Annotated in this window: 52 protein-coding genes (1 of these 52 only partly in view); 22 read left to right on the top strand and 30 right to left on the bottom strand. The window is 65.1% G+C overall.

Features of this window, described 5'->3' with window-relative positions; translation table 11 throughout:
- The 5 genes in view from glcF to aroG are tightly spaced (at most 56 nt apart) and all read right to left on the bottom strand, a layout consistent with a single transcriptional unit that may run on beyond the window.
- Positions 1 to 304: the 5' end (the start) of a glycolate oxidase subunit GlcF gene (gene glcF / locus H0A72_RS12225; protein ID WP_180155679.1), read on the bottom strand. Its footprint begins 932 nt before the window's first position; the window shows 304 of its 1236 coding nt (coding positions 1-304); the start codon lies at positions 302 to 304; its stop codon lies off the left edge, out of view.
- A 9-nt stretch (positions 305 to 313) separates the two neighbouring features.
- On the bottom strand, positions 314 to 1414 hold the full coding sequence (gene glcE, locus H0A72_RS12220) for a glycolate oxidase subunit GlcE (RefSeq protein WP_180155677.1): 1101 nt from the start codon (positions 1412 to 1414) through the stop codon (positions 314 to 316).
- Between the two features lie 9 nt (positions 1415 to 1423).
- On the bottom strand, positions 1424 to 2917 hold the full coding sequence (locus tag H0A72_RS12215; RefSeq protein WP_180155675.1) for an FAD-linked oxidase C-terminal domain-containing protein: 1494 nt from the start codon (positions 2915 to 2917) through the stop codon (positions 1424 to 1426).
- A gap of 43 nt (positions 2918 to 2960) precedes the next feature.
- On the bottom strand, positions 2961 to 4373 hold the full coding sequence (locus H0A72_RS12210; RefSeq protein ID WP_180155674.1) for an FAD-binding oxidoreductase: 1413 nt from the start codon (positions 4371 to 4373) through the stop codon (positions 2961 to 2963).
- A gap of 56 nt (positions 4374 to 4429) precedes the next feature.
- Positions 4430 to 5524: a 3-deoxy-7-phosphoheptulonate synthase AroG gene (gene aroG / locus H0A72_RS12205; protein WP_180155672.1), complete on the bottom strand. Its 1095-nt coding sequence runs from the start codon at positions 5522 to 5524 to the stop codon at positions 4430 to 4432.
- 371 nt (positions 5525 to 5895) lie between these two features.
- On the opposite strand from aroG, the gene ehuB reads away from it, so the two are divergent.
- From ehuB to ehuA, 4 genes are read left to right on the top strand one after another with little or no spacing between them, the layout of a single operon-like run.
- Positions 5896 to 6759, top strand: a complete 864-nt coding sequence (gene ehuB, locus H0A72_RS12200) for an ectoine/hydroxyectoine ABC transporter substrate-binding protein EhuB (protein ID WP_180155670.1) — start codon at positions 5896 to 5898, stop codon at positions 6757 to 6759.
- Positions 6760 to 6771: 12 nt separating this feature from the next.
- Positions 6772 to 7443 (top strand): ectoine/hydroxyectoine ABC transporter permease subunit EhuC, encoded by a 672-nt coding sequence (ehuC, locus tag H0A72_RS12195; protein WP_180155669.1) that lies wholly within the window; start codon positions 6772 to 6774, stop codon positions 7441 to 7443.
- Positions 7444 to 7445: 2 nt separating this feature from the next.
- The gene (gene ehuD, locus H0A72_RS12190) at positions 7446 to 8138 is read left to right on the top strand and encodes an ectoine/hydroxyectoine ABC transporter permease subunit EhuD (RefSeq protein ID WP_180155667.1); all 693 of its coding nucleotides are present in this window, start codon (positions 7446 to 7448) and stop codon (positions 8136 to 8138) included.
- Positions 8135 to 8917, top strand: coding sequence for an ectoine/hydroxyectoine ABC transporter ATP-binding protein EhuA (gene ehuA, locus H0A72_RS12185; RefSeq protein ID WP_180155665.1), 783 nt, complete (start codon positions 8135 to 8137; stop codon positions 8915 to 8917). The genes ehuD and ehuA overlap by 4 nt, the downstream gene beginning before the upstream one ends.
- A gap of 131 nt (positions 8918 to 9048) precedes the next feature.
- On the opposite strand, the gene thpD is transcribed toward ehuA, so the two are convergent.
- From thpD to H0A72_RS12155, 6 genes are all read right to left on the bottom strand, one after another.
- Positions 9049 to 9969: an ectoine hydroxylase gene (gene thpD, locus H0A72_RS12180; RefSeq protein WP_180155663.1), complete on the bottom strand. Its 921-nt coding sequence runs from the start codon at positions 9967 to 9969 to the stop codon at positions 9049 to 9051.
- A gap of 16 nt (positions 9970 to 9985) precedes the next feature.
- Positions 9986 to 10381, bottom strand: a complete 396-nt coding sequence (locus tag H0A72_RS12175; RefSeq protein ID WP_180155661.1) for an ectoine synthase — start codon at positions 10379 to 10381, stop codon at positions 9986 to 9988.
- Positions 10378 to 11685, bottom strand: coding sequence for a diaminobutyrate--2-oxoglutarate transaminase (gene ectB, locus H0A72_RS12170; RefSeq protein ID WP_180156141.1), 1308 nt, complete (start codon positions 11683 to 11685; stop codon positions 10378 to 10380). The genes H0A72_RS12175 and ectB overlap by 4 nt, the downstream gene beginning before the upstream one ends.
- Positions 11686 to 11772: 87 nt before the next feature.
- The gene (gene ectA, locus H0A72_RS12165) at positions 11773 to 12285 is read right to left on the bottom strand and encodes a diaminobutyrate acetyltransferase (protein WP_180156139.1); all 513 of its coding nucleotides are present in this window, start codon (positions 12283 to 12285) and stop codon (positions 11773 to 11775) included.
- Between the two features lie 80 nt (positions 12286 to 12365).
- On the bottom strand, positions 12366 to 12908 hold the full coding sequence (locus H0A72_RS12160; protein WP_180155659.1) for a MarR family winged helix-turn-helix transcriptional regulator: 543 nt from the start codon (positions 12906 to 12908) through the stop codon (positions 12366 to 12368).
- Between the two features lie 134 nt (positions 12909 to 13042).
- On the bottom strand, positions 13043 to 13798 hold the full coding sequence (locus H0A72_RS12155) for an IclR family transcriptional regulator domain-containing protein (protein ID WP_180155657.1): 756 nt from the start codon (positions 13796 to 13798) through the stop codon (positions 13043 to 13045).
- Between the two features lie 120 nt (positions 13799 to 13918).
- On the opposite strand from H0A72_RS12155, the gene H0A72_RS12150 reads away from it, so the two are divergent.
- From H0A72_RS12150 to H0A72_RS12140, 3 genes are read left to right on the top strand one after another with little or no spacing between them, the layout of a single operon-like run.
- Positions 13919 to 14938 (top strand): dipeptidase, encoded by a 1020-nt coding sequence (locus tag H0A72_RS12150; RefSeq protein ID WP_180155655.1) that lies wholly within the window; start codon positions 13919 to 13921, stop codon positions 14936 to 14938.
- Between the two features lie 12 nt (positions 14939 to 14950).
- Positions 14951 to 15922, top strand: coding sequence for a tripartite tricarboxylate transporter substrate binding protein (locus H0A72_RS12145; protein ID WP_180155653.1), 972 nt, complete (start codon positions 14951 to 14953; stop codon positions 15920 to 15922).
- A gap of 4 nt (positions 15923 to 15926) precedes the next feature.
- Positions 15927 to 17192: an NAD(P)/FAD-dependent oxidoreductase gene (locus H0A72_RS12140; protein WP_180155651.1), complete on the top strand. Its 1266-nt coding sequence runs from the start codon at positions 15927 to 15929 to the stop codon at positions 17190 to 17192.
- 1129 nt (positions 17193 to 18321) lie between these two features.
- On the opposite strand, the gene tldD is transcribed toward H0A72_RS12140, so the two are convergent.
- Both tldD and H0A72_RS12130 read right to left on the bottom strand, forming a co-directional pair.
- Positions 18322 to 19779, bottom strand: a complete 1458-nt coding sequence (gene tldD, locus H0A72_RS12135) for a metalloprotease TldD (RefSeq protein ID WP_180155649.1) — start codon at positions 19777 to 19779, stop codon at positions 18322 to 18324.
- Between the two features lie 27 nt (positions 19780 to 19806).
- Positions 19807 to 20619 carry a carbon-nitrogen hydrolase family protein gene (locus tag H0A72_RS12130; RefSeq protein ID WP_425502557.1) on the bottom strand — a complete coding sequence of 271 codons (813 nt, stop codon included), beginning with the start codon at positions 20617 to 20619 and terminating at the stop codon, positions 19807 to 19809.
- A 205-nt stretch (positions 20620 to 20824) separates the two neighbouring features.
- On the opposite strand from H0A72_RS12130, the gene H0A72_RS12125 reads away from it, so the two are divergent.
- Entirely contained in the window at positions 20825 to 21172 is a 348-nt protein-coding gene (locus H0A72_RS12125; protein WP_180155645.1) for an H-NS histone family protein, read from the top strand.
- A 110-nt stretch (positions 21173 to 21282) separates the two neighbouring features.
- Here the strand turns inward: H0A72_RS12125 and H0A72_RS12120 are convergent, their stop codons facing one another.
- Positions 21283 to 21927, bottom strand: coding sequence for a DUF4136 domain-containing protein (locus tag H0A72_RS12120; protein ID WP_180155643.1), 645 nt, complete (start codon positions 21925 to 21927; stop codon positions 21283 to 21285).
- Positions 21928 to 22056: 129 nt separating this feature from the next.
- Here H0A72_RS12120 and H0A72_RS12115 point away from each other — a divergent pair, with 129 nt between their 5' ends.
- Genes H0A72_RS12115 through H0A72_RS12105 form a run of 3 tightly spaced genes read left to right on the top strand, consistent with a single transcriptional unit; the run spans position 22057 to position 26307 of the window.
- Positions 22057 to 22548 carry a GNAT family N-acetyltransferase gene (locus tag H0A72_RS12115; RefSeq protein ID WP_180155641.1) on the top strand — a complete coding sequence of 164 codons (492 nt, stop codon included), beginning with the start codon at positions 22057 to 22059 and terminating at the stop codon, positions 22546 to 22548.
- Between the two features lie 42 nt (positions 22549 to 22590).
- Positions 22591 to 25281: an aminopeptidase N gene (pepN, locus tag H0A72_RS12110; RefSeq protein WP_180155639.1), complete on the top strand. Its 2691-nt coding sequence runs from the start codon at positions 22591 to 22593 to the stop codon at positions 25279 to 25281.
- 15 nt (positions 25282 to 25296) lie between these two features.
- The gene (locus tag H0A72_RS12105; RefSeq protein WP_180155637.1) at positions 25297 to 26307 is read left to right on the top strand and encodes a class 1 fructose-bisphosphatase; all 1011 of its coding nucleotides are present in this window, start codon (positions 25297 to 25299) and stop codon (positions 26305 to 26307) included.
- Positions 26308 to 26394: 87 nt separating this feature from the next.
- Here the strand turns inward: H0A72_RS12105 and H0A72_RS12100 are convergent, their stop codons facing one another.
- Positions 26395 to 27381: a quinone oxidoreductase family protein gene (locus H0A72_RS12100; protein ID WP_180155635.1), complete on the bottom strand. Its 987-nt coding sequence runs from the start codon at positions 27379 to 27381 to the stop codon at positions 26395 to 26397.
- A gap of 78 nt (positions 27382 to 27459) precedes the next feature.
- Here H0A72_RS12100 and H0A72_RS12095 point away from each other — a divergent pair, with 78 nt between their 5' ends.
- Positions 27460 to 28338 carry a DMT family transporter gene (locus tag H0A72_RS12095; RefSeq protein WP_180155633.1) on the top strand — a complete coding sequence of 293 codons (879 nt, stop codon included), beginning with the start codon at positions 27460 to 27462 and terminating at the stop codon, positions 28336 to 28338.
- A gap of 51 nt (positions 28339 to 28389) precedes the next feature.
- On the opposite strand, the gene H0A72_RS12090 is transcribed toward H0A72_RS12095, so the two are convergent.
- Both H0A72_RS12090 and H0A72_RS12085 read right to left on the bottom strand, forming a co-directional pair.
- Positions 28390 to 29457, bottom strand: coding sequence for a tartrate dehydrogenase (locus H0A72_RS12090; protein ID WP_180155631.1), 1068 nt, complete (start codon positions 29455 to 29457; stop codon positions 28390 to 28392).
- A gap of 71 nt (positions 29458 to 29528) precedes the next feature.
- A complete protein-coding gene (locus H0A72_RS12085) occupies positions 29529 to 31031 on the bottom strand; it encodes a helicase HerA-like domain-containing protein (protein WP_180156136.1) in 1503 nt (500 codons plus the stop codon).
- 101 nt (positions 31032 to 31132) lie between these two features.
- Here H0A72_RS12085 and H0A72_RS12080 point away from each other — a divergent pair, with 101 nt between their 5' ends.
- From H0A72_RS12080 to H0A72_RS12045, 8 genes are all read left to right on the top strand, one after another.
- Positions 31133 to 31864: a YebC/PmpR family DNA-binding transcriptional regulator gene (locus tag H0A72_RS12080; RefSeq protein WP_180155629.1), complete on the top strand. Its 732-nt coding sequence runs from the start codon at positions 31133 to 31135 to the stop codon at positions 31862 to 31864.
- A 66-nt stretch (positions 31865 to 31930) separates the two neighbouring features.
- Entirely contained in the window at positions 31931 to 33226 is a 1296-nt protein-coding gene (gene purD, locus H0A72_RS12075) for a phosphoribosylamine--glycine ligase (RefSeq protein ID WP_180155627.1), read from the top strand.
- A gap of 32 nt (positions 33227 to 33258) precedes the next feature.
- Entirely contained in the window at positions 33259 to 34161 is a 903-nt protein-coding gene (gene hemF, locus H0A72_RS12070; RefSeq protein WP_180155625.1) for an oxygen-dependent coproporphyrinogen oxidase, read from the top strand.
- A complete protein-coding gene (gene nadD, locus H0A72_RS12065) occupies positions 34152 to 34751 on the top strand; it encodes a nicotinate (nicotinamide) nucleotide adenylyltransferase (protein WP_180155623.1) in 600 nt (199 codons plus the stop codon). The genes hemF and nadD overlap by 10 nt, the downstream gene beginning before the upstream one ends.
- Before the next feature lie 22 nt (positions 34752 to 34773).
- On the top strand, positions 34774 to 35175 hold the full coding sequence (gene rsfS, locus H0A72_RS12060) for a ribosome silencing factor (RefSeq protein ID WP_180155621.1): 402 nt from the start codon (positions 34774 to 34776) through the stop codon (positions 35173 to 35175).
- A 3-nt stretch (positions 35176 to 35178) separates the two neighbouring features.
- Positions 35179 to 35649, top strand: a complete 471-nt coding sequence (gene rlmH / locus H0A72_RS12055) for a 23S rRNA (pseudouridine(1915)-N(3))-methyltransferase RlmH (RefSeq protein WP_180155618.1) — start codon at positions 35179 to 35181, stop codon at positions 35647 to 35649.
- Between the two features lie 18 nt (positions 35650 to 35667).
- Positions 35668 to 37122, top strand: coding sequence for a pyruvate kinase (pyk, locus tag H0A72_RS12050; protein WP_218953297.1), 1455 nt, complete (start codon positions 35668 to 35670; stop codon positions 37120 to 37122).
- Positions 37123 to 37130: 8 nt separating this feature from the next.
- Positions 37131 to 37748, top strand: coding sequence for a Maf family protein (locus tag H0A72_RS12045; RefSeq protein WP_180155617.1), 618 nt, complete (start codon positions 37131 to 37133; stop codon positions 37746 to 37748).
- A gap of 61 nt (positions 37749 to 37809) precedes the next feature.
- Here the strand turns inward: H0A72_RS12045 and H0A72_RS12040 are convergent, their stop codons facing one another.
- The 6 genes from H0A72_RS12040 to H0A72_RS12015 form a co-directional block, all read right to left on the bottom strand.
- Entirely contained in the window at positions 37810 to 39018 is a 1209-nt protein-coding gene (locus H0A72_RS12040; protein ID WP_180155615.1) for a CaiB/BaiF CoA transferase family protein, read from the bottom strand.
- A gap of 53 nt (positions 39019 to 39071) precedes the next feature.
- Positions 39072 to 39851, bottom strand: a complete 780-nt coding sequence (locus H0A72_RS12035; RefSeq protein ID WP_180155613.1) for an enoyl-CoA hydratase-related protein — start codon at positions 39849 to 39851, stop codon at positions 39072 to 39074.
- The gene (locus H0A72_RS12030) at positions 39848 to 41395 is read right to left on the bottom strand and encodes a tripartite tricarboxylate transporter permease (protein ID WP_180155611.1); all 1548 of its coding nucleotides are present in this window, start codon (positions 41393 to 41395) and stop codon (positions 39848 to 39850) included. Before H0A72_RS12030 ends, H0A72_RS12035 begins: the two co-directional genes overlap by 4 nt.
- Positions 41396 to 41416: 21 nt before the next feature.
- Entirely contained in the window at positions 41417 to 41932 is a 516-nt protein-coding gene (locus tag H0A72_RS12025) for a tripartite tricarboxylate transporter TctB family protein (protein ID WP_180155609.1), read from the bottom strand.
- 16 nt (positions 41933 to 41948) lie between these two features.
- Positions 41949 to 42968: a Bug family tripartite tricarboxylate transporter substrate binding protein gene (locus tag H0A72_RS12020; protein WP_180155607.1), complete on the bottom strand. Its 1020-nt coding sequence runs from the start codon at positions 42966 to 42968 to the stop codon at positions 41949 to 41951.
- A 162-nt stretch (positions 42969 to 43130) separates the two neighbouring features.
- Positions 43131 to 44336: a pyridoxal-phosphate-dependent aminotransferase family protein gene (locus H0A72_RS12015; protein ID WP_180155604.1), complete on the bottom strand. Its 1206-nt coding sequence runs from the start codon at positions 44334 to 44336 to the stop codon at positions 43131 to 43133.
- Between the two features lie 199 nt (positions 44337 to 44535).
- Between H0A72_RS12015 and H0A72_RS12010 the strand changes: the two genes are divergently transcribed.
- On the top strand, positions 44536 to 45267 hold the full coding sequence (locus H0A72_RS12010) for a GntR family transcriptional regulator (protein ID WP_180155602.1): 732 nt from the start codon (positions 44536 to 44538) through the stop codon (positions 45265 to 45267).
- 43 nt (positions 45268 to 45310) lie between these two features.
- Positions 45311 to 48334 carry an FAD-binding and (Fe-S)-binding domain-containing protein gene (locus H0A72_RS12005; RefSeq protein ID WP_180155600.1) on the top strand — a complete coding sequence of 1008 codons (3024 nt, stop codon included), beginning with the start codon at positions 45311 to 45313 and terminating at the stop codon, positions 48332 to 48334.
- Here H0A72_RS12005 and H0A72_RS12000 read toward each other — a convergent pair.
- The 7 genes from H0A72_RS12000 to H0A72_RS11970 all read right to left on the bottom strand — a co-directional run bounded on the left by H0A72_RS12000 (position 48309) and on the right by H0A72_RS11970 (position 55876).
- A complete protein-coding gene (locus H0A72_RS12000; protein WP_180155598.1) occupies positions 48309 to 49844 on the bottom strand; it encodes a M81 family metallopeptidase in 1536 nt (511 codons plus the stop codon). The genes H0A72_RS12005 and H0A72_RS12000 overlap by 26 nt on opposite strands.
- Before the next feature lie 18 nt (positions 49845 to 49862).
- Positions 49863 to 51125 (bottom strand): Zn-dependent hydrolase, encoded by a 1263-nt coding sequence (locus tag H0A72_RS11995; RefSeq protein ID WP_180155596.1) that lies wholly within the window; start codon positions 51123 to 51125, stop codon positions 49863 to 49865.
- 34 nt (positions 51126 to 51159) lie between these two features.
- Complete coding sequence (locus H0A72_RS11990; RefSeq protein ID WP_180155594.1) at positions 51160 to 51864, bottom strand: ABC transporter ATP-binding protein; 705 nt, start codon at positions 51862 to 51864, stop codon at positions 51160 to 51162.
- Entirely contained in the window at positions 51864 to 52628 is a 765-nt protein-coding gene (locus tag H0A72_RS11985) for an ABC transporter ATP-binding protein (RefSeq protein WP_180155592.1), read from the bottom strand. Before H0A72_RS11985 ends, H0A72_RS11990 begins: the two co-directional genes overlap by 1 nt.
- A complete protein-coding gene (locus H0A72_RS11980) occupies positions 52625 to 53614 on the bottom strand; it encodes a branched-chain amino acid ABC transporter permease (RefSeq protein WP_180155590.1) in 990 nt (329 codons plus the stop codon). Before H0A72_RS11980 ends, H0A72_RS11985 begins: the two co-directional genes overlap by 4 nt.
- The gene (locus H0A72_RS11975; protein WP_180155588.1) at positions 53611 to 54471 is read right to left on the bottom strand and encodes a branched-chain amino acid ABC transporter permease; all 861 of its coding nucleotides are present in this window, start codon (positions 54469 to 54471) and stop codon (positions 53611 to 53613) included. Before H0A72_RS11975 ends, H0A72_RS11980 begins: the two co-directional genes overlap by 4 nt.
- Before the next feature lie 205 nt (positions 54472 to 54676).
- Positions 54677 to 55876, bottom strand: coding sequence for an ABC transporter substrate-binding protein (locus H0A72_RS11970; protein ID WP_180155586.1), 1200 nt, complete (start codon positions 55874 to 55876; stop codon positions 54677 to 54679).
- Between the last annotated feature and the right edge of the window lie 335 nt (positions 55877 to 56211).

Here is a 56211-nt window from a genome sequence, read left to right as displayed (position 1 = left end):
CGATCTTGCGGCCGATGTCGACCAGTGCGCCGTACTGGACTCCGGAGGGACAGGTGGTCTCGCAGTTCCGGCAGGTCAGGCAGCGGTCCAGGTGTTCTTGCGTGGCGCGCGTCGGTTCGGCGCCCTCCAGCACCTGCTTGATCAGGTAGATGCGGCCGCGCGGGCTGTCGCGCTCGTCGCCCAGCACCTGGTAGGTCGGGCAGGTCGCGAGACAGAATCCGCAATGGACGCAGCGCCGCAGTATTTCATCGGCTTCCTGGCCCAGCTCGCTGGCGCGAGCCCATGATGCTAGATTGGTTTGCACGGTGGTCTCTTAAAAGTCTGGAAACATGCGGTTCGGGTTGAAGATGCCCATGGGATCCAGCTCTTGCTTGAGCCGACGATTGATGTTGCTTACGCCCGGCGGCAAGGGATGGAACACGGGAACCTCGGGCTTGCCGGGGCCGTGGCGGAACAAGGTGGCATGGCCGCCCAGCCCGGCCACGGCGGATCGCAATTCCAGCGGATCGCTCACGCCGGCGATCCAGCGCTGGCCGCCGTTCCATTCGACCAGGGTCTGCGGGTGCTCCAGCGGACCGGCGTTCGGCGGCAGGGCCACGCGCCAGAGCGGGCGCGCGGCAAAGAACGGGTGGGTGTGATCGCGGATGCTTGCCCAGAAAGCGTCGGCCTCGGCCGGGTCCATGAGCTCGCCGCCTATGCGCTTCAGGCCGTAGTCCACCGCCGGCCCGCTGCCCGACACCCGGACGTAAAGGCGGCCTGCGGGCCCGCCGCCTTCGGGGTGCCACACGGTGCCGCTGACGGGCAGGGGCAGCCCGCGCCATTGGGTGAATTTCTTCAGCGCCTCGGCCTGGGCGAGGTCCAGCACGGCGGTGGATTCCTCGAAGGGACGCGGCGCCACCTTGACGGAGACCTCGACCATGGGCCCCAGGATGCCCAGCGAGCCCGCAAGCAGGCGCGAGATGTCGAAGCCCGCGACATTCTTCATGACCTCGCCGCCGAAAGACAGCACGGAGCCGGAGGAGTCGAGCAGCTTGGCGCCCAGCACGTAGTCGCGCGCGCTGCCCGCCGCCATGCGCCGCGGGCCGGACAGGCCGGCGGCGATGCAGCCGCCCAGGGTGGACGCGGCGCCGAACCGGGGCGGCTCGAACGCCAGCATCTGGTTGCGCTCGGCCAGCAAGGCCTCGACTTCGCTGAGCAGGGTGCCAGCCTTGGCCGTGATCACCAGTTCGGAGGGCTGGTAGTTGACGACCCCGTGGTAGCCCGACAAATCGAGCACGGCGGTGTCGTGCACGCTGTCCTGGTCCACCGGCTCGCCATAGAAGCGCTTGGTGCCCCCGCCCCGTATGTGCAGCGGCCGCTCCGCGCCGCGGGCCGTCATGACTTGCTGGCAGAGTTCGGTCAATACGAAATCCATGCGGGCCTCTTAGAAACGCGGCAGTTCGGGAAAGCGGATGTTGCCGCCGTGAACGTGCATCTTGCCGTACTCGGCGCAGCGCGCCAGCGTGGGAACGACTTTTTCGGGGTTGAGCAGGCCGTAGGGGTCGAACGCCCTTTTGAAGGCCAGGAAATAATCGAGTTCTTCGCGCGTGAACTGCACGCACATCTGGTTGATTTTTTCCATGCCCACGCCGTGTTCGCCCGTGATGGTGCCCCCGACCTGCACGCACAGTTCGAGTATGGCCGCGCCGAATTTCTCGGCCCGCTCGACCTCGTCGGGCTGGTTGGAATCGAACAGGATGAGCGGATGCAGATTGCCGTCGCCCGCGTGGAAGACGTTGGCGCAGCGCAGGCGGAACTCGTCTTCCATCTGCTCGATCGCGCTCAGCACGCGGCCCAGGTGGCGGCGCGGAATGGTCCCGTCCATGCAGTAGTAGTCGGGCGAGATGCGGCCGGCCGCCGGAAACGCGTTCTTGCGCCCCGCCCAGAAAACCAGGCGCTCGGCCTCGGAGGCGGACACCTGCAAGCGAGTGGCGCCGGCGTCCTGGAAGACGGCCTGCATGCGCGCGATCTCGTCCTCGACTTCTTCCTCGGTGCCGTCCGATTCGCACAGCAGGATGGCTTCCGCGTCGAGGTCGTAGCCCGCCTTGACGAAGGGCTCGACCATGTGCACCGCCCTTTTGTCCATCATTTCGAGCCCCGCCGGGATGATGCCCGCCGCGATGACGTTGGTCACCGCGAGGCTGGCGGACTCGACGCTGCCGAAACTGGCCATGATCACCCGCGCACAGGACGGCTTGGGTATCAGCTTCACGGTGATTTCGGTGACGATGCCCAGCATGCCCTCGGAGCCGATGAAGGCCGCGAGCAGATCCAGGCCGGGGGTGTCGGGGGCGCCGGAGCCCAGTTCGACGACGTCGCCGTCTATGGTGACGACGCGCACCCGCAGCACGTTATGGACGGTGAGCCCGTACTTCAGGCAATGCACGCCCCCGGAGTTCTCGGCGATGTTGCCGCCTATGGTGCAGGCGATCTGGCTGGAGGGGTCCGGGGCGTAGTACAGGCCGTAGGGCGCGGCGGCCTCGGAAATGGCCAGGTTGCGCACGCCCGGCTCCACCACGGCGGTCGCCGTGTCCAGGTCTATGCTCTTGATGCGGTTGAGCTTGGCCAGCCCCATCAGGACGCCCTGGGCATGCGGCATGGCGCCACCCGAAAGCCCCGTGCCGGCGCCGCGCGCCACGATGGGAATGTTCAGCGCCTTGCATTCGCGCAAGACCGCCACCACCTGGGCTTCGTTTTCGGGCAGGATGACTACCGGCGGCAGCGCCCGGTACAGGGACAAACCGTCGCATTCGTAAGGCCGCGTGTCTTCGACCTTGGACAGGATGCAGTGCCTGGGCACTCTGTCGGCCAGCCTGGCGATCAGTCCGGCAAAATCCGGAGCCGTTTCGGGCGCCGGACTCAACAGGGATTGGTTCATTGTCTCTCTTTGGTTCTTGGTATTTGTACGGAACCCCCGTCCGTCAGGCCGGCGGAATGATCTTGCCGGGATTGAGGATGTCGTGCGGATCGAAAGCCCGCTTCAGCGCGGCCATGAGGTCCAGCGCGTCGCGGCCGTGCTCGGCCAGCATGAATTCCATCTTGTGCAGGCCGACCCCATGTTCGCCCGTGCAGGTTCCTTCCATGCGGATGGCGCGCTCCACCAGCCGACGGTTCAGCTGTTCGGATTCTTCCCATTGGGCCGGATCGTCGGGGTCGAGCAGCATGAGCACGTGGAAGTTGCCGTCGCCCACGTGGCCCACGATGGTGTAGGGGAAAGAGGCCAGGTCCAGCTCGGCCGCCGTTTCGCTCACGCACTCGGCCAGGCGGGAAATGGGCACGCAGACGTCGGTGGTGCTGGCCCGGCAACCCGGGCGCAGTTGCAGGCCGGCGAAATAGGCGTTGTGGCGGGCCGTCCAGAGGCGGCTGCGGTCTTCGGGCCGATCGGCCCATTCGAAATCCATGCCGCCGTTGCCGCGCGTGATTTCCTGGACGACTTCGGCCTGCTCTTTGACGCCCGACGGGCTGCCGTGGAATTCGAACAGCAGCAGCGGGGATTCCTTGAGATCGAGCTTGCTGTAGGCGTTGATGGCCTTGACCGCCGCGGTGTCCATGAATTCGACGCGGGCGATGGGCACGCCCATCTGGATGATTTCGATCACGCTCTGCACCGCCGCGTCGAGCGTGGGGAAATTGCAGATGGCGGCGGACACGGCCTCGGGCTGGGGATACAGGCGCACCGTGACCTCGGTGATGATGCCCAGCGTGCCCTCGCTGCCCACGAACACCCGGGTCAGGTCGTAGCCGGCGGAAGACTTTCTTGCCCGATTGGCGGTTTCGATCACGCGGCCGTCGGCGGTGACCACTTTCAGGGACATGACGTTTTCACGCATGGTGCCGTAGCGCACCGCGTTGGTGCCCGACGCCCGCGTGGCGGCCATGCCGCCCAGGCTGGCGTCGGCGCCCGGGTCGATGGGGAAGAACAGGCCGGTGTCGCGGATTTCTTCGTTGAGCTGCTTGCGCGTGACGCCCGCCTGCACGGTGACGGTGAAGTCTTCCGGGTGCACGGCCAGCACCTGGTTCATGCCGGACAAGTCCAGGCTGATGCCCCCCTGCACGGCCAGTATGTGCCCTTCGAGCGAGGACCCCGCGCCATAGGGAATGAGCGGCACCTTGTGGTCGTTGCAATGGCGCGCCACCCAGGCGACTTCTTCGGTGGTCTGGACGAACACCACCCCATGCGGCAGCATGGCGGGATACGGGGATTCGTCCCGGCCATGATGCTCGCACACGGATTGCGCCGTGGAAAAGCGCTCGCCGAAGCGGCTCTTCAAAGCGTCCAGGAACCCGGCCGGGATCTCCCTGCGCAGATTCTGGTTACCGACGGGGGCGTTCATGCTTGTCAGACTCCTTGACCCTGTGGATGATGTCGCTATTCCGATACTACTGTTTTTTAGGCGTGGCTGCCGATCAGGGCATTTGCCGATTGCGTGCAGGCCTGGCGGCGATTCCGCACGGCCTCGGCCAGGCGTTCCAGCACCTGGACGGAGGTGTCCCAGTCGATGCAGCCGTCGGTGATGCTCTGGCCGTAAGCCGGCGGCCGGCCGTCGACCAGGTCCTGCCTGCCGCCCACCAGGTTGCTTTCGACCATGACGCCGAAGATGCGCTGGTCGCCGGCTTCCATCTGGGCCGCGATGTCTTCCAGCACCAGGGGCTGGTTGCGGTAGTCCTTGTTGCTGTTGGCGTGGCTGGCGTCGATCATGATGCGCGGCCGCAAGCCGTTCTTCACCAGCGCCTGGCAGGCCGCCTCGACGTTTTCCGCATCGTAGTTGGGGACTTTGCCGCCGCGCAGGATGACGTGGCAGTCATTGTTGCCCACGGTGGAGACGATGGCGGAATGCCCGCCCTTGGTGACCGAAAGGAAATGGTGCGGCTGCGACGCGGCCTTGATCGCGTCGATGGCGATCTTCGTGTTGCCGTCGGTGCCGTTCTTGAACCCGACCGGGCACGAAAGACCGGAAGCCAGTTCACGATGCACCTGGCTTTCGGTCGTTCGCGCGCCGATGGCCCCCCAGGAGACCAGGTCGGCGATGTACTGGGGCGTGATCATGTCCAGGAATTCGCAGCCGGCGGGCAGGCCCAGGGCGTTGACGTCGATCAGGAGTTCGCGCGCGGTGCGCAGGCCCTGGTTGATGTTGAAGCTGCCGTCCAGGCCCGGATCGTTGATGAGGCCTTTCCAGCCCACCGTCGTGCGGGGCTTCTCGAAGTAGACACGCATGATGATCTCGAGCTCGCCCAGGTGGCGCTTGCGTTCGGCCGCAAGGCGCTTGGCGTAGTCGATGGCCGCCGCGGGGTTGTGGATGGAGCAGGGCCCGATGACCACCGCCAGCCGGTCGTCCGTGCCTTCCAGTATGCGATGCAAGGCGTTGCGGGCGCCATAGACCGTAGAGGAAATGGCGGTCGTGCATGGGAATTCTCGCATGACGTGCGCGGGCGGGCTGAGTTCTTTGATTTCGCGTATACGTAAATCGTCTGTATTGTGTGACACAGCATAACTCCTGGTTTTGTCAGCTAGCGAGCGGTACAAAAAAAGCCGCCTAGCTTCGCTGGCGGCTTTTTGGGAATTTGGTTCTTTTTTACTGCGTACAACGCTTCCCTTCCTCCACCAGCGGTTTCGGAAAAGCAAAAAAATAAAAGAAGAAAAATTGGGATGCGCGGTACATAGGCGTAGATCCTAGCACAGAGTTCCCGCCCTGCCAAGAAGAAATTTTGTTCATATCGACACGATTGATATCCACACAATTGATTTGAACTCAAATCATTATATGCTGTATGATTTTCAAGGGTCGGCGTCCCGAGCCCGCCCCGGGCAAGCCGATGCCGATCGCAACCGCATCCACGACAAGAAAAGGACCCGCGATGAACCAACGCCTGAAAAATCTGATCCTGCGCGCCCTGCCGGCCCTGGCCGCCGGCATGCTCGCCTTCCAGGCCCATGCGGCCGGCCTCGACGACATCAAGAAGCGCGGCACCGTGCGCATCGCCGTTGCCAATGAAATTCCTTACGGCTACATGGACATGGACGGCCAGGCCAAAGGCATGGGGCCGGACGTGGCCAAGCACATCATGGAACAGTTGGGCATCCATCGAATCGAATGGATCACGACCAACTTCGGCTCGCTGATTCCCGGCCTGCGGGCCAACCGCTTCGACATGGTGGCGGCCGAAATGGCCATCCTGCCGCAACGCTGCAAGGAAGTGCTGTTTTCCGAACCCAACAGCTCCTACGGCGAAGGCCTGCTGGTCGCCAAGGGCAACCCCCACGACCTCCATGCCTACGAAAGCTTCGTCCAGTCGGACAAGAAAGTCGCCATCATGGCGGGCGCCGATCAGCTGGAGATCCTGCAGGCGCTGGGCGTTCCGCCCGAACGCATGGTGACGATCGCCAACAACGCCGACGCGATCTCCACGGTCTCGACGGGCCGGGCGGCCGCCTATGCGGCAACCAGCCTGACGGTGAGCGAACTGGCCTCCAAGAGCGACAAGGTCGAGGCGGCGGCGCAGTTCAAGGACCCCGTGGTCGGCGGCGCGCCGGCGCGCAGCTGGGGCGCCTTCACCTTCAGCCAGGACTCGGCCGACTTCCGCGACGCAGTGAACGCCGAGCTCGCCAAGTTCAAGCGGACCGAAGGCTGGGCCAAGACCATGTCGCATTACGGCTTCAGCCCCACCGACGCCGAAGAATCGTTCAACAAGACGACCGAACAGCTCTGCGCGGCGGGATAGCGCGCCCGCCCCATGAACTGGTCGAGCTATATGCCGCCCTTGCTGGAGGGCGCATGGGTCACGGTGCAGCTGACGGTGTATTCCACCATCCTGGGCGCGGCATGCGCGTTCGCCTTCGGCATGGGCAAGGTGTCGGGAAGCCGGCTGGCGCGGGGCGTGTCGGTGGCCTTCATCGAAGTCTTCCGCGGCACCTCGCTGCTGGTGCAGCTGTTCTGGCTGTACTTCGCCCTGCCGCTGCTCGGGCAGGCGGTGGGCGTGGACCTGCGCCTGCCGCCCGTCGTCGCCGGCACCCTGGCGCTGGCCCTGAACATAGGCGCCTATGGCGCCGAGGTCGTCCGGGGCGCCATCCAGGCGGTGCCGCCTGCGCAGCACGAGGCGGCCAAGGCCCTGGACTTCACGCCGCGGCAGATTCTGTGGCGCATCGCGCTGCCGCAGGCGATTCCCGAAATGATGCCCAGCTTCGGCAACCTGGCCATACAGAACCTGAAGGATACCGCCCTCGTTTCATTGATCAGCCTGGGCGACCTGGCCTTCCGCGCAGAGCAGATCCGCAACTTCACCCAGGACAGCGTCACCATCTACACGCTCTTGCTGTTCATGTATTTCGGCATGGCCCTGGCGCTGACCGCGCTCATGAAGCTGCTTGAAAGTTCCGTGGGGCGCTGGCGCGCCGGGAGGTCCTGAACATGCTGCTGGGCATAGAATGGGACACCGCCAACAACTGGGTCTTCGCCTGGTCCATCCTGCCCATTCTGCTGAAGGGCCTGGCGGTCACGCTGCAGGCGACCGCCCTGGGCTTCGTCGTGGCCGCCGTGCTGGGCCTGGTGCTGGCCGGCCTGAAGTCGTCGCGGTCGCGCATCGTGTCCTGGCCGGCGCGCTTCCTCACCGAATTCATCCGCGACACGCCGCTTCTGGTCCAGCTTTTCTTTCTGTACCACGTGCTGCCCGAATACGGCATCGTCCTGCCGGCCTTCCTGACGGGCGCGCTCGCCCTGGGCATCCAGTACAGCGCCTACACCTCCGAGGTATACCGCGCGGGCATCGAATCGATCGCGCGCGGGCAGACGGAGGCCGCGCACGCCCTGGACCTGTCGGCGCTGCGCACCTTCAGCGTCATCATCGTGCCGCAGGCCATACCCAGAATCATTCCGGCGCTGGGGAATTACCTGGTGTCCATCATGAAAGACGTGCCGGTGCTCTCCGTCGTCTCCGTGCTCGAAATGCTCAATGTGGCCAAGATCATCGGCGACCGCAGCTTCAACTACCTGATCCCGCTTTCCATGGTCGGAGGCCTGTACCTGCTGCTGACCTTGCTGGCGGCGGCGGGCGTGCGCCGGCTGGACACGCGCCTGCCCAAACAAGGACTGCCCCTGCGATGACCCAAGACATCATTCGATTCGACCGCGTCACCAAGAAGTTCGGCGAGCTCACCGTGCTCGACGCTCTGGACTTCAGCGTCGCCAAAGGCGAGAAAGTCACCATCATCGGGCCCTCGGGCTCGGGCAAGTCCACCGTGCTGCGCATACTCATGACGCTCGAGACCATAGACGACGGCGTGATCCACGTGGCGGGCAAGCCGCTCTGGCACGAAGAGCGCGATGGCCGGCTCGTCCCCGCCGGCGAAGACCACCTGCGTGCCATGCGCAAGGAAATGGGCATGGTCTTCCAGCAGTTCAATCTTTTCCCTCACATGACGGTGCGCCGCAACATCACGGAAGCGCCGGTGCACGTGCTGGGGCTGGACAAGGAACAGGCGAACCGGCGCGCCGAGGAATATCTGGAGCTGGTGGGGCTGTCCGACCAGGCCGACAAGTTTCCCAGCCAGCTGTCGGGCGGCCAGCAGCAACGCGTGGCCATCGCGCGCGCCCTGGCCATGCGCCCGAACATCATGCTGTTCGACGAGCCCACCTCCGCGCTGGATCCAGAACTGGTCGGCGAAGTGCTGAACGTCATCCAGCGGCTCTCGAACGAACACGACCTGACCATGCTGCTGGTCACGCATGAAATGCAGTTCGCCAAGCAGATCTCCGACCGGGTCTGCTTCTTCGACAAGGGCCGGATCGTCGAGCAGGGGCCGCCGGAACAGGTGTTCTCCACCCCTCGCGAAGCGCGCACGCAGGAATTCCTGAAAGGCTTCCTGAGCCCCGAGCCGCATTGATGGCCGGCCCCCGCCGGCCCGGCATGGCGCCGGCGGCGCAGAAGGCCCCGATGGGGCGGGCCGCCGTCCGGCTCGGACTCAGGCTCGCCCCCGGGCAGCCTGCCGGGCGGAATCGCGTCCGCCCGGCCGCCTCATGCGTACGCCGGCGCTTCCAGCGGGACCAGCGGCTCGAAGCTCCCGCGCGTGGCGATGTGCTCGGGACGCGGACTCAGGCCGTATTTGGGCGGCTGGAGCGCGTTCTCCACGCTGTTGTAGACCATGAAGACATTGGCGCGCGGCCAGGGCGAAATATTGCCGTTGGATCCGTGCATGGTGTTGCAGTCGAAGAAAATGACGGACCCGGCCGCCGCCTCCATGGCTTTTATGCCGCCCTGCTCGGCCAGCAGGCGCAGGCTCACGGGGTCGGGCACGCCGTATTCCTGCTTCTTCAGCGATTGCTCGTAGTGGCGCTCCGGCGTCTTTCCCTTGCAGGAAATGAATTGCATGTGCGAGCCGGGCACCAGCATGAGCGGGCCGTTGCAGGCATTGTTGTCGGTCAGCAGCAGCGAGCAGCTGATGGCGCGCATGCCGGGCATGCCGTCCTCGACGTGCCAGGTCTCGAAATCCGAATGCCAATAGAACTCCTTGCCCTTGAAGCCCGGCTTCATGTTGGCCCGGGACTGGTGCATATAGACTTCGGAGCCCAGGATCTGGCGCGCGACGTCGATCAGCCGGGGATCGCGCGCCAGCGCGCCCAGCGCCGCGCTCAGCTCGTGCACCCGGAAAATCGAGCGCACCGCATCGCTGCCCGGTTCGGTGACGGCCTCCTCCGAGGCGGCAATGGCCGGATCGGCGCTCATGCGCTGCACTTCCCGCAGCAGCGCGGCGACCTCCTGTCCGCTGAACAGGCCCTCGATCAACAGAAAGCCGTCGCGCTCATAGTCGGCCAGCCGGGTTTCATCGAGCGCGGCGGCGTAGCGGCCGCCGCCGTAGACGACGGGGTCCTGCCTGGCGATGATGGCGGCGTTCCGGTCCGTGCGTGAAACATAGGGATCCTTGATCGCTGTTTTCATGTCTGCTCCTTTGATTTCAAGCGGCGTCCGACACGGCGGGATACACGCCTTTCTCGTCGTGCACCTCGAAGCCCGTCAAAGGCGGATTGAACACGCAGATGACGCGCAACGGCTGCTTTCCGCCGCGCAGCCAGTGCTCGTCATGCTGGTCCAGCGCGTACACGACACCGGGACCCAGGGCGTACTTGCGGCCGTCGGCGATGGTTTCGATTTCCCCGTCTCCCTCTATGCACCACACGGCTTCCAGGTGATTCTGATAATGAATGTGGGTTTCGGTGCCCGGAAAGATGACGGTTTCGTGGAAGGAGAAGCCCATGCCGTCCTTGCGCAGCAGCACGCGGCGGCTCAGCCAGTTCTCCGTCCTGACCTCGTTTTCCGTCCCGATGACATCCTTGACATTGCGTACGATCATCGCGATTTTCCTCCCATCTTCAACACCCGCGCGCTCGCGTCCGTCCGCGCCAGCACACGGCCCAGGCTGCGCTCTATGATTTCCAGGCCGCGCATCAGCCGGTCGTCTTCGATGGTCAGCGCCGGCAGGACCTTCAGGACTTCGTCCTGCGCGCCCGAGGTCTCGATCACGACTCCTTCTTCAAAGGCCGCCCGCGCAATGCGGTTCGCCGCGTCGCCTCCGGTCGGCAGCACCAGGCCTTGTATCAAGCCCCTGCCCCGCACGCTCAGGCCGGCTTGCGGATAGCTGTGCACGATGTTCTCGAGCCAATCGCGCACGAGGCGCTCTTTGCGCTGTATCGCCGCCGCGAAGCCGTCGTCGGTCCAGTAGCTGTCCAGCGCCTGCGCGGCGGTGACGAAGGCCAGGTTGTTGCCCCGGAAAGTGCCGCTGTGCGCGCCGGGTTTCCAGATGTCGAGTTCGGGCTTCATCAGCACCAGCGACATCGGCAGGCCGAAGCCGGACAAGGACTTGGACAGCGTGATGATGTCGGGCCGGATGCCCAGCGCGTCGAAACTGAAGAAATTGCCGGTGCGCCCGCAGCCCACCTGTATGTCGTCGACGATCAGCAGCATGTCGTGCCGGCGGCAGAGGCGCTCGAGTTCTTTCAGCCAATTGCGGCCGGCGACGTTCACGCCGCCCTCGCCCTGCACGGTCTCGACGATGACGGCGGCGGGCTTGTCCAGGCCGCTGCTGGGGTCTTCCAGCATGCGCTCGAAGTAGGCCATGGTGTTGACGTCCGGACCCATGTAGCCGTCATACGGCATGAAGGTGGTGTTGGCCAGGGGAAAGCCGGCGGCGCCGCGGAATTTGGCGTTGGCCGTGGCGGCCAGCGAGCCGGCGCTCACGCCATGGAAGCCGTGCGTGAACGACACCACGTTCGCCCTGCCCTTCACCTGGCGGGCCAGCTTGAGCGCCGCTTCCACCGCATTGGTGCCGGTCGGGCCCGTGAACTGCAGGGAATACCGCCAGTTCCTGGGCTTGAGCAAAACGCGCTCGAACGTCTCGAGAAAATACTTCTTCGCCGTGGTGGCCATGTCCAGTCCGTGCACCACCCCGTCCGACTCGAGATACTCGATCAATTTCTGCTTCAGGAGCGGGTTGTTGTGGCCATAGTTCAGCGTGCCGGCGCCACTGAAGAAATCAATGTATTCCTTGTTGTTTTCATCGATCAGCACGGAGCCCTTGGCTTGCTTGAAAATGACGGGGAATGACCGGATGTAGCCCCGCACCTGCGACTCCATCCGGTCGAATATTTTTAAGTCCATCATGTTTTCTTCCTCTCTTGGTCATGAAAAGTTATGAAAGAAGCTCCACCCCGCGCTCCGCGAGGGATGGAGATGCCGCGGCATGCGTCACCGGGCCGATGCGGATGCTGGCCGGCCCGGCGACCGGAACGGCCCGATGCGCAGCAGGGGTTCGTCGTCATGGGACTGGCCGCCGAACAAGCCTGCGTCGAACAAGGGGCTTTCGTTCAAGGGAGCCGACAGATCGCGCGCCAGGCGTTCGAACACGCTGCGCGACGCCCGATTGCCGGGTCCCACTGTGGTTTCTATGTATGCGACCCGCGCCAGGGCCTCGCGCCGCAGCAGGCGGGTAAGCATGTGGTGCGCCAGCCTGCGTCCGCGCGCTTCGGCATGCACGGCGACCTGCCAGACGAAGAGCACGTCGGGCCGCTGCGGACGCAGGTAGGCGGACACGAAGCCCAGCAGGCGGTCCTCGGCGCCGGCCACGATGCAGGTCTGGCGGAAGTGCTCGCTGAGCAGGAGATAGGTGTAGACGGAGTTGAGATCCAGCGGCGGGCAGCGCGAAATCAGTCGATGGATGTCGGCCGCGTCGGATGCTTCCGGCGCTCGCAGCCAATGCATGTCCCGGTCGCGCGGGGATGCGCCGGCTGCCTGCTCGGGGGAAAAGGTGGAGGTGTGGGGGTCTGTTCTGGTTTCTAGATTCACACTGCCAATCCGGATTCGGGCAAGGCCCCGCTGCCGATGGGCACGTCGAGCAGGGGCGAAGCGGGTTCTCCTGGGGGATCCGCCGGAAGAGCGCCGTCCGACTCCATCAGGTCGACGATGCGTTCGAGCGACAAGGTGATAGTGGCCTGCTCGAGTTCGGGCAGGGCCTTGAGCGCGTCCGCCAGCTTCTGCTGCAGCGGCGACGGCGTTTCGCCGGCGAGCTTGATGCCTTCGGGCGTTGCCGAGACGAACACGATGCGGCGGTCTTCCCGGCCGCGTTCGCGGCGGACCAGGCCCTTGTCTTCCAGGCGGTCCAGGATGCCCACCACGGTGCTGGCGCTGACGTGGATTTCGCGGCTGATTGCCGTTGCCGTCAGCGGACCGTGTTCGATGACCGCGCGCAGGCAGACGAGCTGCGGTGCCGTGATGTTGCTGAAGGCGGCCAGCTGCCGGGAATGCAGCGCGACGGAACGCGTGATGCGCCGCATGGCGCGCAGGATGCGCAAGTCGTACTGCTGTGAGGATGGGGAGGTCGTCATGGTGACACGAAAGGCCGGAGGATGATAAGGGTCAAATTCATTTCTGTTGAAATGATAAGCCTTGGAAGTAGTCGTGTCAATGCATGGGCGCGGGACGGCCGGGGCTCTCCGCCCCCATGGCCGCGGCCCTTGCCTCAGCCCGCGCTGATGGCGCGGGCCGCGCGCACGGCCATCGGGCCGAGTTCCTGCCTGGCCCTGGCGACGTCCCAGCGGGGCTTGGGGACCGAGATATTGACCGCGGCGACGGGGCGATGCGCTTCATTGAACACCGCCGCCGCGACGTTGACGTCGCCCGCGAAGAATTCCTCGTCGGCGTATGCGAAGCCCTCTTCACGGGCCTCGTCGATGATGCGGCGCAGGCTGCCGACGTCCATCGTGGTGCGCGGCGTATGCCGGACCAGAGTCGTGCGCGCCAGCAGCTCGTCGACCTCCTCGGGAGGCAGGCTGGCCAGCACCGCCCGCCCCGAGGCCGACGCCGTGATCGGGATGCGCGCGCCTATCGGCATGTAGACCGGCACGTGCTTGAACGTGTGGATGCGCATGACGAACACCATGTCGTCGCCGTCCGGAACGGAGAAGTTGACGCTTTCGCCGCATTCCTGATGCAGGCGGTGCAGAATGGCGTGCGCCGACCGGAACAGGCGTTCCCGCGCCAGATACGAATAGCCCAGGCTCATCGCCTTGACGGCCAGGCGATAGCGCTTGCTGCCGGGCTGCCTGCCGATGTAGCCGAGCTGTTCCAGCGTGTAGGCCACGCGCTGCGCGGAACTGGTGCTGATGCCGACGGCGCGCGACATTTCCTGCAGATTCATGGTTTCGTGCCGCCCGAAGGCTTCCAGCACCAGCAGGCCCTTTTCCAGCGACTGAATGAACAAAGGCGAAAGACTCACGCGCGCACCTCTTACCCGTTCCCTATTGACACAGAGAACAAATTATTGCCAAATATTGAATACCGGGAAACAACTATCGCTATTCGATAATTATAGCAATTGACTGAGGAGCTTTGCAAGATGGCACATGCCCGAACATTCAACTACGAGGCGGCCACGGTCATCGACGGCCTCGTGTTTTTCAGCGACGGCAACAACCGCGACGTGCGCGCCGGCGGGGTCACCGCCATGAACGTGACGATCACGGAGATGTCCGCTCGATTCGAACAGGCGGTCCAGGACATCGCCGCCTGGCGGAAGCGCTGCCGGGAAGATCCCACCTGGATACTCGTCGAAGGGCTGGCGGACATCGACCGCGCGAAACAGAGCGGCGGCGTCGGACTCATCATGGGTTGGCAAAACGCGAAGCCTTTCGGGGAATCCCTGGAACGCATCGCCTTGTTCCACGAGCTGGGCCTGCGCGTGGTGCAGCTGACCTACAACGAGGCCAACCTGATCGGCGACGGCTGCCTGGAAACGCGCAACGGCGGCCTGAGCCGCTACGGCGTCCAGGTGGTCGAGGAAATGAACCGCGTGGGCATCGCGATCGACGCCAGCCACTGCGCGGAACAGACATGCCTGGATGCCTGCAAGCACTCTTCCCGCCCCGTGCTGCTGACGCACGCGAACGCCAACGGCGTCATCAAGCGCCCTCGCAACAAAAGCGACGAAGTGCTGAAGGCGGTGGCCGCGACCGGCGGCGTCATCGGCTGCAGCATCCACGGCTACCTGAACTGGCGCGGCGACCCGGCGCGCCAATCCAGCCTCGAAGACTTCGTCGCCAACGTCAAATACATCGGCGACCTGGTCGGATACGAGCATGTCGGCATCGGCACCGATTTCCCGTCCGTGGACACCTATGAAGCGGTCCGGCACGTCATGGTCATGTCCCGCACCAAATACCCGGCATCGGGCGGCGACCTCGCGGCGGCCTTCGGCGACGTCATGGAAGCCCGGTATCCCAAGGAAACACCGACACCGGCTCAATTCCCGGTGCTGGCGCAGGCGCTGGAGGACGGCGGGCTGACCGACGCCCAGATCGCCGGCGTGCTGGGCAAGAATTTTTATCGCGCATTCGGCGAATGCTGGAAATCAAATTAAAGGGAGACTCTCATGAACAGCAAAAAACTCAGCAGCCTGCTGGCCGGCGGCCTGGCCCTGCTCTTTTCGGGCGCCGGCGCCGCACAGGCGCCGTCCTACCCCTCGCACCCCATACGCATCATCGTGCCCTACCAGGCGGGCGGCTCGACTGACACCGTGATCCGCAGGTTCGCGGAAATGGTGGCGCCCAAGCTCGGGCAATCCATCATCATCGAGAACAAGGGCGGCGCGGGCGCAACGATGGGCGCGCGCGAGATCGCCAAGGCGAAGCCCGACGGCTACACGCTCGCCATTCTGCCCAGCCCCGTATTTCGCCTGCCCCACATCCAGGACGCCGGCTACGACCCGCTCAAGGACTTCACCTACATCATGATGCTCAGCGGCTATACCCTGGGCGTGGCGGTCAAGGCGGACTCCCCCTTCAAGACCTGGGAAGACTTCATCGCCGCCGCGAAGTCGCGCACGAAAGAAATCACCTACGGCACCGCCAGCGTGGGCAGCGCCTCGAACGTGATGATGGAGCAGATCGCCGAGCGCTACGGCGTCAAATGGACGCACGTTCCCTATCAGGGCGAAACCGGCGTCATCCAGGCGGTCATGGGCGATTTCGTCGACGCCTACGCCGGTTCGTCCACCATCGTGCCCATGGTGGAAAGCGGCAAGATGCGCGTCCTCGTGACCTGGGGCGAAAAACGCAGCGCAATCTATCCGGGCGTGCCGACCCTGCACGAGCTCGCCCCCGATATCCCGCCCGTCTATGCGCCCTTCGGCATCGCCGCGCCCAAAGGCATTTCCAAAGAGGTCATGGCCAAGCTTTCCGGCGTGTTCGAGGAAGTCGTGAAGTCGCCGCAGTTCACGGAAGTGCTTCAGAAGTACGGCCAGGAGCCGGTCTACATGAACAGCGCCGACTATGCCGCCTATGCTGAAAAAACCTTCGCCGAGGAAGCGAAGATCGTCAAACAGCTCGGGCTGAAAAGCAATTGATTCCATGAAGTCGATACAGTCGCTGCCGGAAAGAGTCGACGTCGCCATCGTGGGCGGTGGCATCATCGGTGTGTCCACCGCCTATGCCCTGTCCCGGGCCGGCGTGTCCGTCGCGGTCTTCGAGAAAAGCACCATCGCGTGCGAGCAATCGTCGCGCAATTGGGGCTGGGTGCGCAGCCTGATGAGAGACCTGCCCGAAATCCCGCTCGCCCTGCTCGCCAACAGGCTCTGGGACGAGATCCAGGGCCAAACGGACGTCGGCTTCCGGCATAGCGGCATCCTGTACTTGGCCCGCACGCCGGCGGAACTGGACGACTACCGCCGCTGGCTGGACACGGCCCGGCCCCTGGGCGTCGACGCGGTCATGCTCGATCGCACTCAAGTGTCGGAACACCTGCCCAACGCCAGGGAAAGCTGGATAGGCGGCCTGTACAGCCGGAGCGACGGGGTTGCCGAGCCCGCTCTCGCCACGCAGGGCATCGCCGGCCTCGCCCGCCGCCACGGCGCGCACGTCCGCGAGCATTGCGCGGCCAGGGGCTTGAGCATGCGGGGGGGCGGAGCATGGGCCGTGCACACCGAGCATGGAAGCATCCAGGCGGATGCGGTGCTGGTCGCCGGCGGCGCCTGGTCGCGGCTGTTTTGCGGGAATCTGGGGGTTTCGCTGCCGCAGCTGAAGGTGCGCGCCTCGGTGCTCAGCACTCCGCCCGTGAATCCGCCCCTGGACATCGCGGTCAACGGCCGCGATTTCACCTGCCGTCCGCGCGCGGACGGCGGCTATACGGTCTCGCAGTTCAATGCTTCGTACACCGACATCGTGCCCGACAGTTTCCGTTTGTTCCGGCATTTTCTGCCGGCGTGGGTCAAGAGCAGCGGGCTGGTCAAGCTTCGTTTCGGCAGGGCGTTCTTCCGCGAGCTGCGGGTCAAGCGCCGCTTCGGCCCGGACGGCGTGACTCCGTTCGAGCAGCGGCGGGTGCTGGATCCGGGCCCTTCGCGGGCGGCGGCAAGGTCTTCGCTGAAGAAGCTGGCCCAGGTGTTTCCGGCGTTCGAAACGGCGCCGGTGCGGGAGATGTGGGGGGGGTACATAGACGTAACCCCAGACGCGCTACCGATCATTTCGCCGGTGGCGGGGCATGTGGGCCTGTATGTCGCAACGGGGTTCTCGGGCCATGGTTTCGGTATCGGGCCGGCTGTGGGGGAGGTGGCGGCGAAGATGGTGTTGAATCAAGAGCCTGAAATCGATCTTGCGCCGTTTCGTTTGTCCAGGTTTTGATGGGGCGGGTGACGGCTTGCCGGGCCGTCGTTATCTGGTTTCTTGCGCTGTTGTCTGGGTTGTTGAACGGTCTGCTTATTGATCGTCGCGTTGTTATTGGTTTCTTGACGCGGCCTGCTTATTGATTGTTGCGCCGTTATTGGTTTCTTGACGCGGCCTGCTTATTGATTGTTGCGCCGTTATTGGTTTCTTGACGCGGCCTGCCAGGTGCTGCGCGGGCGCTCTTGCTCCCGTGACCCGGTCCTGCTGCGCAGGACTGCCCGGCCAAAGCACGCCTGTCGGGGCGGTCGCAGAACTCGCCCGCTCGGGCCAGTGGCCCGAAAGCGCGGGCTCAAACAGCTGCGCCCTTGCATCCCCGCCAGACGCGCTTTGGCCGGCGGGCCCCGAAAGTCGCCCGAGCACCCGCGCAGCACCTGGCAGGCCTCATGGTATCGAGAATTGAGGCTGGGCTTGTCTCAGTGGCGGGCTGGTTCTTGGCAAGAGGGTTTGGCCAGCAGCAGCGTGGCTCTGTGGCAGCCATGGCATGGCGATGGAGGGGACATGATCACGGTGGCGGCAGTACGATGGCGGTACTGCGATGGCCGTGGTGTGGTGGCTATCGCGGCATGAAACGGGCCTCCAGCGTAATGGCATCGCCCCATCAGGCCCAACACCATCACGTCGAGACCAATACCATCACACCAGAACCAGCCCGCCCAGCATGCCGCTGCCATCATCGGTTCAATCACAATGGGCGCAGGGCTGATTGGCGTATCGGGGCAGCGGGCGATTATGCGCAGGCGCCGGTTTTGGCTTGGCTCCAGGGATGCAAGGGCGCGGCTGTTTGAGTGCGCGCTTTCGGGCCACTGGCCCGAGCGCACGAGTTCCGCGACCGCCCTGGAGACGAGCCAAAACCGGGGAGTTCTGGCCAACGGCCAGAACCGCCTTCGCCTAGCCCGATGCCCCGATACGCCAAGCAGACCGTGTTCCATAATCTGATGAACAACACGCCAAGCAGACCGTGTTCCATGACCTGATGAACAACACGCCAAGCAGACCGCGTTCCGTGACACGAACGAGGGCAACACGAACCGCGCGACAAGTCAGGCAAGCCGCGTCCCATACCCCAGCGACACGTCCCGCGAACGAATCAGGCGGTGCCGCCCACAGTCAACCCGTCCATGCGCACCGTCGGCATGCCGACCCCGACCGGAACGCTCTGGCCTTCCTTTCCGCAAGTGCCCACCCCCGGATCCAGGCGCATGTCGTCGCCGATCATGCTGACCCGGTTCATCGCGTCCGGGCCATTGCCGATCAGCGTCGCGCCCTTGACCGGGTGAGTCACCTTGCCGTTCTCGATCATATAGGCCTCGGAAGCCGAAAACACGAACTTGCCGCTGGTGATGTCCACCTGGCCGCCGCCGAAATTCACCGCATACAGCCCTCTTTTCACCGAAGCGATGATCTCGCCCGGCGCATGGGCGCCCGCCAGCATGTATGTATTGGTCATACGGGGCATGGGCAGGTGCGCATAGGATTCGCGCCGCCCGTTGCCGGTGACGGCCATCTTCATCAGCCGCGCGTTCATGGAATCCTGGATGTAGCCCTTCAGAATGCCGTCTTCGATCAGCACATTGCGCTGCGACGGATTGCCCTCGTCGTCTATGTTCAGCGACCCGCGCCGGTCGGCGATCGTGCCGTCGTCCACCACGGTGACGCCCTTGGACGCCACGCGCTCGCCGATCCGGCCGGAAAACACGCTGGAGCCCTTGCGGTTGAAATCGCCTTCCAGGCCGTGCCCCACCGCTTCGTGCAGCAGTATCCCCGGCCAGCCCGAACCCAGCACCACCGTCATTTCCCCGGCGGGCGCGGGCCTGGCTTCCAGGTTCGTCAGGGCTTCGTGCGTTGCGCGTTCGACATAGGACCGAAGGACGTCGTCGGTGAAATAAGCCAGGCTGCAGCGCCCGCCGCCGCCGCCGTGGCCCATTTCGCGCCTGCCGTTGCGCTCGGCGATCACGGTCAGGGACAGCCGGACCAGCGGCCGGACGTCGGCGGCGAGGCGGCCGTCGCTGCCGGCCACCAGAATGACGTCGTATTCCGCGCCCAGCCCGGCCATGACCTGGATGATGTGCGGATCGGCGGCGCGCGCCATGGCTTCGATGCGCTCCAGGAGCGCGACTTTTTCGGGCGCCGACAGCGTGTTGACCGGATCGATCGCGGGATACAGCGAGCGGCCGGGAGCGTCGTCCCTTGCCGCCACTTTCTGCCGCCCGGCGCCGCGGCGGGCGATGGTGCGCACGGTTTGCGCGGAGGACAGCAGCGCATCGGGCGTCAAGGCGTCCGAATAGGCGAACGCCGTCTTTTCCCCGCTGATCGCCCGCACGCCCACGCCCTGCTCGATCGAGAAGCTGCCCGTCTTGACGATGCCCTCTTCCAGGCTCCAGCCTTCGCTGCGCGTGTATTGGAAATACAAGTCCGCGTAATCGACCTTGTGGGTGAAGATCTCGCCCAGGGCACGCGCCATATGCGATTCGTCCAGGCCCCAGGGGTCGAGCAGAACCGATTTGGCCGTGGCCAGGGCGTTGATGGCAGGATCAGCAATTTTCATGAATCAGGATACCGTATGAGTGGTTGGTTACATCGTGCGATGCTTGAGCGCCGGCAGCGAGGCCCGTACATCGGCGATACGCTGCGGATCGACGGCCCCGCAAACATGGCCGGGGCCTTCCGCCAGGCACTCCACGACGTCGCCCCAGGGGTCTATTAAAACAGAATGGCCCCAGGTGCGCCGGCCGGTTTCATGCTTGCCGCCCTGGGCCGCCGCCAGCACATAGCACTGGTTCTCGATGGCGCGTGCGCGCAGCAGGACTTCCCAGTGGGCCGAGCCGGTCGTGTAGGTGAACGCCGCGGGCAGGACGATGAGATCGAGCTCGCCCATGGCGCGAAAAAACTCGGGAAAACGCAAGTCGTAGCAGATGGACAGCCCCACCCGCCCGAAGGGCGCATCGAAAGCCTGCGGCTGGTTTTCGCCGGGCCGTATGGAGATGGACTCGTCATAGGATTCGTCGCCCTTCTGAAAACCGAACAGATGGATCTTGTCGTAGCGGGCCACTTGCTTTCCGGCGGGGTCGTACACCAGGCATGCATTATAAATGCGGCTGGTTTCTTCGTTATCAAGAGGCAGCGTGCCGCCCACCAGCCATATTCCGTGTTCGCGCGCCTGGCCCGCCAGGAAATCCTGTATGGGCCCGCTGCCGGGCTTTTCCTTGATCGCGAGCTTGTCGGTGTCGCGCCGCCCCATGAAGCAGAAATACTCGGGCAACGCGACCAGTTGCGCGCCGTCCCGGGCGGCCGCCGCGATGAGGTCCGCGGCTTGGCGCAGATTTTCGTCGACCTTGCTGGAAGTCACCGTTTGAATGGCGGCAACCCGAAATGGATTATTCTTCATATTCATCATGATGGTTGAACATAATGATTAACGTCGCCGGCGGACGGGTACGTCTTTATACATTTATACCCAGGACCCGGCCGGAATCCGATAATACTGCGTTAAAATAAGCGCGCATCAAAAACATGGACACATAACCGCCGTATATCGGGAATGGTTTCATTTCCATATGCATGCGCACCCAACACGACAACGGAAACTCCTCATGGTCCAAGCCTCATATACCGCCATAAAGCACAAAATCGAAAAAGAGATACTCAAGCTCCAGCGGCAGGCCGAAGCCCTGCGCGGCCCGGTGATCGCATCCATCGTCAAGACCATGCGTGAATACGATATCACGCCCGACGACGTCAGCGCCGCCTATGCCAAAAAGAGCACCCACGTCAGGGCGAAAAAAGCGGCGCCGGCAGCCCCGGGCGCCAAGCGCAGCGTGCCCGTGAAATACCGCCACCCCGAAACCGGCCAAAGCTGGACGGGGCGCGGCAAGGCGCCCCGCTGGCTGACTTCCGCCGAGGCCGAGGGCGCCAGCCGCGATTCCTTCCTGATCAAGTAGGCATTCAAGAAAGGGGCCGCTCGCGGCCCCTTTCTTTTGCCTGAGGGGTGCCGGCACGGGCGCGTGCGCGCGTTCTCCGAACGGCGGCCGGCGCAGCGCGCCATGGGCGTTCAGCGCATCTTGTCGTAAGTCACTTCCCGGGTCTGCCCATTGTTGCCGGGAAAACCATCGAATACCGCACGGGCAAGATAAGGCATGACCTCCATCAGTTTGTCCTCGTAGCTGTTGTGCACGGCGCTGGAACGATAGACTTCGGCTTTGTTGTTGCTGTTGTCCTTGATAATCACGGTAAGCGTATTCTTATATAGGGTGACGGGTACGTCCCTGGGGTAGCTGCTCATGAATATGCCGCCCCCCCAGCCGCCGCCGTAAAATCCGCCGAATGCCGGGCCGAAGCCCCAGCCGTCATTCAAATAATAGTCGTCGTAAGTGCGGACCCAGGTCTGGGTATGCGGATTCCCATATTCGATCGACACCACGAAGCGGGCCGCGCCCGCCGACGGCGCCTCTACCAGGCCGATGGGGCCGATCGACGCGCGGACCATGTCGGCGACCGACTGGAATTCCAGGTTGTTGACTTGCGCGGGCGCAGGCTCGATGCGGTAGCTCGCGCCCTGGGTATTGGCCGGCCACTGCTGAAAGCTGGTGACGCGCGCCGACAAGGTGGACGCGCAGCCGCTCACCAACAGGGCAGCCGCCAGGACCAGGAAGACACGCCATGCGCCCGCCCTGCATTGCTGTAATCTATTCCACATAAACCCCCCGTGTGTAAACTGAAACCGGCCGGATGGCCGCGGCGCACGCCTATCCATAGCATAAGACCACCGCGCCCGTCCAAAGGTTTCATATCGGTAAAAATTGCTGCGCTTATACAATATCGACCCATGACAGACACCATCGAAATAATGGCGGCCCGCCTGCCGCAGGATCTGCCCGCCGTCAGGGGCTTGTTCCGCGAATACGCGGAAAGCCTGAATATCGACCTGAGCTTCCAGGACTTCGAGGCCGAATTATCCGCGCTGCCGGGAAAATACGCCGCGCCCGCCGGCCGGATCCTGCTCGCCTGGAACGGGCCCGAGCCGGTGGGCTGTGTCGCCTTGCGGCCCATCGGGGGCAAGGCCTGCGAAATGAAACGCCTGTACGTGAAGCCGTCCATGCGCGGAACGCGCCTCGGGAACCGGCTCGCCGCCCGCATATGCCAGGAAGCGCAGAACGCCGGCTACGAGCGCATCTGCCTGGACACCCTGCCCACCATGTCGGCCGCCGTCAGGCTTTATACCTCGCTGGGGTTCAAGCCGACGGAACCCTATGTATTCAACCCCATTCCGGGCGCGATATTTCTGGCCCTGGAGTTGCCGCCGCCACGGCCCGCATAGACACTACAATAGGGCATCGAGAATCCATTGCCGCCCCATACCATGCGTACCGACACAGCGCCCACCATTTCCCGCCACGATTATCAGCCCTACCCCTACCGGCTGCCCCAGGTAAAACTCAGTTTCGATCTCGACCCCGCCCGCACCCGCGTGCACGCGCAGCTGGTTTTCGAAAGCGCTTCGGCCGGCTGGCAGCCGCTGGTCTTGAACGGGCAGGATCTCGAGCTCGAATCCGTGGCCATCGACGGCCGGCCGCTGCGGGCGGACGAATACGTGCTGCAGGCGGAAACACTGACGCTCCACCCCCGGGCCGACCGCTATACCGTGGACATCGTCAGCGTCTGCAAGCCGGAACAGAATTCCAGCCTCATGGGGCTGTACGTGTCCGGCAGCCAATTGTTCACCCAGTGCGAAGCCGAAGGCTTTCGCCGCATCACCTGGTTTCCGGACCGCCCGGACGTCATGTCGCAATACCAGGTCGTGCTGCGCGCCGACAAGCAAAAATATCCCCTGCTGCTGTCCAACGGGAACCTGCTCGAACAGCGCGATCTGCCCGACGGCCGCCACGAGGCCCGCTGGGAGGACCCGCATCCCAAGCCCTGCTACCTGTTCGCCGTCGTGGCGGGCGATTTCGACTGCCGCGAAGAACAGGCGCGCACCCAAAGCGGGCGGCCCGCGCTGCTCCAGGTCTACAGCGACCGCGGCTCGGGCGGCAAGACGCTATGGGCGCTGGAATGCCTGCGCCGCTCGCTCGAATGGGACGAGCGCCGCTTCGGCCTGGAACTCGACCTGGACCGCTTCATGATCGTGGCGGCGCGCGATTTCAACATGGGCGCCATGGAAAACAAGGGCCTGAACGTCTTCAATTCGTCCTACGTGCTGGCCGACAAGGACACCGCCACCGACGCCGCCTACCGGGCCATCGAAGCCGTCATCGGGCATGAGTATTTCCACAACTGGACGGGCAACCGGGTCACCTGCCGCGACTGGTTCCAGCTGTCGCTCAAGGAAGGCCTCACGGTGTTCCGCGACCAGGAGTTTTCCGCCGACATGCTGGCGCAAGGCCTGTCGGGCGCCGAAGCCGCAAGCGCGCGCGCCGTCAAGCGCATCGACGACGTCAGCACGCTGCGCATCGCGCAATTCCCCGAAGACGCCGGTCCCATGGCCCACCCCATCCGCCCGGAAAGCTATCAGGAAATCGGCAATTTCTATACCGCGACCGTGTACGAAAAAGGCGCCGAGGTCATACGCATGCAGCATACCCTGCTCGGTGAAGAAGGCTTCCGCGCGGGCCTGGAAGAATATTTCCGGCGCCACGACGGGCAGGCCGTCACCTGCGACGACTTCGTCGATGCGATGGAATCGGTGTATGTCCAAAAGCATCCCGGCAAGAATCTCGGCGTATTCCGGCGCTGGTACGCCCAGGCCGGCACGCCCCGGGTCGCCGTCGACCTGCGCTACGATGCCGATGCCCATGCCTGCGCCGTCACGCTCACCCAGCGATGCGACCCGGTCGGCATCGAAAAGCTGCAGGACCCGCCCGCCGAAAAGCCTCCCCTGCACATTCCCTTCGCGCTGGGCATGCTGGACCGGTCCGGCGCGGCGCTGAAGCCCGAACTGGACGGCACGGCCCGGGACACCGTGCTGCTCGAATTGCGCGAGGCGCAACAGACCTGGACATTCCGGAATGTGCCGGAACGGCCGGTGCTGTCGCTGCTGCGCAATTTCTCGGCCCCGGTCATCGTCGAATACGAGCGCCCGGACACCGAGCTCATGCTGCTGGCCGGCCACGACACCGACCCGTTCGCGCGCTGGGAAGCCGGCCAGGAACTGGCCACCCGCCGGCTGCTGGCCCTGGTTGGCGCCCTGCGCCAGGGCCAGGACCCCGCGGCGGACACCGCGCTGGTCGAGACCTGGCGGCGCCTGCTGGGCGATGCGGCCCTGACGCCGGCCTACAAAGCCCGCGTCCTGAGCCTGCCCGCGGAAAAGGAACTGCTCGAGAAAACCTCGCCCATGGACCCGCTGGGCGTGGTGCAAGCGCGGCGGCAGCTGCGCGCCCAGCTGGGCGCGGCCCTGGCGCCCGAATGGCTGTCGGCCTATCATTCGGCGCAAGATGCCGGCGACTATAGCCCCGACCCATTGTCCGCGGGCCTGCGTTCGCTGAAGAATCTTGCGCTGTCCATGCTGATGGCCGGGGCGCATCCCCAGGCGGAAACCCTGGCGCTGGAACAATACTACGGCGCCGGCAACATGACGGCCCGCATGGGCGCCCTGTCCGCCCTGGTCAACCACTCGAAGTCCCCGGAATGCGCCCAGGCGCTCAGCCATTTCTACGAGCAATGGCAGCACGATCCACTGGTCATGGACAAATGGTTCGCCCTGCAAGCCACCGCCCCCGGGACGACGGTCGAGACCGTGCGCGCCCTGATGCTGCACCCGGCTTTTTCCCTGCGCAATCCGAATCGCGCCCGTTCCCTGATCTTCCAGTTCTGCATGAACAACCTGGAAGGCGTGCATCACGCCGACGGCTACGCCTTCTGGGCCGAACAGGTCATCGCGCTGGACGAACTGAACCCCGAGATCGCCGCCAGGCTGGCGCGCGCCTTCGACAACTGGGCGCGCTTCGCCGAGCCGCAGCGCAGCGCCTTGCGATCCGCGCTGCAATCCATACAAGACCGGGAAAAACTGTCGCGCAATGTCGCGGAAATCATTTCCAAAGCCCTGAAAATCTAGCTGTCGGAGCAAAAAATGACACGAAAAACCCTCACCCAGTACCTGGTGGAACAGCAGCGCCGAAAGCAGGCGGTATCCGCTGAAGTGCGCCTGCTCATTGAAATCGTCGCCCGCGCCTGCAAGGCCATCGGCCATGCCGTGAGCAAGGGCGCGCTCGGCGGCGTGCTTGGCAGCCTGGAAAGCGAGAACGTGCAAGGCGAGGTCCAGAAGAAGCTGGACGTGCTCTCCAACGAGATCCTGCTGGAAGCCAACGAGTGGGGCGGACACCTGGCGGGCATGGCGTCCGAAGAAATGGAAACCATACACCGGATCCCCAACCGCTATCCCAAGGGCGAACACCTGCTGCTGTTCGATCCGCTGGACGGCTCTTCGAACATCGACGTCAATGTGTCCATCGGCACCATATTTTCGGTGCTGCGCGCGCCGCATCACGCCTCGGGCCGCGACATCGAGGAAGCCGACTTCCTGCAGCCCGGCAGCCGCCAGGTCGCCGCAGGCTACGCGGTGTACGGTCCGCAGACCATGCTGGTGCTGACGGTGGGCAACGGCGTGGTGGGCTTCACGCTGGACCGCGAAATGGGTTCGTGGGTGCTGACTCACAAAGACATCCGGATTCCCGAGCAGACGTCTGAATTCGCGATCAACATGTCGAACATGCGCCATTGGGAAACGCCGGTCAAGCGCTATATCGGCGATTGCCTCGCCGGCAAGACGGGGCCGCTGGGCAAGGACTACAACATGCGCTGGATCGCCTCGATGGTGGCCGATGTGCATCGCATCCTGACCCGCGGAGGCATCTTCATGTATCCGCGCGACGAGCGCCCTTCAGGCAGGAAGGGCAAGCTGCGGCTGATGTACGAGGCCAACCCGATGAGTTTCATCGTGGAACAGGCGGGCGGCGCGGCGACCGACGGCTCGGAGCGCATTCTGGACATTTTCCCGGAGGCGCTGCATCAGCGCGTGGGCGTGGTCCTGGGCTCGAAGGAGGAAGTCGAGCGCGTTCGCAACTATCACCTCGAGCTGTGACCGCGCGGGCTTTCCCGGCAAGGGGCGCCCCGGCCGGCCGGCAGCGAGTAGAACCCGCCGGCCCGCAACGCCCCCCAGCTTCAGCGCTCAGTCGAGCGTAAGTATCGTCGCCCCGGTGGTCTTACGGCCGGCCAGCGCCGCCTGAGCCGCGCCCGCATCGGCCAAGGCGAAGCGCTGGCCGATGTTGATGCTGATCTTCTTCTTGGACACCAGGCCGAAGAGTTCTTCCGCCGCCGCCTGCATTTTTTCAAGCGTCGCCACGTGCGTACCCAAGGAAGGACGCGTCACGTACAGCGAGCCCTTGCTGGCCAGGATGCCGAGATTCACTCCCTCGACCGGCCCCGAGGCGTTGCCGAAACTGACCATCAGGCCGCGTGGCTCCAGGCAATCGAGGGAGGTCAGCCAAGTGTCCTTGCCGACGCCGTCGTAGACCACGGGAACCTTCTTGCCGTTGGTGAGCTCCTTCACGCGCTCGACCACATCTTCCCTGCTGTAATCGATGACCTCCCAGGCCCCGTTCGCCTTGGCCAGCGCCGCCTTCTCGGGGGTGGACGCCGTGCCGATGAGCTTCACGCCCAGCGCCTTGGCCCACTGGCAGGCGATCAGGCCCACGCCCCCGGCCGCCGCATGGAACAGAATGGTTTCGCCGCCCTGCAGCCGATACGTCTGGCGGAACAGATACTGCACCGTCAGCCCCTTCAGCATGAGCGCGGCCGCCTGCTCGAAACTGACGTTGCGGGGAATCTTGACCACGCGGTCGGCCGGCACGTTGCGCGCTTCGGCATAGGCGCCCAGCGGACTTTGCCCATAGGCGACGCGGTCGCCGACCTTCAGGTGCTTGACGTCGCCGCCCACGGCCTCGACCACGCCCGATGCCTCGAAGCCCAGGCCGTGCGGCAGCGGATGCGGGTACAGCCCCGTCCGGAAATAGATGTCGATAAAATTCAGGCCCACCGCTTTTTGGCGTATAGTAACTTCATTGTTCTGAGGCGCGGGGACATCCACCGTAACCAGCTTCAGTACTTCCGGACCACCGTGCTTCTCGATGCGTATTGCTTTCACCTGCGTTTCCAAGACCGACTCCTTGCAAAAAAATTGCTTGCCCGATGATGCGGCTAGTTTAAATCGTAAACGCGGCCCTGTATCTGAAATATGAATCGCAGGCACGCTCTTTTTGCAATCCACGCCGCGGCCGTGCTGTTCGGCCTGACGGGCATCTTCGGCGAACTCATCAATTCCGACGCCGCCGTCATCACCGCCGGCAGGGCTGGACTGGCCTTCGTCGCCCTGTACCTGTTCATGCGCTTCCAGGGCGCGTCCGCGCTGCGCGGCATCGCCGGGCGCAACCTGGCGGTGCTTGCCCTGGCGGGCGCCATGCTCGCGGTCCATTGGGTCACTTTCTTCATTTCGGTGAAGGTGTCCGGCGTCGCCATCGCCACGCTGGGCTTCGCGAGCTTTCCCGCCTTCATCACTTTGTGCGAAAGGCTGGTATTCAAGGAACAGATCAGCGTGCAGGAATGGCTGATACTCGCCCTGGTGACCCTGGGGCTGATCCTGGTGACGCCGTCCGTCGACTTCCGGGACGACGCCACGGTGGGGCTGGGCTGGGCGGTGCTTTCGGGGCTGACCTTCGCGCTGTTCACCCTCATCAACCGCCGCGCGGCCGGCCATCTGCCGGCGCAGCAGGTAGCCTGCTGGGAAAACCTGTTCGTGGCGCTGCTCACGCTGCCGTTTTCCTTTCCCGCCATCACGCAGATCCAGGCGCTGGACTGGCTGTGGATCGCCCTGCTGGGCGTGCTGTGCACGGCGCTGTCGCACTACCTGCTGGTGGCCAGCCTGACCGTCCTGAATGCCCGCAGCGCGGGCATCGTGATCGCGCTGGAGCCTGTGTACGCGATTTTCTTTGCGGCGGTCCTGTTTGCGCAATACCCGTCGGCGCGCGCGCTGACGGGCGGCGCCCTGATGATCAGCGCCATCGTCTGGTCGGGCCTGCGCAAAACCCGGCGCAAGCCCGGCCCGGCCAAACGCTAGGGCCTGCCAACGCTAAAAGGCAGGCGGCGCCGGCCCGGAAGCGCGCCGTCTTCAGGCCGACGCCACCAGATCGGCGATCGCCTGCCCCACTTCGCGCGTGCTGGCGGACCCGCCCATGTCGGGCGTGCGCGGACCGTTCTCGAGCACGGTTTCTATCGCCTTGACGACGCTTGCCGCCGCCTCGGGATGGCCGAGGAATTCCAGCATCATCGCGCCGCTCCAGATCTGCCCGATGGGGTTCGCGACACCCTTGCCGTAGATGTCGGGGGCCGAGCCGTGCACGGGCTCGAACAGCGACGGGAACTTGCGGTCGGGATTCAGGTTCGCGGACGGCGCGATGCCTATGGTGCCGGTGCAGGCCGGCCCCAGGTCGGACAGAATGTCGCCGAACAGATTGGACGCCACGACGACGTCGAACCAGTCCGGATGCTGCACGAAATGCGCGCACAGGATGTCGATATGGTATTTGTCCCAGCGTACGTCGGGGTAGCGGGCGGCCATCTCGGCGACGCGCTCGTCCCACCACGGCATGGATATGGAAATGCCGTTGGACTTGGTGGCCGCAGTCAGGTGCTTGCCCCGCTTCTGCGCCAGATCGAAGGCGAACTTCAGCACCCGTTCGGCGCCCACGCGCGTGAACACGCTTTCCTGGATGACGACCTCGCGCTCCGTGCCCTCGAACAGCCGGCCGCCGCTATTGGAGTATTCGCCCTCGGTGTTCTCGCGCACGATGTAGAAATCGATGTCGCCGGGCTTGCGGCCCGCCAGCGGGGACCGCACGCCGGGCATCAGGCGCACGGGCCGCAGGTTGATGTATTGGTCGAATTCCCGGCGGAACTTGAACAGGGATTCCCAGAGCGCGATGTGGTCCGGCACCGTGGCGGGCCAGCCTATGGCGCCGAAGAAAATCGCCTCGTGGCCGCCGATGCGCTCTTTCCAGTCTTCGGGCATCATGCGCCCATGCTTGGCGTAGTAGTCGCAGCTCCAGTCCAGGGTGTCCCACTCGAACTGTATGCCGTAGCGGCCGGCCGCGGCGTCGAGCACCCGGAGGCCTTCCGGCATCACCTCTTTGCCGATGCCGTCTCCGGCAATCACCGCGATTTTATGCTTGTTCAACATGCGTTTCCTCACCTCTTCCTAAATAAAAAAACACGGGCCCATGCCCGGCTTGTCCTTGATCATTGGGCCGGTCAGCGCTTGCCGACCAGCGAACCCAGCACCCCGCGCAGCAGCTTGGTCGCCGAACTGCGTATGGCGCTCTTGACGGCCGACTGCACGACGCCGTCGCGGCGCCCGCCGCGCGGGCCCGTGGAGCCGAACAGAAAATCATTGACCGACCCGAGCAGGCCGCCGCCGTCGGCCCCGCCGGGCGCAGCGCCTTTGCCGGCCGACGCGGCGGCCGCGCGCGCCGCTTCGTCCGCGCGCTTTTGCAGGATCTCGTAGGCGGACTCGCGGTCCACGGCCTGCTCGTACTTTCCAGCGAGCAGCGAGCCGGCCCGCAAGGCCTGGCGCTCGGCCTCGGACGCGGGACCGATGCGGCTGCCGGGCGCGACCATCCATACGCGCTGCGTGACGGACGGCCGCCCTTTTTCATCGAGCATGGACACCAGCGCCTCGCCCACGCCCAGTTCGGTGATCGCCGCTTCGATGTCGAGTCCGGGATTCGGGCGCATGGTCTGCGCCGCCGTCTTGACGGCTTTCTGGTCGCGCGGCGTGAAGGCGCGCAAGGCGTGCTGCACACGGTTGCCCAGCTGACCCAGCACGGTATCGGGGATGTCGAGCGGGTTCTGCGTGACGAAATAGACGCCCACGCCCTTGGAGCGCACCAGCCGGACGACTTGCTCGATTTTTTCCAGCAGGACCTTCGGGGCGTCGTTGAACAGCAGGTGCGCCTCGTCGAAGAAGAACACGAACTTGGGCTTGTCCGGGTCGCCGACTTCGGGCAGCCTTTCGTATAGATCCGAAAGCAGCCACAGCAGGAAGACGGCATACAGCCGGGGCGATTGCATGAGCTTGTCGGCCGCGAGCACGTTCACGACGCCGCGCCCGCCGGCATCGGCGCGTATCATGTCGAAGACGTCGAGCATGGGTTCGCCGAAATAGCGCTCGGCGCCCTGGGCCTCCAGGCGCAGCAGGCTGCGCTGTATCGCGCCGATGGACGCCGACGACACGTTGCCGTAGCGGCTGCGGATCTCGGCGGCGCGCTCGGCCACGTTCTGCAGCATGGCGCGCAGGTCTTTCAGGTCGAGGATCAGCTGGCCTTCGTCGTCGGCCAGCTTGAAGACCAGGCTCAGCACACCTTCCTGCGTGTCGTTCAGTTCCAGCATGCGCGCCAGCAGCAGCGGCCCCATGTCGGACACCGTGGCGCGCACGGGGTGGCCCTGTTCGCCGAATATGTCCCAGAACGCCACGGGGCAGCCGCCCCAGGCCGGTTCCGGCAGGCCCAGCTTGGCGAGGCGGTCCTGCAGCTTGGGGCTGGGCGCGCCCGCCTGCGAGATGCCGGTCAGGTCGCCTTTCACGTCGGCCAGGAATACCGGCGTGCCCATGCGCGAAAACGCTTCGGCGAGCACCTGGAGCGTCACCGTCTTGCCCGTGCCGGTCGCGCCGGTGATGCAGCCGTGGCGGTTGGCCAGCTGAGGCAGGAGTACGCAGTCCGTATGCGCATTCTTTGCGATGACGACGGGATCGGCCATATTTTCCATACCATTTCGAATCGGAAGCCCAAGTGTAATTCGATGCCCGTCCTTCTGCACGCGCTAAAATGGCTTCTTTACCTTTGATTTGATGAGACTTTATGGCCGGTCACAGTAAATGGGCGAACATCCAGCACCGAAAAGGTCGCCAAGACGCCAAGCGAGGCAAGCTCTGGACAAAAATCATTCGTGAAATCACCGTCGCGGCGCGCGCCGGCGGCGCCGATCCGGACGCCAACCCGCGGCTGCGCATGGCCTGGGACAAAGCCACCGCGGCCAACATGCCCAAGGACAACATCCAGCGCGCCATCCAGCGCGGCGCGGGCGGCGCCGACGGGGCCAGCTATGAAGAAGTGCGCTACGAAGGCTATGGCGCCGGCGGCGCGGCGGTCATCATCGACTGCATGACCGACAACCGCACCCGCACCGTCGCGGAAGTGCGCCACGCCCTCGGCAAGCACGGCGGCAACCTGGGCCAGGAAGGCTCGGTCGCCTTCATGTTCAAGCATTGCGGGCAGTTCCTGTTCGCGCCCGGCACGCCCGAAGAACGCGTCATGGAAGTGGCCCTGGAAGCGGGCGCCGAAGACGTCCAGACCGACGACGAAGGCGTGATCGAAGTCGTGTCCGCGCCGGCCGACTATGCCGCGCTGAAGGCGGCGTTCGAAGCGGCCGGGCTCGTCCCGGAAGTCCAGGGCGTCATCATGAAGGCCTTGAACGAAACCGAACTGACGGGCGAAGACGCCGAAAAGACGCAGAAGATGCTGGATGCGCTCGAGAGCCTGGACGACGTGCAAGAGGTATACACTACCGCCGTCTTCGATGAAGCCCAATAGCGCGCTTCCCCACCCGACATCCATTCATACAACTTTGCCCTTCACGGGGTTATCAAGCTCGAATCTATGAAACTACTCGTTATCGGCGGCGGTGGCCGTGAACATGCCCTTGCGTGGCGCCTGGCCCAGTCTCCGCGGGTCCAAACCATATTCGTCGCGCCTGGCAACGGCGGCACCGCCGCTCACGGCCAGATGCGCAACATCGCCATCACCGCGGTCGACGAGCTTGTGAAATTCGCGCAGTCCGAAAAAATCGCCTTTACCGTGGTCGGGCCCGAGGCCCCGCTGGCCGCCGGCGTGGTCGACGCCTTCCGCGCCGCCGGCCTGAAGATCTTCGGCCCCACCAAGGCGGCGGCGCAGCTGGAAAGCTCCAAGGACTATGCCAAGGCCTTCATGGTCCGCCACGGCATTCCCACCGCGGCCTACCAGACCTTCACCGACCCGGCGCAGGCCAGGGACTATGTCGCGCGACAGGGCGCGCCCATCGTCGTCAAGGCCGACGGCCTTGCCGCCGGCAAGGGCGTGGTGGTGGCGGAAACGGTGGACGAAGCCCACCGCGCCATAGACATGATGCTGGGCGACGGCTCCTTCGGCCAGGCGGGCGCGCGCGTCGTCATCGAAGAATGCCTGCAGGGCGAGGAAGCCAGCTTCATCGTCATGTGCGACGGCCGGAACACGCTGGCGCTGGCCACCAGCCAGGACCACAAGCGCCTGAAGGACGGCGACCAGGGCCCCAACACCGGCGGCATGGGCGCTTACTCGCCCGCGCCCATCATCACGCCCGCCCTGCACAACCGCATCATGCGCGAAGTCATCCAGCCGACCATCGCCGGCATGGCCAAAGACGGCCTGCCCTACACGGGTTTCCTGTACGCCGGCCTGATGATAGGCGAAGGCCCCGACGCAAGCCGGCCGCTGAAAGTGCTGGAATTCAACTGCCGCATGGGCGACCCCGAAACCCAGCCCATCATGATGCGGATAAAAAGCGACCTCACCCAGGTCTTCGAACTGGCCATCGCGGGCAAGCTGGACCAGGCCGAGATCGAATGGGACCGCCGCACGGCGCTGGGCGTCGTGGTGGCGGCCAAGAACTATCCCGACACGCCGCGCACGGGCGACGTCATCGAACGCCTGGCGCCGGACACCGACGAATGCGTCACCTTCCATGCCGGCACCCGCCTCGAAGACGGCGTGCTCAAGACTTCGGGCGGCCGCGTGCTGTGCGTCACCGTCCTGGCGGATTCCGTGAAGCGCGCGCAGGCCGCCGCCTACGACGCGATCGCCCAGACCCATTTCGACGGGCAACAGTACCGCAGCGACATCGGCTGGCGCGCCGTGTCGGCCGCGGGGCCGTCCTCCTGAACGCGGGCCGCGGGCCCAACACAAGGAATACCATGACCGTTCCCATTTCAGCCGCCTACGATTATTTCCTCGACCTGCAGTCACGGATCGTGCGAGCCCTCGAAGAGGCCGACGGCAGCAACTTCGACGCCGACCCCTGGACGCGCGAAGAAGGCGGAGGCGGCCTGACGCGCTATCTGGAAGGCGGCTCGCTGTTCGAGCGGGCGGGCGTCCTGTTCAGCCATGTGCGCGGCAAGGCGCTGCCGCCCTCGGCCAGCTCGCACCGCGGCGAGCTGGCGGGCAGGTCCTGGGAGGCCATGGGGGTGTCCATGGTGCTGCATCCGCGCAATCCCCACGTGCCGACCACGCACATGAACGTGCGCCTGTTCGTGGCCCATGCGCCGCAGGGCGGCGCCGACGTCTTCTGGTTCGGCGGCGGCCTGGACCTGACGCCCTACTACCCCTTCGAAGAAGACGCGCGCCACTTCCACCGCACCTGCCGCGATGCGCTGCAGCCCTTCGGCCCGGAAAAGTATCCGGCATATAAAAAGTGGTGCGACGAATACTTCTATCTCAAGCACCGCAAGGAGACGCGCGGGATAGGCGGCATTTTCTTCGACGACCTCAGCGAAGGCGGCTTCGACCACAGCTTCGCGCTCACCCGCGCCGTGGGCGACTGCTTCCTGAACGCCTACATGCCCATCGTGGAAAAGCGCCGGGGCATCGACTACACCGAAAAGCAGCGCGATTTCCAGGCCTATCGCCGCGGGCGCTACGTGGAGTTCAACCTGGTGCTCGATCGCGGCACCTTGTTCGGGCTGCAGTCCGGAGGCCGCACGGAATCCATCCTGCTTTCCATGCCGCCGACCGCGGCCTGGCGCTATTGCTGGACGCCCAAGCAAGGCTCGGCCGAAGCCGAGCTCCAGGCCTACCTGACGCCGCGCGAATGGCTATAAAAATCGGCCTGCTGGGCGGGAGCTTCGATCCCGTCCATCTCGCGCACATCGACCTGGCCGAGACGGCCTGGCGGGCGCTGGAGCTCGCCAGGGTGGAGCTCATACCCGCCGCCGACCCCTGGCAACGCGGCGCGCTGGCCGCCAGCGGCGCGCACAGGCTGGCCATGCTGCGGATCGCCGTCCGCGGCCGCCCCCATATGGCCGTGAACGACATCGAGATCCGGCGGGGCGGGAAGACCTACACGGTGGACACGCTGCGCCAGCTTCCCACCGGTCCCGAGTATTATTGGATACTGGGTTCCGATCAACTGGGCAATTTCTGCTCCTGGCACGCCTGGCAGGAAATCGCCCGGCTGGCGACGCTGGCGGTGGCGCACCGGGGCGCCGCGCCGCAGGCGCCGCCGGCCTTGCAGGCCCACCTCGAAACCCTGGGGCGGCGGCTGGAGATCCTGCCGTTCAAACCGCAAACCATTTCTTCCACCCAGGTACGCGAGCGCCTGGCGCGGGGGCAATCCACCAGCGGCATGCTGGACGCCGAGGTCGCCGACTACATACGGCGCCACGGCCTGTACAGCGCAGCCGCCGTTTAACGACACGATAAAACGCCACTCTATGGATATTCAAAAAATGCAACGCCTGGTGATCGACGCGCTGGAAGACGTCAAGGCGCTGGACATCAAGGTGTTCAACACTTCTCACATCACCGGTCTCTTCGATCGCGTCATCATCGCCAGCGGCAGTTCCAACCGCCAGACGCGGGCGATCGCCGCCAACGTCGCCGACAAGGCGCGCGCGCACAAGATCCCCATCATCGCGTGTGAAGGCGAGGACTCGGGAGAATGGGTGCTCATCGACCTGGGCGACATCGTCGTGCACTGCATGCAGCCCGAAGTCCGGCAGTACTACAACCTGGAAGAGATCTGGGGCGGCAAGCCCGTGCGGGTCAAGCTGCTGCCCCAATCGACCCAACCCTACATGCCTTCCGCTTTCGATTACCGCGACGATGACGCCTGAGCCATGAAGCTCATCGTCATCGCCGTCGGCCTGCGCATGCCGGACTGGGTGGAGGCCGGCTGGAAGGAATACGCCCGGCGGCTGCCGGCCGACTGCACGCTGGAACTCAGAGAGATCAAGCCCGAGTCCCGGACATCCGGGAAAACGGCTGCCCAGATGATGCACGCCGAGGCCCGGCGAATCGAAGCGGCCGTCCCGCCGGGCGCGCTGCGCATCGCCCTGGACGAGCATGGCAAGGACATCGGCACCATGGCGCTCGCGCGCGAGCTTGAAAAATGGCGGGCGAGCGGGCAGGATATCGTTTTCCTGATTGGTGGTCCGGACGGCCTGGATGCCGAGCTCAAGCAAAGCTGCCAAGGCAAATTGCGGCTGTCGTCGCTGACGCTGCCGCATCCGATGGTGCGCGTGCTGCTGGCGGAGCAGCTGTATCGCGCCTGGTCCATCATGACAGGCCATCCCTATCACCGCGCATAAGCACAGGAGCTCCCTTCAATGAGTCCAACCATCGCGCCGCGGCGTCGCACGAAAATCGTCGCCACGCTCGGCCCCGCCAGCAGCAGTCCTGACAGCATCGAAGCGCTCATCCTCGCCGGCATGGACGTCGCCCGGCTGAACTTTTCCCACGGCAGCCCCGACGACCACCGCAAGCGCGCCGGGCTGGTGCGCAGCCTCTCGGAAAAGCATGGCCGCTTCGTGGCGATCATGGGCGACCTGCAAGGGCCGAAGATCCGCATCGCGCGCTTCAAGAACCAGGCGGTGACACTGAAGACCGGGCAGCGCTTCACCCTGTCCAACCAGCATCCCGGCGACGCGGGCACCGAGTCCATCGTCGGCATCGACTACCCCAGCCTGGTCCAGGACTGCCACCCCGGCGACGAGCTCCTGCTCGACGACGGCCGCGTGGTGCTGTCCGTCGACACGGTCGACGAGCACGCCGTGCATGCCACGGTCACCGTGGGCGGGCCGCTGTCGAACAACAAAGGCATCAACCGCCGCGGCGGCGGCATCTCCGCCCCCAGCCTGACCGACAAGGACCGCGAAGACATCAAGCTGGCCGCCGAGCTGGACATGGACTACATCGCCGTCTCGTTCCCGCGCTATGGCCACGACATCCAGGAAGCCCGCAAGCTGGTCCAGGAAGCGGGCAGCAAGGCCTGGATCATCGCCAAGATCGAGCGCGCCGAAGCGGTGGCCGACGACCGCGCGCTGGACGCCATCATCAAGGTCAGCGACGGCGTCATGGTGGCCCGCGGCGACCTGGGCGTCGAGATCGGCGACGCCCGGCTGGTGGGCATCCAGAAGCGCATCATCCAGCATGCCCGCACGCACAACAAGCTGGTGATCACCGCGACGCAGATGATGGAATCCATGGTCGGCAGCCCCATGCCCACGCGCGCGGAAGTCTCCGACGTCGCCAACGCCGTGCTCGACTACACCGACGCCGTCATGCTGTCCGCCGAAACCGCGTCGGGCCAGTACCCCGTCGAAGCCGTCAAAGCCATGGCCCGCGTCTGCCTGGGCGCCGAACAGGAGCGCACCACCACGCGCTCCGGCCACCGGCTCGGGGAAACCTTCTCGCGCTGCGACGAGACCATCGCCTTGTCGGCCATGTACGCCGCCAACCATTTCCCGGGCATCAAGGCCATCATCAGCCTGACCGAAAGCGGCCACACGCCGCTGATCATGTCGCGCATCCGTTCAGGCGTGCCCATTTACTGCTATACGCGGCATCCCCGCACCCAGCGGCGCGCCGCCATGTTCCGCGGCGTCTACACCGTGCCCTTCGACGCCGCGAAGATCGACCCGGCCGACGTCAGCGACCAGGCCATCGACCGCCTGAAAACCCAGGCCCTGCTGCGCAAGGGCGACTGGATCATCCTCACCAAGGGCGACTACTACAGCAATAGCGGCGGCACCAACGGCATGAAGATCCTGAAGGTGAAATAGCGCGGCCCATGAAGTTCCCCAGCATCTACCTGGCCTCGGCCAGCCCACGGCGCCACGAGATCCTGCTGCGCATGGGCGTGGACCACGAGATCCTGGCGGTGCCCGCCCCGCCCGGCGAAGACGAACCCCGCTTGCCGGGCGAAGCGGCCGCGGTCTATGTCAGGCGCACCGCGCGGGAAAAAGCCTTGCGCGCCCGGGCCTGGCTGGCCGCGCAGGGGCTTGGCGTCGCGTTGCGGGCGGAACGGCCGATCCTGGCGGCGGACACGACCGTGATCCTGGGCGGCGACATCCTGGGCAAGCCGGACGACGCGCAGCACGCCCGGCAATTGCTCGCCCGCCTGTCAGGCAACACGCATGCGGTGCACACGGCCGTGGCGCTGGCCGCGGGCGGCCGTCTGCTCGAAGACGTCTCGATCACGGAGGTCCGTTTCAAGACGCTGACGGCGGCTGAAATCGACGATTACTGCGCCAGCGGCGAGCCCATGGGCAAGGCGGGCGCGTATGGCATCCAGGGCAAGGCGGGCATGTTCGTGGCGCACCTGTCGGGCAGCTACACGGGGGTCATGGGGCTGCCCATGTTCGAGACGGCGAGGCTGCTGGGAAGGCTGGGCGGCTCCACGGCTTGATCGGCGGTCGCGCGCCGTTATCGGGTCCTCGAGGCGGCCCGCCCCAAGAACGCCGGCCCTCTCACTCCACGACGCCCGCCTCCAGCAAAGCGTCGATCTCCCCGTCGCCGTATCCATACTCCCGCAACACCTCACGCGTGTGCTCGCCGAGCATCGGCGCCGGCCGCGTGATCTGCGTCGGCGTGCGCGAAAAGTGGATGGGGCAGCCCAGCGCCCGGGTCTTGCCCGCTTGCGGATGATCCAGCTCCAGCACCATGTTGCGCGCCAGGGCCTGAGGATGCGTCAGCGCCTGGCCTATCGTGTGCACCGGCCCCACCGGGACGCCCGCCCGATCGAAGGCCTCCAGCCAATGGCTCTGATCGTGCCGAGACAGCACGGCCTCCATCTCGGCTGTGAGCGCGGCCAGGTTTTCCATGCGGGCCGTGTTGGTGGCGAAGCGCGGATCATCGCGCCATTCGGGGTGGCCCAGGACCTCGGCGATGCGCTCCCAGTTCGCCTGATTGGCGCCGCCGATGTTGATCCAGCCGTCCCGCGCCTTGAAAGCCTGGTACGGCGCCGCAAGCAGATGCGCCGAACCCGTCGGCCCCGGCGACACCCCCGTCGCGAAAAACATCGCGGCGTGCCAGTAAGTCTGCTGCATCGCGGCTTCCATGAGCGAAGTGTCCACCACCTGCCCCTGGCCGGTGCGCAGCTTGTGCGCATAAGCGGCCGCGATGCCCAGCGCCGCGAGTATGCCGGCATTGGTGTCCGCGATCGAATTCCCCGTCTTGACGGGCGGGCCGCCCGGCTCGCCGGTGATGGACATGATGCCCGAGAACCCCTGGGCGATCAGATCGAAACCGCCCTTGTCGCCGTAAGGGCCGTCGCGGCCGTAGCCCGATACCGCGCAATAGATCAGGCCGGGATTGACACGCGACAGCACCTCGTCGTAGCCCAGCCCCAGCTTCTCCAGCGTGCCGCGGCGGTAGTTCTCCGTCAGCACGTCGGCCTTCTCGACCATGCGCAGCAGGATCTCCCTGCCCTGCTCCGTCTTGAGATTGAGCGCAATGCCCCGCTTGTTCCGGTTCAGGATCATGAAGGGCGCGGACACCCCGTTGACCCTGGGCTCTTTATAGCCGCGCGAGTCGTCGCCGCCGGGCAGTTTTTCCACCTTGATGACATCGGCCCCCATGTCGGCCAGCATCATCCCGCAGGTGGGCCCCGCCATGATCTGCGCGAGCTCCAGCACGCGCATGCCGCTCAGCGGGCCCGTATGTTTCGATTTCGTCATTCATCGACCTCTATGCTTGCGTAAGGCCATGCCGCCCCGCGGCATGGCGCGGTTCAGCGCCCGGTGAACTCGGGCTTGCGCTTGGCCAGGAACGCGGCATAGCCCTCGCGGAAGTCCTGCGTATCGAAGCAATCGAAGCATTCGTCGTACTCCGCCTCGGACACGGGCCGCGGATCGGCGAGCCGCCGGGCGAATTTCTTGTGCCAGCGGGCCACCAGCGGCGCGCCGTCGGCGATGCGCCGGGCCGCCGCGCGCGCCTCGGCCGCGACCTGATCGTCAGGGACCACCCGCGTGACCAGGCGCTTTTCCTTGGCTTCCGCCGCATCGAAGATCCTGCCTTCCAGCAGGATCTCCAGCGCCGCGTCCGGCCCGGCCAGGCGGACCAGGGGCGCCATTTCCTGATACGCCATGACCAGCCCGAGATTCTTGATGGGCGCGCCGAAGCGGCTGGAAACGCCGCAGATGCGGATGTCGCAGAGGGAAGCGATTTCAAGGCCGCCGCCCACGCAGATGCCGTGTATCTGCGCAACCAGCGGATGGCGGCAACCGGCCAGCGCCTCGGCGGTCGCGTGCATGACGCGGCCGTACTCGATGGCCTGGCGCTTGTTGGAGCGGTCGGTCTCGAACTCGGCGATGTCGTTGCCCGGCGAGAAGGACTTTTCGCCGGCCCCGCGCAGGATGATGCAGCGCAGAGTGTCGTCGGCCGACAGTTCGCCGACCGTGGCCCCGAGCGTCTGCCACATGCCGCGCGTCATGGCGTTCAGTTTCTCGGGCCGGTTCAGGATCACCGTCGCGATGTCGCCGTCGCGTTCGACCAGGATGAGTTCGCTCATTTGGCCGCCTCCGAGCTCGTCTTGCCGCCATGGTTGCCGTTGTGCCTGCCGCCCGCGCCGCGCAGCAAGCGCAGCAGATAGGGGACCAGCGGCCAGAACAGCATGATCAGGGCCAATGTGGTGATGGTGCCGACCAGGCCGTTGGCCCAGAACACATGCAGGCCCGTGCCCGGCCCGAGCATCGCCTGGCGGAAGGCGTCTTCCATGCGGTCGCCCAGCACCAGCGCCAGGATCATGGGCGCAAGCGGGTAGGACAGCTTCTTCAGCACATAGCCGATGACGCCGAAGAGCAGCATCAGCCAGACGTCCAGCATCGCGTTGTGCACGGAATACGCGCCGATGGCGCACACCACGATGATGATGGGCGCCACGATGGCGAACGGAATGCGCAGGATGGCGGCGAACAGGGGCACCGTGCTGAGCACCAGTATCAGCCCGGCGAAATTGCCCAGATACATGCTGGCGATGAGGCCCCAGACGAATTCCTTTTGCTCGACGAACAGCAGCGGCCCCGGCTGCAGCCCCCAGATCATCAGCCCGCCCAGCAGCACCGCGGCCGTGGCCGAACCCGGGATGCCCAGCGCCAGCATGGGCAGCAGCGCGGAAGTGCCCGAGGCGTGCGCCGCGGTTTCCGGCGCGATCACCCCTTCGAGTTCGCCCTTGCCGAACTTGTGCCCGTTGCGCGAGAAGCGCTGCGCCAGCCCATAGCCCATGAACGAGGCCGCCGTCGCGCCGCCCGGTGTCACGCCCATCCAGCAGCCGACCAGCGTGCTGCGGACCAGCGTCATCCAGTACTTGGGCATTTCGCGCCAGGTCTGCAGCACGACCTTCAGATTCATCTTGCCGTTCTTGCCTTCGAACTTGAGGCCCTCTTCCATGCTGACCAGGATTTCGCCGATGCCGAAGAGACCGATCACGACCACCAGGAAGTCGATGCCGCGCAGCAGCTCGGACAGGCCGAAAGTCATGCGCAGGCCGCCGCTGATCGTGTCCATGCCGATGGCGGCCAGGCCGAAGCCCAGCATCATGGAAATGATGGTCTTGAACGGTGTCTTCTTGTCGGTGCCCACGAAGCTGCAGAAGGTCAGCAGGAAGACCGCGAAGAATTCCGGCGGACCGAACTGCAGGGCGAAGCGCGACACCAGCGGAGCAAGAAAGGTGATGAGCAGCACGCCCGAGAGCGCGCCGAAGAACGAGCCGGTGAAGGACGCCGTGAGCGCGTTGCCCGCCTTCCCCTGCTGCGCCAGCGGATAGCCGTCGAAGGTGGTCGCCACCGACGAGGTTTCCCCCGGTATGTTGAACAGAATCGACGTGATGGCGCCCGCGAACAGCGAGCCCCAATAAATGCACGACAGCATGATGATGGCTGACGTGGGCGGCATGGTGAAGGTGAGAGGCAGCAGGATGGCCACCCCGTTCGGGCCGCCCAGGCCCGGCAGCACCCCGATGATTACGCCCAGCACCAGGCCGATCATCATCATCCAGATGTTGTACCAGCTCAATACCGTGGCGAATCCATGAAACAAAGAATTGAGTTCATCCACAATGGATCTCCTGTTTCCGGTTCAATAGCCCAACATGGCTTCCAAGGGACCTTTGGGCAAAGGAACCATGAACTGGATCTCGAACATCCAGAACAGCAATACGTTGACGCTGACGCTGACCAGCAGGGTCTTCAGCCAGCCTATCCTGCCCAGCAGGCGCATGAAGCCGCCAATGAACAAGAGGGACGCGACATAGATGCCCAGGAACTGCACCATCAGTATGTAGAAGCCCGTGGGCACCAGCACCAGCAGGACCAGGCGGAAACGCGCCCAGCTGACGAAGATTTCACGGTTGCGGTTCTTCCCGAATACCGATCCCAGGAACACCGCCGTGCCGGCGATGCACAGGATGGCGCCGATGTGGAAGGGGAAGTAGCCGGGCTCGGGCCCGTCGGACGCCCAGGAGATGCCGATGCGATGATTGTCGAACATCATGACCAGGCCCAGCGCGAACACGACCACCGCGGTGATGGCATCGACGTGGCTATGGGACAACCCGCCTTTCGGCGGGCTGTCCTGGATTTGCTCTTGGCTCATTAGCGGCTCCGCGTGCTTATTTCTTGGCGGCCAGGCCGGCTTCCTGCATCAGCGTCTTGTGATTGGCTTCGTCCTTTTCAAGGAAGCGGACGAAGTCGGCGCCGGTCAGGTACTGGCCGTGCAGGGCCTGTTTCGCGAGATACTCTTTCCATTCGTCCGTGTCGGTGACCTTCTTGAGCAGGTCGGCGTAATAGGCGGCGTGCTCGGCCGTCGTCTTGGGCGGCAGGAAGAATGCGCGCAGCATCTGGTACTGGACATCGTAGCCGGCTTCCTTGCAGGTCGGGATGTCGGACCAGGCGAGTTCCTTGGTGATTTTTTCCTTGTAGGCCATGCGCTGTTCGGAGAACACGCAAAGCGCCCTGACCTGATCGGCGCGCCACTGGGCGACGTTCTCGCTGGGATTGTTCACGTTGGAATCGGTGTGCTTGCCGACCAGCTGGGTTGCCGCTTCGCCGCCGCTCTTGTAGGGGACGTAGGTGAACTTGACGCCCGCGGCCTTTTCCAGCGCGACCGTGATGATCTGGTCTTCGCGCTTGGCGCCCGTGCCGCCCATCTTGAATTTGCCGGGCCCGGCATCCTTGACCGCCTTCAGGTAGTCGCCGGCGGTCTTGTAGGGCGCCTCGGCGTTGGTCCACAGCACGAATTCATCCTGGGCGATCATCGCCACGGGATTCAGGTCGCGCCAGTTGAACGGCAGGTTGACCGCGATCGGCAAGGTGTAGATGGCGGAAAACGCCACCATCAGCTTGTGCGGGTCGCCGACCGACGCCTTGGTTTCCATGATGCCCTCGCCGCCGCTCGCGCCGCCCTTGTTCAGCACCAGGGTGGACTGCTTCATGAGCTTGTGCTTGAGGATGATGCTCTGGATGGTGCGCGCCATTTGATCGGATGCGCCGCCCGCGCCCGCGGGCACGATGATCTCGACCGAACGGGTGGGTTCCCAGGCATGGGCCGGCATGGCGGCCGCCCCGGCGAGCAACAGCGTCGATGCAAAAACGTAGGGCTTTTTTGACAAGCTGCGAGTCAAGTGCTTCATGTGGATCTCCTCAATTGGTGCTGCGGAATACGTCCTCTGTCGGAACGCGGTTGAAGTGCGAGCCTGTATTGCGACCGGCGGCTGGACGCCGCCTTGTTGTTCTGTGCGGCGCCGGGCATGGGACGGCGCAGCGCCCGCCGGCGCCGGCGGACGCTGCGGGCGTCATGCCGCTTTGACGGCCGGCGCCGCGGCGGAGCCGGCCAGGTAGTCCATTGCGGCCTGGACGCCCCCCTTGCGATGCGGCACGCCCGCTTTGTCGAGCCCCATTTCGATGCCGGCCAGCGTGCCGCACAGCGTGAGGTCGTTCAGGTCGCCCAGGTGCCCGATGCGGAACACCTTGTCCGACAGTTTGCTCAAGCCCTGGCCGAGCGACATGTTGAAATGCGTGAGCACGGTCTTGCGGAAGGCGTCGGCGCTATGGCCTTCGGGCATGATGACCGCCGTCAGCACCGAGCTGTATTCGGCCGGGTTCTTGCACAGGATTTCCAGGCCCCACGCCCGCACGGCACGGCGCGTGGCCTCGCCGAAGCGGTCGTGGCGGGCGAAGACGTTGTCCAGGCCTTCGCTGAACAGCATGTCCAGCGCTTCATACAGGCCGTACAGCAGGTTGGTGGCCGGCGTGTACGGGAAATAGCCCTTGGCGTTGATGGCGATCATTTCCTTCCAGTCCCAATAGGAACGCGGCAGGCGGGCGGATTCCGAGGCGGCGAGCGCCTTGGCGCTGACCGCGTTGAAGGACAGGCCCGGAGGCAGCATCAGGCCTTTCTGGGAGCCGGACACCGTGACGTCCACGCCCCATTCGTCGTGGCGGTAGTCGATGGAGCCCAGCGAGGAAATCGTGTCGACCATCAGCAGGGCCGGGTGTTTCGCGGCGTCGATCGCCTTGCGGATGGCGGGGATGTTGCTGGTGACGCCGGTGGCCGTTTCATTGTGCACCACGCAGACCGCCTTGATGGCGTGTTCCGTATCGGCCTGCAGCCGGGCCTTGACCTTGTCGGCGTCCGCGCCGTGGCGCCAGTCGCCGTCCATGAATTCCACTTCCAGCCCCAGCTTGACCGCCATTTTCTTCCAGAGCGTGGCGAAGTGGCCGGTTTCGGCCATCAGCACCTTGTCGCCCGGAGACAGCGCGTTCACCAGCGCCGCTTCCCAGGCGCCGGTGCCCGACGCGGGATAGATGATGACGTGCGATTCGGTCTTGAACACTTTCTTCATGCCCGACAGCACCGCCCTGCCCAATTCGCCGAATTCCGGCCCGCGGTGGTCGATGGTGACGTTGTCGATGGCGCGCAGCACACGATCGGGCACATTGCTCGGCCCCGGAATCTGCAGAAAGTGACGGCCGGAGGGATGGGAATGCAAGGGAATCATGGGGAGGGCGCTCCTGGCAAAATTTGGTATACAAAATACAAATGTTCGTGAATAATAAGAAGAAAGCAAAACGACTGCAAGCATTATTTTTGGTGCACCACAGCATCAGCCCAGAAAGCAAACCGGTTAGAATAGGAGCCCATCCACCCCTCACGCGCGATGCACACCCTTCCCGCTCATCGGCCGTTTGTATACCAACATGAAAACTCCGCAAGCCAGCTACGACCCTCTCCTTGCGCCGTACAGCGCCTCCGCGCCCATCACCACAGATGCGGTGGACCGGCGCACCCTGCCCACGACGGTCGCCGACCGGCTGCGGGAAATGATCATCGAAGGCCAGTTGCCGGCCGGCTCGCGCCTGAACGAACGCGCCTTGTGCGACCTGCTGCAGGTCTCGCGCACGCCGCTGCGGGAAGCCTTCCGCCTGCTGTCGGCGGAAGGCCTGGTGCGCATGCAGCCCAATCGCGGCGCGCAAGTCATCGCGCTGTCCGAAAAAGACGTGCGGGAAAGCTTCGAGGTCATGTGCGCGCTGGAAGCGCTGTCGGGCGAGCTCGCCTGCCAGCGCATCAGCGAAGAAGAAATCGCCGAGATCAAGGCGCTGACCTTTGAAATGCAGGCCTGCCACGCCCGCCGGGACTTGTCCTCCTACTATCACGTCAATCGGCAGATACACGACCTGATCAACGCCGCCGGCCACAACGACCTGCTTTCCACGGTCTACAAGACCATCAATCTGCGGCTGCAGAACCTGCGCTTCCGGTCCAACCTCAATCACGACAAATGGGACCAGGCCATGCTCGAACACCAAGAGATGGTCGACGCCCTGGTCGCGCGCGACGGCGCCCGCATGGCGAAAGTCATGCGCCTGCATCTGCAGCGCAAGGGCGAAACCGTGCTCGAAAACCTGAACCCGCCTCCAACCTCCGACTAACCCCACGGCCGCAGGCCTTGCGACCGACAGCGACAAGAACACGATGAACGCGCCTCTTTCACCGCAACACCTGAAACAATCGCTTATCGCGCGCGACGAAATCGCAAGCCGCCTGCGCAAAATCGTACAGGGCGAAGTCCTGTTCGACGCCGCATCGCGCGGCCGCTACGCGACCGACGCCTCCATCTACCAGATCGACCCGGTGGGGGTGCTCGTTCCGCGCGGCTTCGACGACGTGGCCGCCGCCATCGATCTCTGTCGGGAAATGCGCGTGCCGCTGCTCGCGCGGGGCGCGGGCACGTCCCAGTGCGGGCAAACCGTGGGCGCGGCGCTGGTCATCGACAACAGCAAGCACCTGAACCAGGTGGTCGAGCTCGATCTCGACGCCATGACCGTGACGGTCGAGCCGGGCATCGTGCTGGACCACCTCAATGCCTGGCTCAAGCCGCATGGGGTGTGGTTCCCGGTCGACGTCAGCACGGCCGCCCAGTGCACGCTCGGCGGCATGGCGGGCAACAACTCCTGCGGCTCGCGGTCCATCGCCTACGGCAACATGGTCCACAACGTGGAGGCCATCGACGCGGTCCTGGCCGACGGCACGCAGGCGCGCTTCACCGACGAACAGAGCATGGCGGGCGCCCCGGCCCGCATACGGGAAATCATCGGCGGCCTGCGGGCGATCGCGGCGCGCGAGCGCGACGAAATCGCCGCGCACGTGCCGGCCGTCCTGCGCCGCGTGGGCGGCTACAACCTGGACATCTATCATCCGCAGAATCCGCGGCCCTATACCGAAGACGGCCGCGTCAACCTGGCCCATCTGCTGGTGGGCAGCGAAGGCACGCTGGCCTACACGCGCAGGCTGGTCCTGAAGCTGTCGCCTCTGCCGCGCAGCAAGACCCTGGGGGTGGTGAACTTCCCCACCTTCTACCAGGCCATGGACATGACGCAGCACATCGTCAAGCTCGGTCCCTGCGCGGTCGAACTCGTCGACAGCACCATGATAGAACTGGCCCGGGGCAATCCGGCTTTCCGCCCGGTGATCGACAAGGCGCTGATCGGTTCGCCCGAGGCCATCCTGCTGGTGGAATTCGCCGGCGAGTCCCGGCAGGAACAGCTGGCGCGGCTGGCGCAACTGGTGGAACTCATGGCGGACCTCGGCCTGCCCGGGTCAGTGGTCGAAATGCCCGACGCGGGGCCGCAGAAAGAACTCTGGGAAGTGCGCAAAGCCGGCCTGAACATCATGATGAGCATGCGCGGCGACGGCAAGCCGGTTTCGTTCATCGAAGACTGCGCGGTGCCGCTGGAACACCTGGCCGAATACACCAGCCAGCTGACCGAGGTCTTCGAGCGCCACGGGACCCGCGGCACCTGGTACGCCCACGCCTCCGTCGGCACCCTGCACGTGCGCCCCATCCTGGACATGCGCCGCGACGGCGCACAGAAAATGCGCGCCATCGCCGAAGAGGCCGGCGCGCTGGTGCGGCGCTACAAGGGCGCTTTCTCGGGCGAGCACGGCGACGGCCTGGTCCGCAGCGAATGGGTCGCCTGGCAATTCGGCCCCCGGCTCACGCGCGCCTTCGAACAAATCAAGGACCTCTTCGACCCCGACGGCCTGATGAACCCCGGGAAGATCGTGCGCTGCGAAAAAATGGACGCCAAGGAGCTCTTCCGCTTCAAGCCGAGCTACCAGGTCGTCCCGCTCAAGCCCGCGCTCGACTGGTCCGCATGGAACGTGCAGAACGACCCGGCCACTGAGCGCGTCGGCGCGCCGGGCACCGGCGGGGACCCGGCCCACGGCTTCGCCAAGGCCGTCGAGATGTGCAACAACAACGGCCACTGCCGGAAGTTCGACGCCGGCACGATGTGCCCCAGCTATCGCATCACCCGCGACGAACAGCATCTGACGCGCGGGCGCGCCAACACGCTGCGCCTGGCGCTGTCGGGGCAGCTCGGCCCGGACGCCCTGGCCTCCGAGGCCGTGCGCGACGCCATGGACCTGTGCGTCAGCTGCAAGGGCTGCAAGCGCGACTGCCCCACGGGCGTCGACATGGCCAGGATGAAAATCGAATTCCTGAACCAATGGCGCAAACGGCACGGCCTGAGCCTGAAAGACCGGCTCATCGCCACCATGCCGCAGTGGGCGCCGTGGGCGGCGCGCCTTCCCTGGCTGTTCAACCTGCGCAACGCCGTGCCCTTGCTGGCCAGGCTCACGGAAAAGCACCTGGGCATTTCCGCCAAGCGCAAGCTGCCGGCATGGCGCCGCGACACCTTCATCAAGAACGCGGCCAGCGCGCCCGCCGAGCAGGCCGACGTCGTGCTGTTTGCCGACACCTTCAACAATTATTTCGAATCCGAGAACGCCCATGCGGCCCTGCAGGTGCTGACGGCGGCCGGCTACAAGGTGCACGTCGCCCGCGCTTTGGCGGGCAGCCCCCAGGAAAACCGGCCCTTGTGCTGTGGGCGCACCTATCTGTCGGCGGGCCTGGTCGAGAAGGCCCGGGCCGAGGCGCGCCGCACGCTCGACGCCCTGCTTCCGTTCATCAGGCGCGGCATTCCGGTCGTGGGGCTGGAGCCGTCCTGCCTGCTCACGCTGCGCGACGAATTCCTGGTCATGGGGCTGGGCGAAGAAGCCCAGGGGCTGGCCAAGCAATCCTATCTGTTCGAAGAATTCCTCGCCCGCGAACTGAAGGCGGACCGGCTCAAGCTCCAGCTCAAGCCGCTACCCCAGAAGCGGGCGCTGCTGCATGGCCACTGCCACCAGAAAGCCTTCGATGCCGTCAAGCCGGTCCAGCAGATCCTGGGGCTGATCCCGGAGCTGGAAGTGGAACTGGTGGAATCCAGCTGTTGCGGCATGGCGGGCAGCTTCGGCTACGACGCCTCCCACTACGAGGCGTCCATGAAGATGGCCGAGCTGTCTTTGCTGCCCGCCTTGCGGGAAGCCGACGCCCACACCCTGCTGGTCGCCGACGGAACCAGCTGCCGCCATCAGATCGCGGACGGCCTGGAGCAGGATTCCGGCCGCCGCGCGGAACACGTGGCGATCATTCTGCGGCGCGCGCTGGCATAGCCGGCGGCCGGGCGTCCCGATCCAGCGGGTACACCGGCCGGACCACCTTGCGGAAGGGAAAGAGATCGTAGTTGGAGCTCGTCACGCCCTGGCTGTCGCACTCGACGTAGCCGCGGGCGATGGGGAAGAACACCGGGCGGCAATACATGCGCGACTTGAGCAGCACATAAGACCGGGACGCCGGGTCCACCCCCACGCAGGTGAACACGCCGAGGTCCCAGGGCTCGTGGGTTTTCTCTGTGACCACGATCTCGGCGCCGTCGACGGCGAACAGGGCCGTGCGGCCCATGCCGCATTTCATGCCCCGGTAGGTGGGGCCGGAAATGACGTATTCGCCGTCGCCCAGCCGCCGCACCGTGCCGGCGAGCACGGGCGGAGTCTTGGTGATGCCCAGGCTGGTCAGCGGCCGCTTGTTGCCCAGGGGCAGCGTGATCGTCGCGCCTTCGCCGGCCTTGAACATGGCATCGACCGCCTCCGGATCGCACAGCGGCCCCACGGCGATGTCCCGCAGACCCTGTGCCAGCGCCTCTTGCAGCACGTCCATGGTGTCGCAGGTGCCGCCCGACATGCAGTTGTCGCTGTGGTCGAGCAGCAGCACCGGGCCGTCCGGGTTGCCGCAGCCTTCCTGCGCCCCTGCGATTTCGGCCATGGCCTTGGCCCGGCTCACCGAGTCCCGGAGGCTGGGGCTGACGTAGACGAAGCCTTCGCGGCTGTCCCAGATCTGCCGCGCCAGGGCGTCCGCCGCCGACTGGGCCGATTCCTGGTCGCGGGCCACGGCGAGCACGCTGAGGCACGGCGCCGGGATGTCCGCCAGCGCAAAGCCGGCCATGACGGTGACGGCGTAAATGCCGTCCTGCCGCTCCAGTTCGATGGCCCTGTCGACGGCCGCCCGCATCGCGGGCGCCTGCGTGGAGCTCTTCAGCGTGTGGGTCATCAGCGGCAGTTGCCGCCAGGCGAGCGCCGGCTTCCGGCCGGTTTGCAGCATCCGCCACAGGATGCGCCCGGCCAGCTCGCCGGACTCGTACATATCGGTATGCGGATAGGTCTTGAACCCGGTGATGATGTCGGCATGGTCGATCATTTTCTGGGTGACGTTGCCATGCAGGTCCAGCGACACGGCGATGGGCACGCCGGGACAGGCGGTGCGCAGCCGTTCGAGCAGATCGCCTTCGCCGTCGTCCGTGTCCCGCACCACCATGGCGCCGTGCAGGTCCAGCATGAGTGCGTCGCAACCGGGCGCGGCATCGACGATGCATTGGCACATGGACCGATAGGCTTGCGCGTCGACCGGGCCGCTGGGATAGGCGGTGGCCGAGAGCGGCGTCACGATCTCGGCGCCCCAGGATTCGGCGAGATCGATGAACGCGCCCATGGCCGTGACCGCGCCCTTGTTCGCCTTGTATGCGTCCGCGCCGTAATCGGGGCCGTGGTCGCCGAAGGCGGACAAGGGGGTGGGCACCGGAGAAAACGTGTTGGTCTCGTGGTTGAGTCGGGCGATCAATACTTTCATTGCGACGATCCTGGCTGTCTATGACGCGGCGACGCCGGCTTGCTCCAGCATGGCTTGCAACAGCACATTGCAGCCCGCCTCGATGTGCTCGGGCAGGGCGTCCTCGATTTCGTTGTGGCTGATTCCGTCCTTGCACGGAATGAAGATCATGGCCGTGGGCGTGACCCGCGCGAGATACACCGCGTCGTGCCCCGCGCCGCTGACGATGTCCTGGTGCGAATACCCCAGGCGCGCGGCCGCCCGCCGCACCGCCCCGACCTGTTCGTCGTGAAAAGGCTGCGGCGGGAAATACACGACCTGCTCCAGCCCGACCTCGACCCGGCCTTCGCCCCGCAGCGCGTCGCACAAGGCCTTGAGCTCGCCGTCCATGGCGGTGAGGACGTCGTCGGAGGCGGCGCGCAAGTCCACGCTGAACTTCACGGCGCCCGGGATCACGTTGCGCGAATTGGGATGGGCGTTTATCCAGCCGACGGTGGCGCGGGCATGGGGCGCATGGTTCAGGGCGATCCGGTTGACGCCCTGGATCAGCCCGGCGGCGGCGAGCAAGGCGTCTTTGCGCAATTCCATGGGCGTCGGGCCGGCGTGGGCTTCCATGCCGGTGACCACGACGTCGTACCAGCGCTGGCCGAGCGCGCCGGCGACCACGCCGATGACCGTGCCGGACGCCTCCAGCACCGGCCCTTGCTCGATGTGCGCCTCGAAGTAGGCCTTGATGGGGAAATGCGCCGCCTTTTCCGTGCCGGCATAGCCGATCTTGCGGAGTTCGTCGCCCACGCTCTTGCCTTCGGTGTCTTTCTGCGCCAGGACGTCCTGCAGGCCGAATGCACCCACGAACACGCCCGAACCCATCATGACCGGCACGAAGCGCGACCCTTCTTCGTTCGTCCAGACGGCGACCTCGATGGGCGCCCGCGTGCGCACGCCCGCGTCGTTGAGCCGGCGGATGACTTCCAGGCCCGCCAGCACGCCGTAGTTGCCGTCGAACTTGCCGCCCGTCGGCTGGGTGTCGATGTGGCTGCCGGTCATGACGGGAGGCAAGGCGTCGTCCGTTCCCGCCCGCCGGGCGAAGATGTTGCCGATCTCGTCGACCCGGACGGCGCAGCCGGCTTCCTTGGCCCATTGCGTGAACAGGTCGCGGCCCTGCCGGTCCAGGTCAGTGAGCGCCAGCCGGCACACGCCGCCCTTGGCGGTGGCGCCGATGCGCGCGAGCGACATCAGGGAATCCCACAAGCGCTGCGCGTCGATGCGCAGGGCGGCGGTCGGTATTACGGTGGTGTCCATGTTTGCCTCGATATGAAAATGGCGCCGCGGCGCGTCAGTCGGCGACGCCCACGCCCAGGTATTTGTCTTTCACTTCGGCGTCGGCCATGAATGCCGCGTTGTCCCCATGGTACACAACGCGGCCGCTTTCCAGAATATAGTGTCGATCGGCAAGCTGCGTGCAGACCTCCAGGTTCTGCTCGACCAGCAGGATGGCGATGCCGCTGCCGCGTATCTGCTTGAGCTGGGCCACGATCTCTTCGACGATCACCGGCGCCAGGCCTTCCACCGGCTCGTCCAGGATCAGCAGTTCGGGCGAATTCACCAGCGCGCGGCCGATGGCCAGCATCTGCTGTTCGCCGCCCGACAGCTGCCCGCCGCCGTTGCGCCGCCGCTCTTTCAAGCGCGGGAAAATCCGGTAGATGTCGTCGAGCGACCAGCGCGAGCCCTTGTGCGCGGCCAGCTTCAGGTTTTCTTCCACGGTCAGCAGCCGGAATATGCCCCGGTGTTCGGGCACGAAGCAGATGTTGCGCCCCGAGATGCGATAAGTGGGCAGCGCGGTGATGTCCTCGCCCCGGAAGGTGATCCTGCCCTGGCGGGCCGGCACGATGCCCATGATGCTTTTCAGGGTGGTGGACTTGCCCGCCCCGTTGCGGCCCAGCAGGCACACCAGCTCGCCTTCCCCGACCTGCAGCGAGACGTCCTGGATCACATGGCTTTGCCCGTAATAGGCGTGGATATGTTCGACGTTCAACAGCATCAGCCGCCTCCTGTAATCATGTTGCCCAGGTAGGCCTGGCGGACGCGGTCGTCGCTCTTGACCTGCTCGGGCGTGCCTTCGACCAGCACCCTGCCCAGCTGCATCACCGTGATGGTGTCGGAGATGTCCATCACGATGCCCATGTTGTGCTCGATCAGCACCACGGTCAGGTCGGCGCGCAAGCCCTGGATGATGGCCTTCATGGCGTCGATGTCGTCGATGCCCATGCCCGACGTGGGTTCGTCCAGGAAGATGATTTGCGGCTTGGCCGCGAGCGCCATGCCGACTTCCAGGCGGCGCTGCTGGCCGTGCGACAGCTGGCTGCTGACCCGGTCGATGCAGTGCGTGAGTTCGAGCCGCGCCAGGATGGACTCGATCAGCTCGGCATGGGCGTCGTGGAGCAAGGACTTGGACCAGAAATGCAGCGCCTTCCGCGGCTGTATGCCTTGCGCCGCCACCCGCAGGTTCTCGCGCACCGTCAAGGTCGGGAACAGCGAGGTCACCTGGAAAGAGCGGGCCATGCCCAGCTGCACGCGTTCGTGGTCGGCCATGCCGCCGACTTCCTTGCCGTTGAAGGAAATGGACCCGGCGGTGAGCGGCACCGTGCCCGTCAGGGTGTGGAACAGCGTGGTCTTGCCCGCGCCGTTGGGGCCGATGACGGAATGTATGGTGTTGCGCATGACGCGCAGGTCGACGCCGGACAAGGCCTGGAACCGCCCGTAGCGCTTGACGACGTTCCTCGCATCCAGAATGGGCTGGCTCATGACGCCTCCTTTTTGGCTTCGCTGCGGGCGCCGCGCGGCCGCGACCACATTTCGCCCAGCGTCTTGAAGGCGCCCCACAGGCCGCCCTGCATGTACAGGCTCACCGCCATCAGCAGCAGCCCGAACAGCAGCAGCCAGCGCGGCCAGAGATGCGACAGCCAGTCCGACACGATCACGTAGAACGCCGCGCCCAGCACCGAGGCGATGAGCTTGCCGGTGCCGCCCAGCACGGTGACCAGCAGGATGACTTCGCTCATGTGGTAGTTGATGCTGGTCAGGGGCGCAATGCCCGTCATCATCGCGTACAGCGCGCCGGCCAGCGCGGTGATGGCGCCGGACAGCATGAAGGCCACCATCTTGAAATGGATGATGTTGTATCCCAGCGCCGTGGCGCGGGCGGGGTTGTCGCGGATGGCGAGCAAGGTGCGGCCGAAGATGGAGTCGACCACGCGCTGCAGCGACCAATAGGCCAGCAGGAACAGAATGGCGACGAAGCTGTAGTATTCCCAGGCCGTCTTGTTCGGCAGCACCGTGTAGCCGAGCACCGTCAGGGGCGGCATGGGGATGTCGAGCAGCCCGTTGTCGCCGCCGGTCAGCTCGGGCGTGGAATAGGCCAGGAAATAGAACATCTGCGTCAGGGCCAGGGTGAGCATGACGAAATAAACGCCCTTCTGCCGGATGGCCAGCCAGCCCACCAGCCCCGCTACGGCCGCGCCCATGGCAATGGCCAGCACCAGCACGAAAGCCATGGGCAGGCCGGTGCGCGTGAGCAGAATGCCTAGCGTGTAGCTGCCGATGCCGAAGAATATGCCCTGGCCGAAGGACAGCAGCCCCGCATAGCCCAGCAGCAGGTTGCAGCCCAGCGCCGCCAGCGCGAAGATGAGCACTTCGGAAGCCAGCGAGCCTGAAGCGAGCGCCACCGGCAGGATCAGGACCGACGCCACCGCCATCAGCAGGTAGCGGTTGTTTTTCAGGAATGAGATCATTGGCTTCTCCCCATCAAGCCGTCGGGACGCAGCAAGAGCACCAGCGCCATGGCCACGTAGATCATCAGGCTTGCGCCCTGGGGCCACAGGGTGCTCATCACGCTTTGCACGATGCCCACCAGCAGCCCTCCCAATAATGCGCCGCTGAAGCTACCCATCCCGCCCACGACCACCACCACGAAGGCGACGGCCAGAGCCTCTATGCCCATGAAGGGTTCGACGCCCCGCAAGGGGGCCGCCAGCACGCCCGCCAGCCCGGCGGTGGCCGCGCCCAGCGCGAAGGTCAGGCCGAAGATCTTGTAGACGTTGATGCGCAGCAGCGTCACCATTTCGGGCGACTCGCTGCCGGCGCGGATGATGCTGCCCAGGCGAGTGCGTTCCAGCAGCAGCCAGATGACCAAGGCGAGCAGCGCCGAAAACGCGATGAGGAAAATCCGGTACTTGGGATAGATGAAGGCGCCCCACATGACCACGCCGTTCAGCTCGGCGGGCGGCGACACGTTCACGCCCACCGGCCCCCAATACAGGATCACGAGCTCCTGTATGGCCCAGGCCAGCCCCAGCGTGAAAAGAATGTGGAATTCATGCGGCAAGTCATAGATGCGCCGCAGGAGCAGGCGCTCGGCCACCCAGGCGCAAAACCCCACCACCACCGGCCCGAACAGCAGCGCCAGCCAGAAGCTGCCTCCCAGTTGCATGAACGCATAGCAGGCGTAGGCGCCCATCAAGTAAAACGCACCGTGCGCGAAGTTCACGAACCGCAACAAACCGAACACGATGGACAAGCCCACGGCCAGCAGGAAATAAATCATTCCGATGCCTATGCCGTTAATCAACTGCAGCAGATATAGATTCATAGTCGATCGCTACCCTGACCTTTTTGCTGTGGCGCGCGGAAGCGCCTGGGACCCTGCGCGGCGCCGCCCGAAGCCGGGGACGGCGCGGCCGGCACACGGACTCGCGGTGCGAAGCAAATGCGCAACGGAACCAAGGAGTCCGGCATCGCGGCCCTTCTGCCGCCCCGCGGGAGGGCGGGCCCAAGGGCCGCGATGCCGGGCGGACTCAGGCGGGCATCTTGCAGCCTGCCTGCTCGGGTGTCAGGAAGGACTGGCCGCCATGGACGATGTCGCAGTAGTCGTCCTTGTCTTTCATGGACGCCTTGGCCTTGCCCTTGAGCAGGTAGTAGTTCTTGATGACCTGGTGATCTTCCTTGCGTATGGTTTCTTTGCCGGTCAGCCCATCATAGGTGGTGCCTTCCATGGCCGCAATCACTTTCGGTACATCGGTGGAATTGGCCTTGACGATGCCGTCGGCCATCATCTTGGTCAGGATGTAGGCGCCGGCCAGGCTGTAGTTCGGGTTGATCTTGAATTTGTCCCGCGTGCGCTTGACCAGTTCGTGGTTGAGCGGGGAATCGATGCTATGCCAGTATTGCACGCCGAAATACACGTCCTGGCAGAGATCGGCGCCCAGGGATTCGAACTGTTCCAGGCCCGATGCCCACGCCATCAGGATGATGGTGTTGTTCTTCATGCCGAAGCTCACCGCCTGGCGCAGGGCTTCCGAGCTTTGCGAGCCGAAGTTCAGCAGCAGCAGGACGTCGGGCTTGGCCGCCATGGCGTTGGTCAGGTAGCCGCTGAACTCGCGTTCGTCCAGCGAATGGTAGCTGTTGCCCACGTGCTCGAGCTTGTTTTCCTTGAGTATGTTCTTGGTGGCGGTGAGCAGGCCTTCGCCGAACACGTACTGCGGGGTGATGGTGTACCAGCGCTTGGCTTCGGGGTGGCGCTTGATCAGCGGGCCGACGGTTTCGCGGATGGCGCCGTAAGTGGGCACCGACCAGCGGAAAGTGGCCCGGTTGCAATCGCTGCCGGTGATTTCGTCCGCGCCCGCGGTGGTGACGAAGATGCCGCCGAGCTTGTCCAGCCCCTTGCCCATGGCCAGCGCTTCCGAGGACAGGATCCCGCCGGCGAAGAAGCGGGCTTTCTGCTGTTCGAACAAGTCCTGCACCTGCCGGATGGCGGTTGCGGGCTTGCCCTGGGTATCCAGGATCTTGTAGCCGACCGGACGCCCGATCAGGGTTTTGTGATGCTCCACGAAGAGCTCGACCCCCATCTGCGCGAATTTTCCGTTGGCGGCGAAAGGGCCGGACATGGGGTTGGGAACCCCGAAAAGAATGGGATCGGCGGCGAATGCCGGCTTCATGCCCAAGGGGGAAGCCAGAGCCGCAAGCCCGCCAAGCTTCAAAAGGTCACGTCTGTTCATAGAGTCTCCGGAATATTTTCATTATGACGACCATCGCATTCGGCGGCGCGGGGGATTGCGCCGGCGCAAAATGTGCGAATGATGCTATCACAAGCCCCAAAGGGGAAAAATATACAGCCTGGCAACAGCCAACTAACTGTACAGCGGAAATTTATCACACTGTATAGTCGGCGCTGCGGCAGCGCGAAGGCACCGCGGGGCGGCGTGACGGACATGTGCCCTGTTCAGGCGCGTTCAAAGCAAAACCCCCCAGTCGATGTGTCGCTGGGGGGTTTTTTGGTATAAGAGCCTGACGATGACCTACTTTCACAGACGTACGTCCACTATCATCGGCG

Source organism: Parapusillimonas granuli (assembly GCF_013416525.1).
GTDB lineage: Bacteria > Pseudomonadota > Gammaproteobacteria > Burkholderiales > Burkholderiaceae_B > Parapusillimonas > Parapusillimonas granuli.
This window is presented reverse-complemented; position numbering and strand designations above follow the sequence as displayed.

What these genes read in the sequence shown, in the direction of transcription:
- rsfS (WP_180155621.1), top strand. Translation starts at nt 34,774, where the DNA reads ATGGATATTCAAAAAATGCAACGCCTGGTGATCGACGCGCTGGAAGAC.
- hemF (WP_180155625.1), top strand. Translation starts at nt 33,259, where the DNA reads ATGACCGTTCCCATTTCAGCCGCCTACGATTATTTCCTCGACCTGCAG.
- H0A72_RS12045 (WP_180155617.1), top strand. Translation starts at nt 37,131, where the DNA reads ATGAAGTTCCCCAGCATCTACCTGGCCTCGGCCAGCCCACGGCGCCAC.
- H0A72_RS12140 (WP_180155651.1), top strand. Translation starts at nt 15,927, where the DNA reads ATGAAGTCGATACAGTCGCTGCCGGAAAGAGTCGACGTCGCCATCGTG.
- H0A72_RS12090 (WP_180155631.1), bottom strand. Translation starts at nt 29,457, where the DNA reads ATGTTGAACAAGCATAAAATCGCGGTGATTGCCGGAGACGGCATCGGC.
- H0A72_RS12130 (WP_425502557.1), bottom strand. Translation starts at nt 20,619, where the DNA reads ATGAAGAATAATCCATTTCGGGTTGCCGCCATTCAAACGGTGACTTCC.
- tldD (WP_180155649.1), bottom strand. Translation starts at nt 19,779, where the DNA reads ATGAAAATTGCTGATCCTGCCATCAACGCCCTGGCCACGGCCAAATCG.
- H0A72_RS11980 (WP_180155590.1), bottom strand. Translation starts at nt 53,614, where the DNA reads ATGATCTCATTCCTGAAAAACAACCGCTACCTGCTGATGGCGGTGGCG.
- H0A72_RS12120 (WP_180155643.1), bottom strand. Translation starts at nt 21,927, where the DNA reads ATGTGGAATAGATTACAGCAATGCAGGGCGGGCGCATGGCGTGTCTTC.
- H0A72_RS12020 (WP_180155607.1), bottom strand. Translation starts at nt 42,968, where the DNA reads ATGAAGCACTTGACTCGCAGCTTGTCAAAAAAGCCCTACGTTTTTGCA.
- H0A72_RS12015 (WP_180155604.1), bottom strand. Translation starts at nt 44,336, where the DNA reads ATGATTCCCTTGCATTCCCATCCCTCCGGCCGTCACTTTCTGCAGATT.
- H0A72_RS12040 (WP_180155615.1), bottom strand. Translation starts at nt 39,018, where the DNA reads ATGACGAAATCGAAACATACGGGCCCGCTGAGCGGCATGCGCGTGCTG.
- ehuC (WP_180155669.1), top strand. Translation starts at nt 6,772, where the DNA reads ATGAACTGGTCGAGCTATATGCCGCCCTTGCTGGAGGGCGCATGGGTC.
- H0A72_RS12125 (WP_180155645.1), top strand. Translation starts at nt 20,825, where the DNA reads ATGGTCCAAGCCTCATATACCGCCATAAAGCACAAAATCGAAAAAGAG.
- H0A72_RS12080 (WP_180155629.1), top strand. Translation starts at nt 31,133, where the DNA reads ATGGCCGGTCACAGTAAATGGGCGAACATCCAGCACCGAAAAGGTCGC.
- H0A72_RS12085 (WP_180156136.1), bottom strand. Translation starts at nt 31,031, where the DNA reads ATGGCCGATCCCGTCGTCATCGCAAAGAATGCGCATACGGACTGCGTA.
- H0A72_RS12105 (WP_180155637.1), top strand. Translation starts at nt 25,297, where the DNA reads ATGACACGAAAAACCCTCACCCAGTACCTGGTGGAACAGCAGCGCCGA.
- H0A72_RS11985 (WP_180155592.1), bottom strand. Translation starts at nt 52,628, where the DNA reads ATGAGCCAGCCCATTCTGGATGCGAGGAACGTCGTCAAGCGCTACGGG.
- H0A72_RS12145 (WP_180155653.1), top strand. Translation starts at nt 14,951, where the DNA reads ATGAACAGCAAAAAACTCAGCAGCCTGCTGGCCGGCGGCCTGGCCCTG.
- H0A72_RS12025 (WP_180155609.1), bottom strand. Translation starts at nt 41,932, where the DNA reads ATGAGCCAAGAGCAAATCCAGGACAGCCCGCCGAAAGGCGGGTTGTCC.
- H0A72_RS12010 (WP_180155602.1), top strand. Translation starts at nt 44,536, where the DNA reads ATGAAAACTCCGCAAGCCAGCTACGACCCTCTCCTTGCGCCGTACAGC.
- H0A72_RS12150 (WP_180155655.1), top strand. Translation starts at nt 13,919, where the DNA reads ATGGCACATGCCCGAACATTCAACTACGAGGCGGCCACGGTCATCGAC.
- H0A72_RS11990 (WP_180155594.1), bottom strand. Translation starts at nt 51,864, where the DNA reads ATGCTGTTGAACGTCGAACATATCCACGCCTATTACGGGCAAAGCCAT.
- purD (WP_180155627.1), top strand. Translation starts at nt 31,931, where the DNA reads ATGAAACTACTCGTTATCGGCGGCGGTGGCCGTGAACATGCCCTTGCG.
- H0A72_RS12000 (WP_180155598.1), bottom strand. Translation starts at nt 49,844, where the DNA reads ATGAAAGTATTGATCGCCCGACTCAACCACGAGACCAACACGTTTTCT.
- H0A72_RS12175 (WP_180155661.1), bottom strand. Translation starts at nt 10,381, where the DNA reads ATGATCGTACGCAATGTCAAGGATGTCATCGGGACGGAAAACGAGGTC.
- H0A72_RS12210 (WP_180155674.1), bottom strand. Translation starts at nt 4,373, where the DNA reads ATGAACGCCCCCGTCGGTAACCAGAATCTGCGCAGGGAGATCCCGGCC.
- ehuD (WP_180155667.1), top strand. Translation starts at nt 7,446, where the DNA reads ATGCTGCTGGGCATAGAATGGGACACCGCCAACAACTGGGTCTTCGCC.
- pepN (WP_180155639.1), top strand. Translation starts at nt 22,591, where the DNA reads ATGCGTACCGACACAGCGCCCACCATTTCCCGCCACGATTATCAGCCC.
- thpD (WP_180155663.1), bottom strand. Translation starts at nt 9,969, where the DNA reads ATGAAAACAGCGATCAAGGATCCCTATGTTTCACGCACGGACCGGAAC.
- H0A72_RS11970 (WP_180155586.1), bottom strand. Translation starts at nt 55,876, where the DNA reads ATGAACAGACGTGACCTTTTGAAGCTTGGCGGGCTTGCGGCTCTGGCT.
- H0A72_RS12160 (WP_180155659.1), bottom strand. Translation starts at nt 12,908, where the DNA reads ATGACGACCTCCCCATCCTCACAGCAGTACGACTTGCGCATCCTGCGC.
- nadD (WP_180155623.1), top strand. Translation starts at nt 34,152, where the DNA reads ATGGCTATAAAAATCGGCCTGCTGGGCGGGAGCTTCGATCCCGTCCAT.
- ectA (WP_180156139.1), bottom strand. Translation starts at nt 12,285, where the DNA reads ATGCATTGGCTGCGAGCGCCGGAAGCATCCGACGCGGCCGACATCCAT.
- H0A72_RS12215 (WP_180155675.1), bottom strand. Translation starts at nt 2,917, where the DNA reads ATGAACCAATCCCTGTTGAGTCCGGCGCCCGAAACGGCTCCGGATTTT.
- H0A72_RS12115 (WP_180155641.1), top strand. Translation starts at nt 22,057, where the DNA reads ATGACAGACACCATCGAAATAATGGCGGCCCGCCTGCCGCAGGATCTG.
- rlmH (WP_180155618.1), top strand. Translation starts at nt 35,179, where the DNA reads ATGAAGCTCATCGTCATCGCCGTCGGCCTGCGCATGCCGGACTGGGTG.
- ectB (WP_180156141.1), bottom strand. Translation starts at nt 11,685, where the DNA reads ATGGACTTAAAAATATTCGACCGGATGGAGTCGCAGGTGCGGGGCTAC.
- H0A72_RS11995 (WP_180155596.1), bottom strand. Translation starts at nt 51,125, where the DNA reads ATGGACACCACCGTAATACCGACCGCCGCCCTGCGCATCGACGCGCAG.
- H0A72_RS12095 (WP_180155633.1), top strand. Translation starts at nt 27,460, where the DNA reads ATGAATCGCAGGCACGCTCTTTTTGCAATCCACGCCGCGGCCGTGCTG.
- ehuB (WP_180155670.1), top strand. Translation starts at nt 5,896, where the DNA reads ATGAACCAACGCCTGAAAAATCTGATCCTGCGCGCCCTGCCGGCCCTG.
- H0A72_RS12035 (WP_180155613.1), bottom strand. Translation starts at nt 39,851, where the DNA reads ATGAGCGAACTCATCCTGGTCGAACGCGACGGCGACATCGCGACGGTG.
- ehuA (WP_180155665.1), top strand. Translation starts at nt 8,135, where the DNA reads ATGACCCAAGACATCATTCGATTCGACCGCGTCACCAAGAAGTTCGGC.
- glcE (WP_180155677.1), bottom strand. Translation starts at nt 1,414, where the DNA reads ATGGATTTCGTATTGACCGAACTCTGCCAGCAAGTCATGACGGCCCGC.
- H0A72_RS12005 (WP_180155600.1), top strand. Translation starts at nt 45,311, where the DNA reads ATGAACGCGCCTCTTTCACCGCAACACCTGAAACAATCGCTTATCGCG.
- pyk (WP_218953297.1), top strand. Translation starts at nt 35,668, where the DNA reads ATGAGTCCAACCATCGCGCCGCGGCGTCGCACGAAAATCGTCGCCACG.
- H0A72_RS11975 (WP_180155588.1), bottom strand. Translation starts at nt 54,471, where the DNA reads ATGAATCTATATCTGCTGCAGTTGATTAACGGCATAGGCATCGGAATG.